The organism is Amycolatopsis sp. NPDC001319 (assembly GCF_042896185.1).
Lineage (GTDB): Bacteria > Actinomycetota > Actinomycetes > Mycobacteriales > Pseudonocardiaceae > Amycolatopsis.
In genome coordinates, this window is the sequence record NZ_JBIAWY010000019.1 from 1 (window position 1) to 54,810 (window position 54,810).

Here is a 54,810-nt window from a genome sequence, read left to right on the forward strand (position 1 = left end):
TCCGTTCTCCCGTCCCGGAAGGTGAAGGCATGTGCCAGCTGTGTGGTTCCGAACCGCGGGAAAGCTCCGCGATCTCGAGGCGGACGTTGTTCGCCGCGGCGGCCGGGCTGGCCGTGACGCCGATGATGCTCGGGACGCCCGCGGAAGCCGCGACCCACGCGGACGCCGAGGCCGACCTGATCCTCCACAATGGACACGTCGTGACCGCGGCGCTGCACGGGCGCACCACGCAGGCGATCGCGATCCGCGGGGGCAGGGTGCTCGCGGCCGGCCCGTCGGATCGGATCCGGCGCCTGGGCGGGCGGCACACGCGGACCGTGGACCTCAAAGGTCGCGCGGTGGTGCCGGGGCTGATCGACAGCCACCTGCACCAGTTCACCTCGGCGCTCGACCGGCCCAACGTGTCGCTGCTGGAAGCGCGCAGCATCGCCGACGTCGTCGCGGCCATCGGCACCCGGGTCGCCGCGAGCGCAGCCGGCGCGTGGGTGCAGGCGCGGTCGGGCTGGCACGAGAGCCTGCTCGCCGAAGGCCGGCTGCCCGCGCGGGCCGAGCTCGACCCGGTGTCGCCCGAGAACCCGGTGTTCATCCCGCGCGGCGGCCACGTCGCCACCGTGAACAGCAAAGCGCTGGAACTCGCCGGCATCACGCGTGACACCCCCGATCCGACGGGCGGCGTCATCGTCCGCGACGCGAACGGCGAGCCCACGGGCGTGCTGCTGGAACGCGCGCGTTCGCTCGTGACGCCGGTGTTGCCGGCCCCGCCGTCCGCCGACCAGCAGCGCCGGCAGTTGCGCGACCAGATGGCCGAGCACAACGCGCTGGGCATCACCGGCGTCACCGAGCCGGGGCTGGACCCTTCGCAGATCGAGATCTACACACGCCTGTGGCACGACGGCGAGATGACCACGCGCGCGCACCTGCTGTGGCGGATTGCCGCGCTCGCGGACGTCGACGCGGCCGTGGCGGCCTTCAAGCCGCGCACCGGCGACGACATGCTCCGCTTCGACGGCCTCAAGTACCTCTCCGACGGCGGCGTCGAAGGCGGCTTCCTGCGCGACCCGTACCAGCTGGTGCCCGGCGAGCAGACCAGCCCGGACTACCACGGCGTGCAGCTGCTTCCGCCCGGCGGCCGGGACGAGCTGACCGAGATGTACCGCCGCGCCGCGCGCCACGGCTTCCAGGTGCAGACCCATGTCGTCGGCGACGCGGCGATGGACTTCATCGTCGACGTCCTCGCCACCGTGCACCGCGACACGTCGCTCGCGCACCTGCGCTGGGTCCTGATGCACCTGTTCCTGCCCAGCGGCCCGAACCTCGCGCACATGCGGAAGATGGGCCTGCTCGCGAGCGTGCAGGACCACCCCGTGCTGCTCGGCGCCAACCAGGTCAAGTGGTGGGGCGCCGAACGCGGCTCCCGCGCCGTGCCCATCCGCGACATCCTCGACGCGGGCCTGCTCGCCGGCGGCGGCACCGACGCCCCGGTGGTCCCGCCCAGCCCCCTGTGGTCACTCGGCTGGATGGTCACCCGCGAGACCCTCAAGGGCGACGTCCTCGGGCCCGAACAGGCCATCACCGCCCGCGAGGCCCTGCACCTCTACACCCTCGGCAGCGCGCAGACGCAGTTCGCCGAGCACACCCTCGGCACTCTCGACCCCGGCAAACTCGCCGACCTCGTCGTCCTCGACGCCGACCCCCTGACCACCGACCCCGGCGCGATCAAGGACCTGGGCGTGACCATGACCGTCGTCGGCGGGCGGGTGGTGCACGAAACCTGAGGACCACGTGACAGCGCGGGCCCGGCCGACCGGCCGAGCCCGCGCGGAGAACTCAGCGCCAGCCGAGCTCGGGAGCCACGTGCGTCAGGATGCTCTCCAGCACGTGGGCGTTGTACTCCACCCCGAGCTGGTTCGGGATCGTCAGCAGCAGGGTGTCGGCGGCCTCGACGGCCTCGTCCTCCTTGAGCTGCCGCACGAGCTCGTCGGGCTCGGCCGCGTAGGAGCGGCCGAAGATCGCGCGCGTGTTCTCGTCGATCATGCCGACCTGGTCGCGCGAGTTGCGGTCGCGGCCGAAGTAGGCGCGGTCGAGGTCGTTGGTGAGGGCGAAGATGCTGCGGCTGACCGACACGCGTGGTTCGCGCTCGTGGCCGGCCTCCTTCCACGCCTCGCGGTAGGCCTCGATCTGCTTGCGCTGCTGGACGTGCAGGGGCTCGCCCGTCTCGTCGTCCTTGAGGGTGGAGCTCTGCAGGTTCATGCCGAGCTTCGCGGCCCACACGCCGGTCGCGTTGGAGCCGGAGCCCCACCAGATGCGCTCGCGCAGGCCGGGCGAGTGCGGTTCGACCCGCAGCAGGCCGGGCGGGTTGGCGAACATCGGGCGCGGGTTCGGCTGGGCGAAGCCTTCGCCCTCGATGACCTTCAGGAAGACCTCGGCGTGCTGGCGGGCCATGTCCGCGTCGGTCTCGCCCTCGGCGGGGGCGAAGCCGAAGTAGCGCCAGCCGTCGATCACCTGCTCGGGGGATCCCCGGCTGATGCCGAGCTGAAGCCTGCCGCTGGAGATGAGGTCGGCCGCGCCGGCGTCCTCCGCCATGTACAGCGGGTTCTCGTAACGCATGTCGATCACGCCGGTGCCGATCTCGATCTTCGAGGTGCGGGCGCCGATGGCCGAGAGCAGCGGAAACGGGCTGCCGGCCTGCCGCGCGAAGTGGTGCACGCGGAAGTAGGCGCCGTCCACACCGAGCTCCTCGGCCGCCACCGCCAGGTCGATGGACTGGTGCAGGAAGTCCTTCGCCGACCGGGTCTCGGAGTGCGGGGTGTCCGACCAGTGGCCGAACGAGAGGAAACCAATCTTCTTCACGCCCGTGGAAGCGTACGCGGGCCTCGATTGATTCCCGCACGCGGTGCGGCTCACGTCCTCGCCGCGGGTCGCCCCGGCCGGTAACCTGAACCCGGAACGCACACTGGGGGTGTCCGTCGTAGATCCGCTCTCCTCCGCACTGGTGGCCACGCTGGGTGCCACCTTCTCCGCGCTCTACCAGTGGGCGGTCGAGCGCGGCGCCGACAAGCTCACGGCCGGCCGCCGGGCGCGCGCCCTCGGCGATCCCCACCGGCAGCTGGTCGCGGCCGAAGAGGACCTGGCCGAGCTGCGGCGGGTCGAGTTCCCGGCCGTGCCCGACGGCGACTGCCAGGCCGCGCTCGACGCGGTGGCGGTCGCCCTCGACGCCGCCGACGTGGGCGGGCTCGTGCGCACCAACCCCGCCGTGCTCGTCGACGAAGACCGCCTGCAAGCCCGCGTCCGCGCCGCCGGCGGCCCCGCGCTCGACGCCGCCGCCCTGGGCTCCGACGGCACCGCGGCGTTCCACCGCCTGATCGACGAGTGCTGCCGGCGCGTCGCCCGCCGCGCGCGGGCCGTCGACGAGGTGATGCGCGCCGTGCAGGCCGGGATGGCCGGCGACGTGCTGAAGATCCGCCGCGCCGTCGCCGACCTGCAGGGCCAGGAGGACCGGCGCACCCGCGACCGCGCCGAAGCCTTCGAGCAGCACTACCTGTCCTACCTCGCGACGGACTACGCCACGTTCGAGCTGTTCCAGGTCGGCCACGGGCGCGCCCCCGTGCGCCACTCGTTCTCGCAGTACTACGCGGCGCCGTCGGTCACCCGCCAGGGCGGGACGGCCGCGGGCTCGGCGCTGACCGGCGCGGGCACCAACACCGCCCACGCGCTGGCCGCCGAACGCCGGGTCCTGCTGGTCGGCGGCGCGGGGGCGGGGAAGACGACGCTGCTGCAGTGGCTGGCCTACACGGCGGCCACCGCCGAGTTCACCGGCGACGGCGAAAGCGAAGACCCCTGGCGCGGCGTCGTGCCGTTTTTCGTGCCGCTGCGCGAGTTCGCCGACCGCGGCCTACCGCAGCCCGAAGACCTCGTGCGCGTCACGGCCCCTGCGCTGGCCGGCGAGAAACCCGCCCGGTGGGTCAGCGAGCTGCTGCGGTCCGGCCGCGCGATGGTGCTCGTCGACGGCGTGGACGAGGTCCTGCAGCCGCGCCGGGAGGAGGTGCGCCGCTGGCTCGAAGGCCTGCTGCGCGGTTACCCCGAAGCGCGCTACGTCGTGAGTACCCGCCCCGCCGTCGTCGACCCGGGGTGGCCGATCGCCGGCGAGCCCTTCCCCGCGTATGAGCTGCTTCCGCTGAGCGGGCGGGGCATGCGGGAGCTCATCGGCAACTGGTTCAGCGCCGCCCGGGCGATGGAGCACGACGAGCTGCAGCGCTCCTGGCTCGCCGGCTGCGAGCAACGCCTCGGAGACGCGCTCGCGACCCGCCCGGACGTGCGCGGGCTGGTCTCGAGCCCGCTGCTGTGCTCCCTGCTGTGCGCGCTCTACCGGCGGGAGAACATGTACCTCCCGCAGAGCCGCAAGGACCTGCTCGACAAGGCGCTGAAGCTGCTGCTCGGCGAGTGGGACACCCGGCGCGGGGTGCAGGTCGAGGACGAGCTGAAGATGTCGGACAAGGAGAAGATCATCCTCCGGAGCGGTTCGCCGCGCCGATGGTCCGCAACGCCGAGCTGCTCGTACACCCCGAAGACGCGCGCAAGCGCTTCGGCCGCGCCATGTCCGGGCTGCGCTCGCAGGGCATCGAGCCCGACCTGGTGCTGCGGCACCTGCTGGAGCGCAGCGGCGTGCTGCGGCAGAACCACGTCGACGGGCGGATCGCGTTCGTGCACCGCACGTTCCGCGACTTCCTCGCGGCGGGCGAGTTCGTGAAGTCCGGCGAGCTCGGCTACCTCGTGGAGCACGCGCACGACGACGCGCTCAACGAGGTCGTGTTCATGGTCGCCGCCCAGGCCCGCGCCCGGGAGGCCGGCGACCTGCTGGCCCGGCTGTTGGAACGGGCGCGCAAGCGAGGCAACCGCGAAGTGGCCGACCGGCTGTCGCTGCTGGCCGCGGCGGCGATGAGCTAGGTCGACATGATCGAGCCCGAGCAGGTGCGCACCGACGTGCTGGCCGCCGTGCGCGGGCTCATCCCGCCGGCCGGGTTCGACCAGGCGGAGCTACTGGCCAAGGCCGGCTCGTTCGTGATCGACCTGCTCCCCGGGCCGGCCGAGATCACCCGGCACGCGAGCACCGACGCGGATCTGGTGGCCGCGCGGGTGATCCGCACGCTCGCGCTGATCGGCGGCGAGGAGTCGTTCGAGAAGATCCAGGCGTTCAGCCGCACGCACCGGGGCTCGGTGATCGACGAGCTGCTGCGGGCATGGCGCCACAACGAGTACTCCGAGGAGTACGCCGCCACCTTGCTGTCCACTGTGGACTTCGGCGACTTCGTGCTGGAGGTGCACCGCTGGGACGTGCTGCGCCGGCTGCGCCACCTGCACACGCTCACGGCCATCCAGCTCGTCGGCGACGTGACGCTCGACGACCCGGCCCTCGGGCTGCACCCGCTCACCCGGCTGCCCGCCCTGCGCCACCTCGAGATCAAGTCCAACGACGTCGTGCACGACCTCGAAGGGCTCGTCGCGTGCCGCGCGCTGCGTTCGCTGTGGATCACCGGGTTCGGCAGCGCGCTGACCGACCTGTCGGCGCTGTCGCGCATGCACCTCACCGACCTGCGGCTGCACGCCGGCACCCTCGACGCGATCAAGGCGCTGGCGTCGGTCGAGGGCACTTACCTGCCGCGGTTGTCGGTGCGCCACCGCAAGCTCGTCGACGGCCTGGACGTGCTGCCCGAGGGCCTGCGCGTCGGCGAGCTCGTGGTCGACATGGGCGCGGACCAACGTGACCTGACCGGCATCACCCGCCTCGCCGGCGTGCACACCGTCGCCGCGGCCGGCATTCCCTCCGTCGCGGAGGTCGACGAGCTGGCCGCGCTGCCGGAGCTGCGCGCCCTCGTCCTCACCGCCGCGACCCCGGCGCGGGACCTCGTGCGCCTTCGCCGGCTCGGCGCGCTGCGCATCGAGCTGTCGGGCCTCGCCCCGGCCGACGAGCGGGCGGCGCACGAAGCGCTGCCGGAAGCCGACCTCGTGCTGCACCTCGACCGGGCGGCGAGCATCACCGAACGCTGAAGGTCGCGCTGTGTCACCATCGAACGGTGGCAGCACCCTCGTCCTGGTCCACAGAGGACGTCGCCGCGCCCGATGCGTTCGGGTACTGGTCCGACGTCATCTGCGACACCTCGTGCAGGTCGCGGCCCGCGCGACCGGCGAGGCGCCGTTCACGGGCCGGCTCTCGCACGCCACCGTCGACGGCGTCGGGCTGTCGACGGTCGCGTCCGGCCCGCAGGAAGTGGCGCGCACGAAGCGGCTGATCGCCCGCGACCCGGACGAGTACCTGCTGGTCAACGTGCAAACGGGCGGGCGCTCCCTGGCGCAGCAGGACGGCCGGACGGCCACGCTGGAGCCGGGCACGATGACGGTGCTGGACAGCACGCGGCCCTACCGGCTGGAGTTCGCCGGCGCGTTCTCCCAGGTCATCCTGCGGGTGCCGCGGACGCTGCTGCCCGCCCGGGTCGCGGCGGGCGGCACGGCCGTCGAGCTGGACGGGCGCGGGCCCGGCGGGCTCGTCGCCGAGTTCCTGGCCGGCCTGGCCCGGCAGCAGCGCGAAGAACCGGAGGTGGCCGCCGCCTTGCTGCCGCACGCGATCGGCCTGCTGGAAACGGCCCTCGACTGGGCCGCCCGCGGCACCACCCCGACGTCGGCTTCGCTGTCGCGGCAACGGATCCACCGGTTCGTCCGGCAGCACCTGGCCGACCCGGCGCTCGACGCCGGCGCCGTGGCCGCGGGGTGCGGACTCTCGCGCCGGTCGGTGTTCCGGGCGCTGGCCGACGACGGCGAGCCGCTCACCGCGTTGATCCGCCGCCTGCGCGTGGCCCGCGCCCGGCGGCTGCTGCGGGACCGGCCGGACCTGCCGCTGGCCGCGATCGCCGCGCAGTCCGGCTTCGGCGGCGCGGCCCAGCTGCACCGGGCGTTCCGCGCCGTCGAGGGCACGACACCGGGGACCTACCGGGCGAACCGGCCCTGAGGCTCAGCCCATCAGCTCGCGCACGATCTCCAGGAACCGGGGCGGCGGCGGGGGCTGCGGGCTCTCGACGAACGCGCCGGCCGCCACGTCGTAGCGCGGGCCGGATGCCGGGTCGTACACGTGGTAGCCGTCTTCGCGCAGCTGGGCCACGTTGCGCTGCACCGCGGCCTTCGCCCACATCTCCCCCGTCATCACCGGGAAGAACGCGACGGGGTGCGTGGTGGCCAGCACGGTCGTGGCGAGCATGTTCGGCGCGGCACCGGCGGCGACCGTCGAGAGCGTGTGCGCGCTGGCCGGGAGGATCACCGTGAGGTCGTGCCCGGCCGCGAGCGTCGCGTGGTTCTCGGCCGGCCACGTCGCCGCCTCCTCGCCGGTCACCACGCGGTCGGCGAACAGGCCGACGGTGTGCGCGGGCAGGAAAGTCGCGGCGGTGTGCGTCATGAGCACGGTGATCGGGCCGCGCAGGACCGTCCGCAGCGCGCCGAGGTACATCGGCAGCGTCGCGACCGCGGCCGAACCGGTCGCCCCGACGAGCAGGCGGCCTTCGAAAGTGTTGTCCATGCGACCACCATGGCCCATCGGCGCGGTTCGGGCGTGACCGAGTGTGCCCGGACGAGTGACGCCTCGCGCCAGTCAGCCCTCCCGTGCCGGCGATCCCGGCAGGGGCTTGCGCGCCGACTCCCGCATGAAGAACACGCAGATGCCGCCGATCACACCGGCGATCATCAGGTAGTACGCCGGCCAGTCGAGGTCTCCCGTGCCCGAGACGAGCGCGCTCATCACCGTCGCCGTGGTGCCGCCGAACAGGGACACCGAAAGGTTGAACGCGATCGACAGCCCGCCGGCGCGGACGTTCGTCGGGAACAGCGCCGGCAGCGTCGACGGCAGGATCGCCGAGAACAGCACCAGCACGAGTCCCATCACCAGCAGACCGAAGAACGTCGAGGTGCTGCCGCCCGCGCGGACCAGCAGCACGGCGGGCAGCGACAGCACCACGAGCCCGAGGCAGCCGGCCAGGATCACCGGCCGCCGGCCCACCTTGTCCGAGAGCCGCCCGACGAACGTGATCACCACCATCAGCAGCACGAGCACCACGATCTGCAGGATCTCCGACGCCGTCTTGCCGACGCCGGTGTGCTGCTCGGGCAGCGTTTCAGTCAGGTAGGTCGGCATGTAGCTGGTGAGCATGTAGTTCGCGACGTTCCACGTCAGCACGAGCCCGGCGCACAGCAGCATCGCGGGCCAGTACTTCGTGAACACCGCGCGCAGCTCGCCGCCCAGCGACTGCACGCGCTCGTTCTGCTTCTCGTTCTCCTGCAGCTGCGCGAACGCGGGCGACTCCTCCAGCCGTTGCCGCAGGTACAGCCCGACGGCGCCGAGCGGCAGCGCGAGCAGGAACGGGATGCGCCACCCCCACGTGAGCAACGCCTGGTCGGACAGGACCGCGCTGAGCACGGTCGCGATCGTGGCGCCGAACGCGTAACCGGTCAGCGTGCCGAACTCCAGCCAGCTGCCGAAGAACCCGCGCCGGCGGTCCGGCGCGTACTCGGCGATGAACGTCATGGCGTTGCCGTACTCGCCACCGGTCGAGATGCCCTGCACCAGCCGGGCGAGCAGCACGAGCAGGGGCGCGGCGAGGCCGATGGCGCCGTAGCTCGGGATCACGCCGAGGGCGAACGTGCCCAGCGCCATGAGGATCACCGTGAGCGAGAGGACCTTCTTCCGCCCGATCCGGTCCCCCAGCGGCCCGAAGATCAGCCCGCCGAACGGGCGGATCAGGAACGAGACCGCGAACACCCCGAACGTCGCGATCTGCCCGGCCGAAGCCGGCAGGTCCGTGAAGAACACCTTCTGGATGGTCGTCGCCAGGTACCCGTAGACGCCGAAGTCGTACCACTCGGTGATGTTGCCGATCGCGGCCGCGCCGACCGCCCGGTTGATCACCGCGGGCTCGACGACCTGGACGTCGCCGGCCTTGCCCTCCACCATGGATCCACCTTCCGGCCGCCCTCCGTTCAGCGGCCGCGTACGAGTGTCTCCCGGATCGGCGAGGTCTGCCGGTTCACGGCGCATTGCCCTGGTGGGGCACGGTTTTCCCGCGGTTTCGGCCCGCCGGCACGAGGCGAGAAACGGCACGACGACGACCAGGGTGTGTCCGACAACATCGTGGTCCAGACCATCGGGCGCTGCGGCTCAGTCGGCGATGTGGCCGACGACCTGGGGGATTTCGAACAGGTTGCCGGTGTCCCCGGTGTGCAGGAACGCGACGTTGCTGCCGGCGGGGATCCGCCCGCTGCGGGCGTGGTCGAGCAATCCCGCGAGCCCCTTGCCGGTGTAGACGGGGCCGACGAAGACGCCCTCCGCTCGGGCCAGCTCGCGGATGGCCGCGGTGCTTTCGGGGGACGCGACGGCGTACTCCTCGCCGATGAAGCGCTGGTCGATGTCGATCTCGGCGCGGATCGTCGCGTCGTCGGGAACGGGTGCGCCCAAGGTGGCCAGAACCGCCTTGGTCCGTTCGACGATCACGCCGGGGTTCACCCGGTCTTCGTCGTTGACCCTCTGGATGGAGATCGACCGGAACTTCACCGGGTGGCCGAGGCTCAGCTTGGCGGCCAGCATCCCCGGCAACGCCGTCCCGGTACCGATCGTGTGGTAGACGAAGTCGAGCTCGACCCCCGCGGCGCCGGACTGTTCGAGCATCTCCCGGAAGGTCAAGGCGTGCGCGATGAAGCCGTCGGGGTGTGCCCCGCCGGTTCCGACGACGAGAACCTTGTGCCCCTGCGCCTCGAGTTCGGCCTTGCGCACCGCGATGGCGTCGGTGATCCGCGCGGCCTCCTTCGGCGAGTGCCATTCGTTGCCGGTGACGTTGATGACGTGGGTTTCGACTCCCATCGTCTTGTTGAGCAGGTAGTTGCCGCGGAACTCGCGCAGTTCACCCTGCCGGGACACGTTCCGCGTCAGGACCAGGATCGGCGTGATTTTTGCGCTCAGGCAGGCGGCGGCGAACTGAAGCCCCGAGTTGGTCAGGTACGCGCCCTGGGTGATCACGTGCGTCACCCCGTCTTCGAGGGCGCGCCCGAGAATGAACTCGGCCAGGCGCAGCTTGCTTCCGCTGATCGCACTGGGGCCGGCCAGGTCCTCGCGTTTCAGGAAGAAGTTGATGCCATACGCCGCGGACAGGTTGGGCAAGGCGTGGAACGGAGTGGGGTAGAACCCGACGCGGCGTCGGGGGAGCTTGTCGATGGTGGTGTCGAAGTGCGTGAAATCCATGCGTCCAGCGTCAACCACGACTGGCGATTAGCACAAACGATGATATCTGTTCGACCGATAAGCTACTCTTATTTTCATGTCTTGGCTGTTCGATCCGCGGCATCTGGTGACCCTGGCGACCGTCGTGCGGCTCGGCTCGTTCGCGGCGGCCGCCGACGAGCTGGGCTACACCCAGTCCGCGGTCTCGCAGCAGGTCGCGGAACTGGAACGACGGATCGGTGCGCGAGTCGTGGTCCGGCGTCCCGTCCGGGCGACCGAGGCCGGGAAAGTCCTGCTCGACACCGAGGCCGCCATCAGCGCGTCGATGAGCCACGCCGCCACCGAACTCGCGGCGCTGGCGGAGGGAACGGTCGGCGAGGTGCGGCTCGGCGCGTTCATCTCCGCGGCCGCCTCGATCGTCCCTCCCGCGCTCGCGCGCCTGCGTGCGAGCCGTCCGGCGGTGCACATCACGCTCCGCGAACTCGAGCAGCGCGAAACGCACGCGCTGCTGTTCCGGGGTGAGATCGACCTGGCCATCACCTTCGACTACGAGCACGCGCCCGAGCCGGCGCCGGCCGGGCTCAGGCAAGAGCACCTCGTGGACGATCCGATCATGGTCGTCCTTCCCACCGGTCATCCCCTGGCCGGAGCCGACCGGGTCACCCCGGCCGACCTGCCGTCGGACGCGTGGATCAACACCGCGGTCGACTTCCGCGACCTGGCAACGTCATCCGTCGCCGGCGCCCGGGGAAGCGGACACCGGCTGGACTTCGACGGCATGGACTTCCGGACCGCGCTCAATCTCGTGGCGGCAGGCCTCGGCGTCGCGCTGCTGCCGCGGTTGTTGCTGCTGGACGCTCCCCCCAGCGTGGTGGCGCTCCCGATGCGGCAGCCCACCCTCGTCCGTCGCCTCTACACCTGCCGGCTCGACACCCGGGGAGTGACCGCGCCGATCAGACGGCTCGAGGCGTACTTGCGGGAAGCCGCAACGGAACTCTGAACAGGTGGCCGTCCGTCCACGGCGGTCGTCCTGCACGCCCGGCAGCGGTCAGCGCACGCGCGCCGGACGCAGCCACTCCACGTCCAGGATCCACCGCTTCCCGCACTGGCGCAGCCGGCCGGAGGCGATCACCGGGCGCAGGATGCTGGCCCGGGTCAGCGCGGTGTGGTCCGTGGGGAACTCGAGCGCGACGCAGTCCCCCGAGCCGTCGAGGACGACGGCCAGGTCGAGCCGCCCGTCTTGCGCCGCGCGGACCTCGAGCACCCCCGTGACCACCACCCGCAGGCCGGCCCGTGAGCCGATCGTGCCGGTCACCCCTTCACTCCTCCCCGACTGCTCCCTGGTCCGCCAGGGTGCCCCGGCCCAGGCCGCGGTCGCATCGGTAGGAGCCCGGGCGTGCGACCCCGGTCGTACCCGGGCCGGTGGGACGACGCGGGAGTTCCCCGACGCGAACCGCAGCCCGGGCGGGAAACGCTCCACGGCACGAAACCCGGAGCAGCCGGGCACGGGAGGTGCACCTGATGGCGTTCACCCGCAACTTCCACCGCACACGCCACACGGAAGTCGACCCGGCGCGGGTGCCGCCGGGCCAGTACGTGACGCCGGGGTTCCCGGTGCTGTCCGCCGGGCCGACGCCGAAGGTGGTCGCGGGCGAGTGGACGTTCACCGTGCGCGGCGCGGCGAAGCGCCCCGTCACCTGGACGTGGGACGCGATGCGCGCGCTGCCGGCCGAGTCGATCACCGTGGACATCCACTGCGTCACGAAGTGGACGAAGCTGGACACCTCGTGGGCCGGCGTCTCTCTCGACACTCTGCTCGACGGCGTGGAAACCCAGGCGGGATACGCGGTCGCGTTCAGCGAAGGCGGTTACACCACGAACTTGCCACTGGCCGACCTGACCGGCGGCAAGGCCTGGCTGGTCTACGAGTTCGGCGGCGCCCCGCTGGAGCCCGAACACGGTGGCCCGGTGCGGTTGCTCGTGCCCCACCTCTACTTCTGGAAGAGCGCCAAGTGGGTGCGGGGCCTCGATCTGCGCGAGCGGAACGAACCCGGCTTCTGGGAGCGCTACGGCTACCACGACTACGGAGACCCATGGCGGGAACAGCGGTACGCGGGCGACTGACCTGGCAGCAGGCCACGGTGACCGGCCTCGTCGCGGAGACCTCGAACACCCGCAGCATCGCGTTCGACCTGCCGGACTGGCCGGGCCACCGCGCGGGCCAGCACGTCGATGTCCGCCTCACCGCCGAAGACTGTTACCAGGCCGAGCGCAGCTACTCGATCGCCTCGGCGCCCGAGGATCCCACCGTGGTGCTCACGGTCGAGCGGCTCGACGACGGCGAGGTCTCGCCCTACCTCGTCGACGAGCTGCGGATCGGCGACGAGGTGGAGCTGCGCGGCCCCGTCGGCGGGCACTTCGTGTGGGAGTCCACGTGCGACAGTCCGGTGCTGCTCGTCGCGGGCGGCTCCGGTGTGGTGCCGTTCCGCTCGATGCTGCGCCACCACGCCGCGGCGGGCGCCACAGTGCCGATGCGGCTGCTGTATTCGGCGCGGTCGCGGGAAACCCTGATCTACGCCGACGAGTTCACCCGGCTCGGGGGAAGCGGCGGGATCGACATCCGCGTCACACTCACTCGCGAAAACCCGGGCGACTGGCCGGGCGAGCGCGGGCCGATCGACCGGGACTTCCTCACGCGGACCGGCCTGCCGCCCGCCCGGGAACCGCTGGTCTACGTGTGCGGGCCGACCGGGTTCGTCGAGACCGTGGCGAACACGCTCGTCGACCTCGGCCACCGGCCCGAGCGGATCCGGACCGAACGCTTCGGCGGAACGGGGACACCATGACGACCTTCGACGGCAACGCCATCGCCGGCACCCTCAACGCGGTGTTCGGCGGCGAGATGACCACGGCCAGCGGAACGTGCGCGTCCTGCGGCGCCACCGAAGTCCTGGCGCAGTTGCGGGTCTACCGCGACGCGCCGGGCGTGGTGGCCCGCTGCGGGCACTGCGACGCGGTCCTGATGGTCATCGTGGAGAAACGCGGCATCTCCTGCGTGGACGTGTCGGGCTTCGCGGCGCTGGAGGAGCCCGCTCAGGTCTGAAGCCCGCGCCGGGACGTGACGTTGAGCTTGTCGTAGATCCGGCCCAGGTGCCATTCCACCGTGCGCGGGCTGAGGAACAGCCGCGCGCCGATCTCCGCGTTGGACAGTCCCTCGCGCACCATCCGCACGATCTGGGCCTCCTGCGGGGTGAGCTCCGTGCCGGTCTCCACGGAACGCTTGCGCGCGGTGCCGCCGGTCGCGCGCAGCTCGCGGCCCGCGCGTTCGGCGAACGCCTCCATGCCCATCTCGGTGAACATGTCATGGGCGGTGCGCAGTTGTTCCCGCGCGTCGGCCCGACGGCGCCGGCGGCGCAGCCATTCGCCGTACAGCAGGCGCGCCCGCGCGCACTCGCCCCGGATGCGGGTGCGGGAAAGGCGTTCCACGGCCTCGCGGTAAGCGCTCTCGGCGTCTTCGCCGGTGGCCAGCAACGCGCGTGAGCGGGCCTCGACGCCCAGCGCCCAGTCGGTGCCGCTGGCGCGGGTGGTCACCACGAGCTTGGCGAACGCGTCCTCTGCGGCCGCGGTTTCGCCGAGCCGGGTGGCGGCTTCGATCAGCTCCACCAGCGCGAGCCACGGTTCCACGCCCATCACCGGCGGCCGCTGCCGCGCGTCTTCGCTCGAAGCCAGCGCTTCCGCGTAGAAGCCGAGGCTGTTGCACAGCACCGCCCGGGCCGAGCCGACGATCAGCAGCCCGAACCCTTCGCCGCGCCGCACCGCCTCGGCTTCGGTGCGGGCGATCACGTCGCGGGCCTCGTCCTCGCGGCCGCGCCACGCGGCCAGCAGCAGCGTCCCGTACGTCGCCGCCGGGATGCCGGTCGCGCGCGACACCTCGGCGAGCTCGTCGCGCAGGTGCGCCGCGGTGACCAGGTCCCCCGCGTAGACGTGGGCGCCGATGTGCGACGCGAGCGCGAGCGGCAACGTGTTGAGCGCGCCCTTGTCGCGCGCGAGCTGCAGGTGCCGCGCGGTGTCGAGGGTCTGCTCGTCCCACATGTTCCCGGCCATGATGTGGGCCAGCCACAGCCAGTGCAGTTCTTTCAGCGAAAGCTCGGGCGTGCGGAACGCGCTCAACGCCCGCCGCAGCATCGGCAGCGAGGGCGCGAAGCCGTCGGTGAACCGGATCGCCAGACCGTCGAGGAGCAGATCCGCGGGGCCGGGCGGCTGCGGCGACCGCGGTGCGGCGCGGGCGGCTTCGGCCACCTCACGCAGGTCGGCGTCGGTCACGCCGGCGAACATCCCGGCCAGCAGCGCGTCGAGGTAGGTCTCGCGGGCCAGCCGCACGTCCAGCTCCTCGAGCTGGCGGGCCGCGGCGAACAGCAGCGGCGGCGCCTCGCGGCCGCGGTTGACGGTCATCGAGATCCGGCCGCGCAGCAGGTCGGCCTGCGCCTTCTCGAGCCGGTCGAGGGGGCCCGCCTCGGCGATCGACAGCAGCCGCATCGCTTCCTCGGGCGACCCGGCGACGTGCGTGATGTGGGCCGCCTCGAGCGTGCGCTTGGCTCGGGTCCGGGGCTCTGCCGTCAGCTCGGCCGCGCGTTCCAGCATCGCCGCGGCGGCCGCCATGCCGCCGCGGGACTGTGCCCGGCACGCCGACCGGCCGAGCTCCTCGGCCGCTTCCTCCGCCGGCGCTTCGGCGGCCTGGGCCGCGTGCCAGGCACGGCGGTCCTGGTCGGTCTCGGGGTCGGTGACCTGCGCGAGCGCCCAGTGCGCCCGGCGCCGTTCGCCCGGCGCCGCGGCCTGGTAGATCGCCGAGCGCACGAGCGGGTGGTGGAAGCGCACGTGGGTGCCGATCTCGATCAGCCCGGCGGCCAGCGCGGGCTCCGCGGCCGCGGCGCCGATGTCGAGGAGCCCGGCCGCGCGCCACAGCGTCACGGGGTCGCCCTGCGGTTCGAGAGCGGCGATCAGCAGCAGGCGCGTGGTGTCGGCGTCGAGCTGGGCCAGCCGCGCCTGGTAGCGCTGCTCGATGCGGCGCGGGATCGTGGTCGCTCCGGCCAGGGAGAACCCCTCGGCCAGCTCCTTCGGGCTCAGCCCGCGCGAAAGCTCCACCAGTGCCAGCGGGTTGCCGCGGGTCTCGGCGACGATCCGGTCGCGCACGCGGTCGTCGGCCGGCAGGCGCAGCACTGAGTCGAGCAGGTCGCGCGCCGCCGCGTCGGGTAGCCCCTCGACCACGAGTTGCGCGACGCCCGTCAGCTCCGTGGCCGCGGCGGGTTCCCGCACGGCGAACACGAGCGCGACCGACTCGGCGACCAGCCGGCGGGCGACGAAGGCGAGAGCTTGCGCCGAAGCGCTGTCGAGCCACTGGGCGTCGTCGATCACGCACAGCAACGGCCGGTCCCGCGCCGCCTCGGCCAGCAGCCCCAGCACGGCCAGGCCGACGAGGAACCGGTCGGGCGCGGGGCCGGGACTCAGGCCGAACGCGGTGCGCAGCGCCACCCGCTGCGGGTCCGGGAGGGCTTCGGCGCCGTCGAGCATCGGCGCGCACAGCTGGTGCAGGCCGGCGAACGCGAGCTCCATTTCGGACTGGACGCCCCCGGCCCGCGCGACGCGGATCCCGGCGGCCTGGCCGACGAGGTGGTCCAGCAGGACCGTCTTCCCGACGCCTGCCTCGCCGCGCAGCACGAGCACCTGGCTCTTGCCGGCGCGGACCGAGTCCAGCAGCCGGTCGAGGGTCTCGCGTTCCGCGCGCCGGTCCAGCACTCACCCACCTGCCCGTGTGCTCGCTCTTCCCTTCCGGTCACGGCGACCAGCGGGCGTTCGCAGGATAACCCGATCACCGGCCGGCGCCGGGTACACAGCGTTCACCGGTGCCGCCCGGCTCGCCCGGGTTCGCCCGGATCCCGGGGTCGGGCCCGGGGCGGCCCGGGTTCGAAGCGGCCGGGGACCCGCGAGCGTCGACGCCGTGCCCGACCCGAACCCGGCCAGTGCCGTAACTCTGCACGGCCGTGCCGCCGAAGTCCACCGGCTCGACCGGCTCGTGCGAGACGGCTGCGGTGCGCTCGTGCTGCGCGGCGCCCCGGGCGTGGGGAAGACGGCGCTGCTGCGGCAGGCCGTCGCGCGAGCGCGCGGGTGCCGGGTGGTCCACGTGCGCTCGTCCGACTCGCGGCCGTACGCGGGGTTGCGGCAGTTGTGTGCCGCGCTCGACGGGGTGTTCGGGCAACTGCTGCCGCACCACGCGCGGGTGCTGCGTGCGGTCGCGGAGGACTCCGATCCGTTCCTGGTCGGGGTGGCCACGACGTTCCTGGTGTCGGCGGCGGCGCCGCTGCTGTGCGTGGTCGACGACGCCCAGTGGCTGGACGAGCCTTCGGCGCGTGCGCTGGCTTTCGCGGCCCGGCGGGTGGAAGGGAAACGCGCGGTGCTGCTGTTCGCGGAGCGCGGCCGAGCCGGGGTGCTGGAAGGTTTGCCGGAGCTGGTGGTGTCCGAGTTGTGCCGGGCCGGCGCTCGCGCGTTGGTCGAGTCGCTGGTGCTGGGGCCGGTGGACGAGGACGTGGTCGAGCGGTTCGTCGCGGAGACACGAGGGAATCCGCGCGCGATCTGTGCGGGCGCGCGTGGTCTTGCGCAGGCCGGCGGGCTCGGGCTGTCCGATGGGAATCCGGACGCCGATTCCCGGGACCGGGTGCTGCGCCTGGACCCCGACGCCCGCGCCCTCCTGCTGGCGGCTGCGGCGGATCCGACGGGTGACGTGGCTGTGCTGTGGCGAGCCGCCGCGCGACTGGGGATTCCGGCGGTCGCGCCGGACGGTGTCCTCGCGTTCGGCGAGTGGGTCACCTTTTCCGACCCGGCTGTACGCGGCTGGGCTTATCACCGGGCCACGCCTTCGGAGCGACGCGCGGTCCACCGGGCTCTGGCCGACGCGGCCACGTCAGCCGACCGCCAGGCTTGGCATCACGCCCACTCCGTGACCGGCCCGGATCCGGCAGCAGCCGACGGCCTGGCCGCGCAGGTGGCCTCGGCTCGCCGCCGGGGCGGGCCCGGCGCGGCGGCGGCGTTCCTGCACTGTGCCGCCACGCTCACCTTGGACCCGGTTCTGCGCGCCGAACGCACCCTGGCCGCGGCGGCAGCCGAACTCGACGCCGGACAGCCCGGCAACGCGCTGCGGTTGCCGGACTCGATGGTCGGCCCAGCGCACAGAACCGAAGCTGCTCGGCTGCGCGCCTGGCTCACGTTCACCTCGACCCGCACGCCCGCCGCGGCCGAAGCCCTGCTGCGCGCCACCGGCCCGGGCGCGACAAGCCGGGCGTGCCTCGCCGCGGTCGGCGCCGCCGTCCTCACCGGCGTCGATTTCGCGTCGGTGCCAACAAGTCCGCGGGACGAGCTTGCGGCCGGGCTGCTTCTGCGTCGCACCGGAGGTTTCGACGCCGCGATCGGGCCGCTGGCGGCGGCTCTCGAAACCGCTCAGCCATCGTGGCTCGCGGGGCTCGTCGCCGCTGAGCTGTGGGACGACCAGGCGTGGCACCGGATGGTGAGCGGTGCGGCCGATCCCGGTGCGCTGCCGGACGTCTTGACCGGACGGGCACTGTTTTCGGTCCACACCGCCAATTTCACCGGGGCGGCCGCACTCGACGACGAGGCTCGCACGATGAGCACGAAGCTGGGCCAGGCACCCCTGACGCACGCCACCCCGCTGATCGCGGCCTGGCGCGGTCAGGACTTCGGCGGCTTCACCGGCCACGGACTCGTCCGCGCCTGCGCCGACCTGGCCACCGCCGTGGCGGGCAATGCCGCCGGCGACCACCTGCGGGCCCTCGCCGCCGCACAGCGCGTCGTCGACCGCGACCACCTGGCGACGGCAGGCTGGGCGCTGGTCGAACTGGTCGAAGCCGCCGCCGGCGCGGGCCGGCAAGACGTCGCGCACACCGCGCTCCGGATCCTCGCCGACCGCACCGACCGCTGCGGAACGGACTGGGCGCTCGGTGCCCAGGCCCGTTCACGTGCGCTGCTGGCCGAGGGCCCCGAGGCCGAAGGCCAGTACCTGGAAGCGCTCGACCGGCTGGCCCGCACGAAGATCCGCACACTCCTGGCCCGCACCCGGCTCGGCTACGGCGAATGGCTGCGCCGCCAAGGTCGCCACGACGAAGCCGGTCGCCCGCTGCGCGCCGCGTACAACGAGTTCCTCCGCAGCGGAGCCACCGCCTTCGCCGACCGCGCACTGCTCGCGATCGACGCCCCCTCGGCCACCCCCTCGGCGCTGACCCCGCAGGAAACCCGCATCGCCGCTCTGGCCCGCGCCGGCCTCACCAACTCGCAGATCGGCGCCGCACTGTCCATCAGCCCCCGCACGGTCGAATACCACCTGCGCAAGGTCTTCACAAAGCTGCGCATCACGTCGCGCACCGAACTGCACCTGGCCTTCACCGAGCACCGGCAGGGAATCGAGGCCGCCCCGCGATGACCACAACCCTCCTCATCGGACGCAACCCCGAACGCACCCTGCATCGCGAACTACTGACCGACGGCGGCGCGATCGCGCTGCGCGGCACCGCCGAGCACCAGCACGGAATCGAGGTCGCGCCCCGATGACCACAACCCTCCCCCTCGCCGGACGCGCCCGACTGCGCGCGCTGCCCACCAGCGGCGGCGCAATCGCGCAACGCGGCACCGCCGGGCTCGGCAAAACGACCTTGCTCACCGACCCCACGAACACAGCCGCCGAGCACCAGCACGGAATCAAGGACGCGCCCCGATGAACACAACGCTCCCGCTCCTCGGACGCACCCAGCTCCGCGAACTACTCACCGAGGGCACGATCGCGATCCGCAGCACCGCCGGGCTCGGCAAAACGACCCCTGCTCACCGACCTCACCAACGCGACGGACGAGCACCAGCACGGGATCGAGGTCGCGCCCCGATGAACACAACCCTCCCCCTCACCGGACGCGCCCGACTGCGCGAACTGCCCACCGCGAGCGGCGCAATCGAGGTCCGCAGCAGCGCCGGGCTCAGCAAAACGACCCTGTTCACCGACGCCGCCGGCCTGCACCAGCACGAAACCGAGGCCACGTCACGATGAACACAACCCTCCCCCTCACCGGACGCGACGCCGAACGCACCCAGCTACGCGAACTACTCACCACCGGCGGCACAATCGTGGTCCGCGGCGCCGCCGGGCTCGGCAAAACGGCCCTGCTCACCGACCTCACCAACGCCGCCACCGAGCATCGGGTGCTGACCGTGCGCGGGATCGCCGCCGAGGCGGGCCTGCCGTATGCGGCGTTGCACCTGCTGTGTTCGGCGCTGCCCGCGGAGCTGGCCCGGCTGCACGAGCACCGGCGCGAGGTGCTGGAACGAGCCGTCGGGCTCCGCGTGGGTGTCGCGCCCGGGCCGCTCCCCGTGTGTGTCGCCGTGGTGGAGTTGCTGGTGCTGGCGGCCGAGGAGCGGCCGGTGCTGTGTGTGGTCGACGACGCGCAGTGGCTGGACGAATCGTCGGCCTTCGTGCTCGCGGCCGCCGCCCGGCGGCTCGGGCGGGCGCGCGTCGCGGTGGTGTTCGCGGAGCGCGGTGAGCGGTTCGGCGACCTGCCGGGGTTGAGCCTCGCGCCGCTGCGTCACGCCGAGTCGCGCGCACTTCTCGAGTCCGCGCTCGGCGCGCCGCTCGACGAGGCCGTGCGCGATCGCGTCGTGGCCGAAGCCAGGGGGAACCCGCGGCTGCTGCTCGACGCTGTCCGCCCGGCGGGCGGCCTCGCCGGCGGATACGGCGTGGTTCCCTTGTCCTGCCCGGAAACCGCCGCCGTGGCAACAACGTTGACACCTGAGGCCAGGCTCCTGCTCGTCCTCGCCTCCGCCGAACCGCTCGGCGAGCCGGTCCGGCTGTGGGAGGCGGCCGCCCGGCTCGCGATCGGGCCGGACGCGGCCGGGCCGCTCGAAGCGGCCGGCCTCGTCTCGTTCGGGGCATGGGTCGCCTTCCGTGAACCCCGCCTGCGCCAGTGCGTTTACGGCCTCGCGTCCGGTGCGGAGCGCCGCCTGGTGCACGGCGCCCTGGCCCTGGCGACCGATCCGCGGCTCGAGCCCGACCGGCGCGCGTGGCACCTCGCGCACGCCACGGTCGAGCCGGCCGAGGCCCTCGCCGAGTCGCTGGCCCGCCTCGCCGACGAGGCCGGACGCCGGGGCGGGCTCCCCGCCGCGGCCGCCTTCCTGGAGCACGCGGCGCTGCACACCGCCGACCCGCGGCTGCGCGCCGAGCGGGCCGTCGCTGCGGCCGACGCGCACCACGCGGCCGGCGCGGTCGACGCGGCGGTCCGGCTGCTCGCCGTCGCGGAGCTGGGTTCCCCCGGCACCGCCGCCCGGGCGCGGGCGAACCGGGTGCGGGCCCGCATGGCGTTCGACTCCGGCCGCGGCGGGCCGGCGGTCGGCCGGCTGCTGACGTCGGCCCAGGACCTGGAGCTGTGCGAACCCCGCCTCGCGCGGCCCGCGTACCTCGAAGCGCTGGGCGCGGCGATCTTCACCGGCCACGTCGACGTCGTCCACGCCGTGCTCGCGCGCCTGGCCACGCACCGGCCGACGGGCTCCGACCGGCTGCTGGAAGGCGTCGCGCAACGCTGCACCGCCGGCTACGCGGCCGCGGTCGAGCCGCTCAAGCTCGCGTTGAAGACCCTCGACAACGACCACGAGAACGACGCCCGCTCCCGGCTGCTGGCCTGCCTCGTCGCGCCGGACCTGTGGGACGACGACACCTGGCACGACCTCACCCGGGCCGAGCTCGCCAGCGCCCGCGAAACCGGCGCGCGCACGATCCTGCCGTACGTCCTCACCCACCGCGCCCTCGCCGAAGTCCACTTCGGACAGTTCGCTGCCGCGGACGCGCTGGTGGCCGAGGCGGAAGCCCTCACGCGGCTCACCGGCACCCCGGCATTCCCGCACGCCGCCTGCGTGCTGGCCGCGTGGCGCGGGCACGAGCTGCCGGCGTTCGCCGAGTCCTGCTTCGAAAACGGCGGCATGGCGCTGACGACGGCCCGCTACGCCACCGCCGTGCTCCGCAACGGCCTGACCGCGTACGGCGAGGCCGCCGACGCGACCCGCGACGTCCTCGACCGCGACGGCATCGAGCTCCAAGGCTGGTCCCTCGTCGAACTCGTCGAAGGCGCCGTGCGCTCCGGCGACCTGACCACGGCGACGGCGGCGGCCGACCGTCTCTCCGAACGCGCCTGCCTCAGCGGCACCGAATGGGCGCTCGGCGTCGACGCCCGTTCGCGCGCGCTGCTGCGCGAAGGCCAAGCGGCGGAAGACCTGTACACGGAAGCCATCGACCGCTTGGGCCGCTCGCGCATCACCCCGCACCTGGCCCGCGCCCGCCTGCTCTACGGCGAGTGGCTCCGCCGCCGCGGCCGGCGCGTCGACGCGCGCGGCCCCCTGCGCGCCGCCCACGAGGCGTTCGTCGCCATGCGCGCCGAGGCATTCGCGGCGCGCGCGATGCGTGAGCTCCTCGCGACCGGCGAACGTGCGCGCCGCCGGGTACCGGAAACCAGCTCTCACCTGACGCCGCAGGAGCGCCGCATCGCCTCGCTCGCCCGCGACGGCCGCTCCAACCCCGAGATCGCGACCGCCCTGTCCATCAGCCCGCGCACGGTCGAGTACCACCTGCACAAGGTGTTCACCAAGCTGTCGATCACCACGCGCACCGAGCTGCACCTGGTCCTGGCCGCCCGCGCCGCCGAGTGAGCTCAGCCCTTGCGCAGGTCGGGGGCGGGCGCACCGAGCACGCCGAGGCGGGCGCGGTCCCAGGCTGCGTGCAGCGCGGCCTGGACGGACCGGGAGGTGTGACCCAGCAGCCGCACGCCGGCGCCGCATGCGGCGGGCAGCTCGGAGACCCCGGCGAGGACGTCCGGCACCTCGGCCAGGGCCTCGCGCAGCGCGGCCACGAGCTCGGCCGGCGGCATCCGGTCCGACACCACGTACAGGCTCGCCACGACCTGGTACCCGCCCAGCGTCGCGGGTGAGCCCGGGTCGCCGGCACCGCCCGGGCGCAGGCGCAGGGTGTCGGCGAACAGCAGCGTGCCGTCGGGAGCACGGGCTTCCAGCTCGGCCCAGTACAGGTCGTAGACGTGGGCCTCGCCCCGCGCCACCCGGCCCGGGAGCAGCACCTCGCCGAGGATCACCGTCGCGCCGGGCGCGATCGTCACGGCCGTGCGCTGGAACAGGCGCGAACCGCGGAACGGGACGACCGGGTCGGGCAGGTACTCCAGCACGGCACCGGCGCCGACGGTCAGGTTCACCAGCTGCGTCGCGTAGTTGTCGCGCGCGCCGAAGACCTTCGTGGACGCCTGCGTCGTGAGGTGGACGGCCGAACCGGGAGCGCAGTCGACGTCGATGCGGTAGCGGTCGCCCTGCACGAAGCCGTCGCCCTGCTGCTGCAGGAACACGAACGCCATGTCCGGCCGGCGCGGGTCGAGGTGGATCGGGCGGTAGATGTGCAGCGGTGCGCGCTGGTACTGCCGGACGACCCGGGTGGTGCCGCCGCGCGGGGCGAGCGCGAGGTCGAGCACGCCCAGCTTGCCGGGCGCCCCGACGCCGAGGCCGTCGCGGATCGACCCGTCGAAGCCGAGCAGCTCCTCGGGCAGGCGCGCCGGCGTGCACCAGGCCGGGTCGTCGCGCCGGGTCATCCCGCTTCGGCGGCGGGCGCGAACCGGCCGATCACCTCGCGGACGCGACCGGTGACCTCGTCGAGTCCTTCACCGGTGAAGCAGTTGGTGAACACGAACGGACGGCCTTCGCGCACCGCACCGGCGTCGCGGTCCATCACCGACAGGTCGGACCGGACGAGGTCCGCCAGGTCGACCTTGTTGATCACCAGCAGGTCGGAGTGGGTCACGCCGGGGCCGCGCTTGCGCGGGATCTTGTCGCCCTGCGCCACGTCGATCACGAAGACGAAGTAGTCGGCCAGCGCGGCGCTGAACGTCAGCGTCAGGTTGTCGCCGCCCGACTCGACGAGGACCACGTCCGCGTCGGGGTAGCGGTCGGTGAGCTCGGCGACGGCATCGAGGTTCATGGTCGGGTCGTCGCGCACCGCGGTGTGCGGGCACGAACCCGTCTCCACGCCGACGACCCGCTCCGGCGCGAGCACGCCGGCCAGGGTGCGCCGCACGTGCAGGGCGTCTTCGCTGGTGAAGATGTCGTTGGTGACGACCAGCGGACGGTGGCCGGCCGCGATCAGCATCGGCACCAGCGCTTCGATCAGCGCCGTCTTGCCCGACCCGACCGGGCCGCCGATGCCGATGCGGGCGACGCCGGGGGTGCGCCCGGCGGAGAACTCCGCGTGGGAGTGCGGGTGGTCATGCGTATGCGTGTGGGCCTGCATGGTTTCCTTCCTCAGCTGGCGAACAGCCGCAATTGCGTTTCCTCGTGCCGCATCGCCGCCACGTCGAGCAGCGGCGTGCAGCTCGTGATGGCGTCGGGGTCCTTGTCCACGGCGCACATCGCCGCTTCGGCCGTGACCGCCCGCACGTCGTGCAGCACGGCCTGGGCGGTGCTGTGGTCGGTGACGGCCAGGCGCACACCGGCCGCGACCCAGGCCGCGGAGAACGCGAACAGCTCCCCCGTCACTGCCTCCAGCCGGGGCACGCCCACCGACGCGCTGAGGATTCCCAGCACCACTGCGTGGTTGCCAGGCGACCGTCCTTTCGCGACACAGCCGGCGTAGTGCAGCAAAGCTTTCGTCGGGAAGACCGACTTCGCGATCCGCAGCAACGCCCGCCCCGTGCGCGTGGACGTCTCCCGCGCCTCCCGTGGCAGCTTCACCGCGGCCAGCCGTTCGTCGGCTTCCGTCACGCACTCGAGGTCGAGCGAGTCCTCCGACGCCGTGGCGCGGTGCGCGCACGCCAGGGCCACCCCGTCCGACGGCGCCACCCCGAGCAGCAGCTGGTCCCGCAGCAGCGCCGAGAGCACCCGCGGGTCGCTCGGCGTGGCCAGGAAACCCGACTGCACGAGGGTTTCCAGGCCGTAGGACAGCGTGTAGCGGCCACTTGGGAACGCCGAATCGCTCAGCTGCAGCACGGACAGGAAGCCCGTGAGCCGGTCGGCTCCCCCGAGGTACGGCGGCATCAGCGGATCCCGCACTTCACACGATGTAGTACAGCTGCGCCATGGCGACCTCGTCGACCGCGGGCACCACGGCCGGCTCACCGTCCACAGTGACCTGGTAGGTCTCGGGGTCCACCGCGATGTCGGGCGTCAGCTCGTTGCGCACCATCTGGGCCTTGCCCACCGTCCGGCAGCCGCGCACGGCCTCGGTCCGCCGGTCGATCCCGAGGCGCTCGAACAGCCCGCTCTCGTGCGCCGCCTGCGACAGGAACGTGATCGACGTCCGCCCCACCGCCTTGCCGAGCCCGGCGAACATCGGCTGCAGCAGCACCGGTTCCGGCGTCGGGATGGACGCGTTGGCGTCACCCATCACCGACCAGGCGACGAACCCGCCCTTGAGCACGTACTTGGGTTTGACGCCGAAGGTGTTGGTCGGCCACAGCACGATGTCGGCCAGCTTGCCCGGCTCCAGCGAGCCCACGACGTGGCCGATGCCGTGCGTGAGCGCCGGGTTGATCGTGAGCTTCGCCAGGTACCGCAGGATCCGCTGGTTGTCGTCGCCCGCGGTCTCCCCGGGCAGGCTGCCGGTGAGCTTCTTCATCTTGTCCGCGGTGCGCCAGCACGTCGTGACGGTGTCCCCGATGCGCCCCATGGCCTGCGCGTCCGAGGAGTACATGCTGAGCACGCCGCGGTCGTGCAGCACGTCCTCGGCCGCCTCGGTCTCGGCGCGGATCCGCGACTGCGCGAACGTGACGTCCTCGGGATTGTCGGGGTTGAGGTGGTGCGTCACGATCGTCATGTAGAACAGGTTGTCCGTCGTGTCCGTGGTGTACGGCCGCGTCGGGTTGGTCGAGGACGGCAGCACGTTGGGCAGCGAGGCGATCGCCATCATGTCCGGCGCGTGCCCGCCGCCGGCCCCCTCGGTGTGGTAGCTGTGGATCGTCCGGCCGTCGATGGCGTCGAGCGTGTCGGCCAGGTAGCCGGATTCGTTGAGGGTGTCGGCGTGCAGCGCCACCTGCACGTCGTACTCGTCGGCGACCGACAGCGCGCAGTCGAGCGCCGCCGGGGTGGCACCCCAGTCCTCGTGGACCTTCAGCCCGCAGGCGCCGGCCTCCACCTGCTCGCGCAGGCCTTCCGGGCGGCTGCTGTTGCCCTTGCCCATCAGGCCGACGTTGACCGGCAGCGCGGCCGTCGCCTCGAACATCCGGGCCAGGTTCCAGGGCCCCGGCGTGCAGGTCGTGCCCTTGGACCCGTCAGCGGGCCCGGTCCCGCCGCCCAGCAGCGTGGTGACACCGCTGGAGAGCGCGTGCGGGATCTGGGCCGGCGTCAGGAAGTGCACGTGGGTGTCGATGGCCCCGGCCGTGGCGACGAGGCCCTCGCCGGAGATCACCTCCGTGCCCGGGCCGATGACCAGCCCGGGCGAGACCCCGTCCTGCACAGACGGGTTGCCGGCCTGGCCGATGCCGGCGATCAGCCCGTCTTTCACCCCGATGTCCGCCTTGAGGATGCCGAGCACGGCGTCCATCACGATCACCGAGGTGATCACGAGATCCAGGGCGCCGTCGGCGTTGCGCACGCCGGGAGCCTGCGCCATGCCGTCGCGAATGGACTTCCCGCCGCCGTAGATCGCCTCCTCGCCCGGGAGGATGAGGCTGCGCTCCACACGGGCGAGCAGGTCGGTGTCGGCCAGCCGGAAGCGGTCGCCCGCCGTCGGACCGTAGAGCGACGCGTAGTGCCGCCGCGAAACCGTGGTCACGCCTGTTCCCCCGTTCCCGTGAACCCCCGCTCGGCGGCCCGCGCCTGGGCCCGGGCCGCCGCACCGCGAACGGCGAAACCGCCGTCGAGCAGGCCGCTGAACCCGACCACCCGCCCGGCGCCGCCGAATTCCACGAGCTCGACGTCGCGTTCGTCGCCGGGCTCGAAGCGGATCGACTGCCCCGAGGGCACGTTGAGCCGCATGCCCAGCGTCGCCGGGCGGTCGAAGTCCAGCACCCGGTTCACCTCGAAGAAGTGGAAGTGCGACCCGACCTGGATCGGCCGGTCACCGGTGTTGCGCACCGGCAGGCGCGCGGTGCGCCGGCCGGCGTTGAGCTCGATCGGCTCGTCTGCCAGCAGCCACTCGCCTGGGATCATCGTGTGCTCCTACGGAATCGGGTCGGCCACGGCCACGAGCTGCGTGCCCGTGCGGAACGTGGCCTCGACCTGCACCACGTTCACCATCTCCGGCACGCCGGGCAGCACGTCCTCACGCGTGAGCACCTGCTTGCCCAGCTCGGTCACCTCCGCCACCGACCGGCCGTCCCGGGCCGCCTCCAGCAGGGCCTCGGTGATCAGCGCGATCGACTCCGGGAAGTTCAGCCTCAGACCGCGGTCCTTGCGCCGCCGAGCCAGCTCGGCCACCTGGTAGATCACCAGCTTCTCGATTTCCCGGGGGCTGAGCATCAGCGACGACAGCGTCGCCTCGATGCGCGCCTGACCGGCCTCACCCGCCGTCACGGCTCAGAACCCGGCCAGGCCCTGCGGGCTGTTGTACGGGATCTCCGCGGCGGTGACCTCGGCGAGCGAGCCGTCGGTCTGCACCGCGTAGCCCACGAGCTTCGAGGCGTTGGCGTAGATCTGGTACAGGTGCGTGCCGTCCGGGGAGAGCCAGTTGTCGCTCGGGCCGCTGCTGACGGTGCCGTTGAGCGCGCGGAAGGTGCCGTCACCGGGGACCTTCGGGCACGCGTTGTCGTGCACCAGCGAGACGACGTCGCCGTCGATGCGGAAGCTGGAGATGTTGCTGTAGCCGAAGTTCGTGGCGAACACCCACTTGTCGTCGGGCGAGACCGCGAGCCAGCACAGCTCCGAGGGCAGGCCGACGCTGGTGTCGATCTTCACGACCGGGCCGGTGCCGATCTGGCCGCGGTCGTCGAGCTTGGCCAGCGCGATGCCGTCGGCCACGGCGTAGCCGATCACGAAGTGGTCCGGGCGGTGGTGCAGGAACGCCGGGTAGAACGGCGAACCGCCGCCTCCGTCCTGGAACATGCCCTCGCCCAGCGAACCGTCGTGCTGCAGCGGGAAGACGATGATGCCGTCGGGGTCGGGCGCGTTGGACGCGACGGACTTCTTCGAGCCGTCGGGCTGGTCGGCCCACAGGATCGGCGAACCGTCCGGGTTGGCCGCCGCCGGCTGGTCGAACGTGGTGCCGACGACGAGGAAGCGCTCGTCCGGCGAGAGCACGACCATCGTGGACACGCGCAGCGGCTTGTCCGGCGTGTTCACGGTGTAGCCCTCGGGCCGCGAGGTGAGCTTGCCCTCGGGGTCCACGGTCATCAGGCGCACGTGGTCCGGGCCGAAGGAGTGCAGCACGTACAGCGTGCTGGTGGCCGGCGAGAACGCCAGCGACTTCGCGGTGCCGCTGCGGCCGGCCACGATGTTGCCGGTGCGCTTCACGTCGAGCAGCGTCAGCTTGCCGTCGCCGCCGACGGCGAAGCTGGACACGGAGTTGTCGCCGCCGTTGGTGGCGAAGAGGAACTGCTTGTCCGCCGTGAGGATCACGCTGCCGGCCGCCTCGAAGGCGTTCGGCGCGCTCTCCTGGCCGCTGATCGGTTTGTACACCCCGGACCCGCCGCCTCCGGTGGGCACGCGCTCCACCTCGGTGAGGGCGCCGTCAGCCCCTCGGGAGTAGTGGATGATCGCGTTCTTGACCTCGTTGGTCTGGAGGTAGAGGTGGCCGGCGGCCAGCGTAGGTGGCATGTGGGTTCTCCGTTTCCGGTCGTCGCCTCAGAGCCTGCCCGCGCGGCACCCGCGTCGCGTCCGGGTGCACCCCGGCCCGGACCCCCAGTTCGCTGGGGTGGCAGGAAAACAAAAGCCCCACACGATCCTTTGTGGACGGTATGGGGCTTTTCGCCTTGGGACGACTACTGCTCGTCGCTGCGGACCACGGTGGCGATCACGTCGTTGAACGCCTCCGTCGACGACGGGTGCGTGTAGATCGCCTCACCCAGCTGCGCGGCCTTGATGCCGTAGCGCATCGCCATCGCCACGGTGTTGATCAGCTCCTGCGCGTCGACGCTCAGCAGCGAGGCGCCGAGGATCTCGTCGGTGTCGAGGTCGATCACGAACTTCATCACGCCGCGCGTCTCGTCCACGACGTAGGCGCGCGGCATCGCGATGATCTCCGCGACCGGCTGGCTCGAGACCTTGATCCGGTGGCCCGCCTCCCGCGCCTCGCGCTCGGTGAGGCCGACCATCGCCAGCGGCGGCGTCATGAACAGCGTCCGCGGTACGGCGACGCGGTCGGTCGTGGTGCGCTTGCCCTCGCCGCGCAGCTGGTCCAGCACGATACGGCTGTCGTCGAGGGAGACGTAGGTGAACTGCGGCCCGCCGTTGACGTCGCCGAGGGCGAAGATGTGCGGCCGGCTGGTGCGCAGGTACTCGTCGACCTCCACCGCGCCCCGGGCGGTCACGCGGACGCCCGCCGCGGCCAGACCGAGGCCCTCGGTCGCCGGCTTGCGGCCGGCGGCGGCCAGCACCGCGTCCACGGCCAGGGTGCGCTCGCGGCCGTCGTGCATGTACGACACGATCGCCTCCCCGTCGGCGTCCTCGACGCCCGTGACGTTGGCGCCGGTGACGATCTCGATGCCCTCGTCGACGAGGATCTTCTCGGCCACGGCCTGCACGTCGTCGTCGAGGTGGTCGAGGATGCGCGCCGTCGACTCGAAGAGCGTGACCTCGGAGCCGAACCGGCGGTAGATGGCGGCGAACTCGATACCGAGGTAGCCGCCGCCGACGATCGCCAGCCGCTTCGGCAGCTCCGTGCGGTGGATGAGGTCGGTGCTGGTGACCAGGTACTTGCTGTCCCGCAGGCCCGGCAGGTCGGGGATCACCGGCGTCGAGCCGGTGTTGATGAGGATGTGCTCGGCCCGGACGGTGACGGGGCCGTCGGCGGTCTCGACGAGGACGGTGTCCGGGCCGGTGAACTCCGCGTGCCCGGTGAGGACGGACGCGGTTTCGAGGCCGTCCATCCCGTCGAAGTTGCCCTTGCGGAACAGCGACGTGATCGCGTGCACCTCGCCCACGGCCCGCTCGTACCACTCCTGCGGCGGATCGGACGGGCGGCGGTTGCCGGACCGGTGCACCAGCGCCTTGGTGGGCACGCAGCCCACGTTCGGGCAGGTGCCGCCGTACATCTCGGGCGACTGCTCGACGACGATGACCCGCTTCCCGAGCCGGGCCATGGTACCGGCGGCGATCTTGCCGCCCTTGCCGAAGCCGACCACGAGGAGGTCGGCCTGGAGCGAGTTCTCGACGGTTTCCATGTTTGAAGGCCCTTTGCGCACGAGTGTGGACAACGCGGTACGGCCCGACCCTGCCCCGGGCCGCCGCGTGGTCGCATCGAGGAACACCCGAGCCGGCGACCCCGGTGGGCCGCGGGGTTTTCACGGGCCGACGCGGGTTGTGGTCCGGGTCACGGAATGCCGGACGATCTTCGGCGCTACAGAAGGGAGAAACCTGTTCCGACCCGAGGGAGAGACATGACTGCTTCCACCGCGTCCGAGACGGCCGAGGCCCTGCCCGTGCCCGTGCTCGACGACTTCGACTTCGAGCTCACCGACGGCGCCTCTTGCCGCATCGACGACCCGGACTGCGAAGCCTGCCAGTGACGCACGGCCGGTGATCCGCGTGGGCTCACGGGTCACCGGCCCGGATCGCGTCGCGTCGGTGACAATGGTTGCCGTCGTGTCCACCCTCCAGCCGCGGAGTCGCCCGTGCCCGAACTGCCCGAGGTCGAGTCGGCCCGATCGGTGATCGACCGGGCCGCGCTCGGCCGGTTGATCGTCGACGTCGACGACACCGATTCCTACGTGTGCCGGCCCCACGCGCCCGGGGAGATCCGCGAGGCGCTGCTGGGGCGGCGGCTGGTGGCCGCGCACCGGCGGGGCAAGTCGCTGTGGTGCGACACGGGCGACGACGGGCCCGCGCTCGGCGTGCACCTCGGGATGTCCGGCAAGATCGTGATCGCCGACGCCGACGGCACCGAGATCGACGGCGGCGACTACTGGGAAGGCCGCCGCGTGCAGGGTGACTACCGGTGGTCGCGCTTCGCCCTGACCTTCGACGACGGCGGCCTGATGATGCTCGTCGACCCGCGCCGCCTCGGCCGCATCACGCTCGATCCGCACATCGAGCTGCTCGGCCCGGACGCCGCCGCGGTGACGCCCGCCGAGTTCCGCACCGCCGTCACCAAGGGCACCGCCCCCATCAAGGCGCGGCTGCTCGACCAGCACGCGCTGGCCGGCATCGGCAACCTCCTCGCCGACGAGATCCTCTGGCGCGCCCGCGTGCACCCGGCCCACCGCGTAGACGAGCTCGACCGCCCGGCCGTCGACCGCCTCCTGCGCGCCACCCGCAGCTCCGTCACCGCCGCCCTCGACCACGGCGGCGTCCACACCCTCACGGTGATCCCCTACCGCAAACCCGGCGCACAGTGCCCGCGCGACCACGCGCCCATGGCCCGCGGCAAGGTCGGCGGGCGCACGAGCTGGTGGTGCAGCGCGGAGCAGCAGCTCCCCCACTGACCCCACCGACGCCACTGATCCCACTGACTCCACGTCGGCTCGGGCACCGCGAACCGTGGGCTCGCGGGAAATCGGCAGAATGGACCCGTGGGTGTCCTTCTGGGGTTGCTGTCCGCGCTCAGCTACGGCGCTTCCGACTTCGTCGCCGGCGTGGGCGGGCGGCGCAGCGACCCGAACGCCGTCACGGTCCTGGCGCAGCCGTGGAGCCTGCTCGCGGCCCTGCTCGCCGTGCTCGTGATGGGTCCGCGTGCCCCGTACCCCGAGGAGCTCGCGTGGGGCGCGGTGAGCGGGCTGGGCACGGCCGTGGGCACGTTCGCGCTCTACCGGGGCCTCTCCACGGCGCGCATGAGCGTGGTCGCGCCCGTCTCGGCGGTGCTCGCGGCGGCGCTGCCCGCGCTCGTCGGGTTCGCGACGGGCGACCGGCTGGCGTGGCTGTCGTGGGTGGGGATCGCGCTGGTGCTGCCGGCCATCGCGCTCGTCTCGCAGCACCAGGGCGACGACGCCGAACGCAAGCGCTCCGGCCTGGTCGAGGGTGTGATCGCCGGCGCGGGGTTCGGAGTCCTGTTCATCGGCCTCGACCGTGCGGGCACCGGAGCGGGCAGCTGGCCGCTCGTCGCCGGCCAGTCCGTCGGCGTGCTCCTGCTGGTGCTCGCCGCGATCTGGCTGAAGCCCACGTCGTGGTCGCGCGCCTGGTGGCCGGCCACCGCCGCCGGCATCCTCGGCGGCGCGGCCAACCTGCTGTTCGTCGCCGCCACCGGGGCGGGCCAGCTCGCCGTGGTCGCGGTCATCACGTCGCTCTACCCCGCCATCACGATCGTCCTCGCGCGCGGCCTGCTGCACGAACGCTGGAGCCGCCCCCAGATCACCGGCCTCGTCATCGCGGCGGCCGGGGTCGCGGCCATCACGCTCGGCCAGCCGTGACCCGTCCTCGCCGAGATCGTGAACCCCGCCGCCCGGTTTTACGCGACGACCTGCGGACCCCTACGCTCGGTGCCGGACCCGCCACGCAAACCCGAGGAGGCACCCGGATGTCGCAGCACGCGGACCGATCGGCACTCGACAGCCCGCCGGGCGTCGACCCGAACCGCGCCAGCGTCGCGCGCGTCTACGACTACCTGCTGGGCGGCAACACGCACTACGAAGTGGACCGCAAGGTCGCCCGCGAGCTGGCCGAGAAGATGCCGGACGTGCGTGACCTCGCCGTCGAGAACCGGGCGTTCCTCATCCGCGCCTGCACCTTCCTCGCTCGCAACGCCGGGATCGACCAGTACCTCGACTGCGGCTCGGGCCTGCCGACGGCAGAGAACGTGCACCAGGTCGTGCAGCGCGTGAACCCCGAGGCGAAGGTCGTGTACACCGACTTCGACCCGGTCGTCACCGCGCACGGGCGGGCGCTGCTGGAGGAGAACGAGCGCACCCGCTACGTCGAGGGCGACATCTACCGGCCCGCCAGCATCCTCGACGACGAGGTGGTGCGCGGGCACCTGGACTGGACCAGGCCGATCGCGCTGCTGTTCGTCGCGACGCTGCACCACTGGAAGGGCGATCGCGGCCGCCCGGCCGAGGTCACGCAGGAGTTCATCGACCGCCTGCCGCCGGGTTCGTTCGTGGTGATCTCCCACATCCTCGACCCGCACGACGGCTCCGACGACGCGCAGGCCATGGAGGAGCTCATCGAGACCGTCCGCAGCGGCGCGCTCGGCGGCGCCACCATGCGCACGCGCGCGGAGATCCGGGAGCTGTTCCACGGTCTCGAGCTCGTGCCGCAGGGCCCGGGCGCCGAGCCGGAGATCGTGCCGCTGGCGGCCTGGTGGCCGGCCGGTCCGCAGCTGTCGGGGATGAACGTGGCCCAGCGCCTGATCGTCGGCGGCGTCGCGCGCAAACCGTGATCCTCGTGATCGGCGCGAGCGGCAACGTCGGCTCGGCGCTGGTCGCCCTGCTCGGCGCGGACGCCGTGGCCGCCTACCGCGACCCGGCGAAGACCGCCCGCGCGCTCGAGTCCGGACAGCCTGCGGTGACGCTCGATCTCGCCAAACCCGAGACCCTGCCGCCCGCGCTGGCCGGCGTCGACGCGGTGTTCCTGCTCGGCGCGATGAGCCCGGCGCAGACCGGCCAGGAGCTCGCGATGCTCGACGCCGCGCGGACCGCCGGCGCGCGCGTGGTCAAGCTGTCCGTGTGGCGGGCCGGCGAGGAGCTCTCGCCCATCGCCCGCCTGCACAAGCCCGTCGAAGAAGCCCTGCGCGCGTCCGGCCTCGCGTGGACGATCCTGCGGCCGAACTTCTACCAGCAGAACTTCCTGGCCCAGCGCTCGATCCGCACGGCGGGCGAGTTCGGCTTCCCCGCGATCACCGCGCCGATCAGCTTCCTCGACGCGGCCGACGTCGCGCGCGTGGCTGCCGCGGTGCTCACCACCGCCGGGCACGACAGCCGCGTCTACGACCTCACCGGCCCGGCCGCCCTCACCTACGCCGAAGCGGCGGACGTCTTCTCCGCCGTCCTCGGCCGGCCCGTGCGCTACCGCGGGCTGTCCGACGAACAGGCGCGCGCGGCGCTGCTCGGCCGGGGTGTGCCGGAGTTCCACGCCGACGCCCTCGTCGAGGTCGCCCGCGCCTATCGCGACGGCGGCGCCGAATCGGTGACCACGACCGTCGCCGACCTCACGGGCCGGCCGGCGACGGAGCTCGCCGAGTTCGTCCGCCGCCACCGCACGGTGTTCGGCTGAGCGTCACGACGGCTGCCGGGTCGGGACGAGGATGCCCTGGCGCAGGTTCACGTGCGCGGGCCGCGTCACGAGGAAGGCGATGAGGTCGGCGACGTCTTCGGGCTCCAGGCTGGGGAACGCGTCGAAGGTCTGCGCGAGCTGCGACGCGTGGGCGGCGTTGTCGATGTGCTCGCCGAGCTCCGTGCGGGTGAGGCCGGGTTCGAGGTTGGTCACGCGCACCGCGCCGAACTCCTGTCGCAGCGAGGCGCTCAGGTGCGTCACCGCGGCTTTGGTGGCGTTGTAGACGGCGTACTCCGGCATCGCGAGGTGCGCCGCGACCGAGGAGATGTTCACCAGGTCCGCCGGCCGGCCCTCGGCCGCGGCGGCGCGCAGGTCGTCGCCGAACCCGTGGATGACGCGCAGCGGGCCGGCGAGGTTGGTGTCGATCATGCGCTGCCACTCGTCTTCGCGGCCTTCGGTCATCGGGTTGGGCAGCATCACGCCGGCGGCGTTGACGACGAGATCGACCGGTCCGAACCGCTCGTGGACGGTGTCGACGGCCGCTTCGACGGACCCGGTGTCGGTGAGATCCGCGGGCACGGCGAGCGTGGTGGCACCGAGCTCGGCGACCAGGTCGTCGAGGACCGCGCGCCGGCGGGCGAGCAGGGCGACGCGGGCGCCGGACCCGGCCAGCAGGCGCGCGGTGGCCGCGCCCATGCCGCTGGCGGCTCCGGTGACGACGGCGGTGCGGGTGGCGAGTTCTCCGTAAGTGGTCATGGAACCAGCGTCACGGCACGCGAAGGTGTGCGGGGAGGCGCTGGTGTTCCTGTGTTTGCCAGAACCACCCAACTTTCGCGGGGCCGGGTGAGAATGGGGGCATGTCGGAGATCGGTGAGTTCCTCCAGGCCCGCCGGGCGCGCGTGAGCCCCGAGAGCAAAGGCCTGCCCGGAGCCGGGCGGCGCAAGGTGCCGGGGCTGCGGCGCGAGGAGCTGGCGCTGCTGTCCGGCGTGAGCGTGGACTACTACACGCGCCTGGAGCAGGGGCGCGCCGACGCCGTGTCCGACAGCGTCCTCGACTCGATCGCCCGCACCCTCGGGCTGGACGCGACTGAGCGCGGCCACCTGCGGCTGCTCGCCCGGCCGCCGCGCGACCCGGAAGCTCCGCCGGCGCAGTCCGTACGGCCGGGGGTGCGCGACCTCGTCGACGGCATGGGCGTGCCGGCGTTCGTGGCCGGGCGGTGGCAGGAGATCCTCGTGGCGAACCCGCTCGGCGAAGCGGTCCTGCCGCCGGCGGTGGGCCCGGGGACCAACGCGGCACGGCACGTTTTCCTGAACCCGGAGGCGCTCGAGTACTACGTGGACTGGCCGGACGTCGCCGCGGAGACCGTCGCGAACCTGCGCCACGAGAGCGCCCGCCACCCGGGCGACCCGGTGCTGGCGAAGCTCGTCGGCGAGCTGACCATCGCCAGCCCGGCGTTCACCGACCTGTGGTCCCGCCACGACGTGCAGGCGAAGTCCCACGGCCTCAAGCGCCTGCGGCATCCCCGCGCGGGACTTCTGGTGCTGGGCTACGAATCCCTGCACCTGCCGGACACCGACGACCAGCTGATCGTCACCTACACCGCGCGCGACCGCTCCACGGCCGACGCGTTGGCCTTGCTGGCTTCGGAGTTCGCTTCGGTCCAGACCACTGCCGAGTAGGATCGCGGGGGTGTTCTCCCTGAGCGAGCCCCCGCTGTTCACCCGGCTGCGTGCCGCGTCTTCCGTGCTCGTCGCGGGTGCCGGCGGCGGGTTCGACGTGTACGCGGGGCTGCCGCTGGCGTTCGCGTTGCGGGAGCAGGGCAAACGGGTGCACCTGGCGAACCTGGCGTTCAGCGACCTGAGCGCCCTGGATCTCGGCGACTGGCTCGCGCCGGATGTCGCCGCCGTCGGTCCCCGCAGTACCGGCAGCGACGACTACTTCCCCGAACGCACCCTCGCGCGCTGGCTGGCGGGGCGTGGCCTGCCGTCCACTGTGCACGCGTTCAACCGCACGGGCGCGAAGCCGTTGCAGGCCGCGTATCGGGCGCTCGTGGAGCACCTGGGCGTGGACGCGATCGTGCTCGTGGACGGCGGCACGGACATCCTGCTGCGCGGCGACGAAGCCGGCCTCGGCACGCCGGAGGAGGACATGACGAGCCTCGCCGCCGTCGCCGGCCTCGACGGGCCCGACCGGCTCGTGGTCTCGCTCGGCTTCGGGATCGATGCCTACCACGGCGTCTCCCACGCCCACGTGCTCGAGAACCTCGCCGCGCTCGACCGCGCGGGCGCCTACGTCGGCGCGCTGTCGATCCCGTCGGCCTCGGCCGAGGCGCAGGCGTACCTCGACGCGGTGGCGCACGCCCAGGTCAGCACCCCGCTTCGGCCGAGCATCGTGAACGGCCAGATCGCCGCGGCTCTGCGCGGCGAGTTCGGCAACGTCTCGTTCACCGCGCGCACCACCGGCAGCGAGCTGTTCGTGAACCCGCTGATGGGCGTGTACTTCACCGTCGATCTCCCCGCGCTCGCCGCGACCGTCGGTTATCTGCCGGGCCTCGCGGGCACGGTGTCGATGACCGACGTCGCGCTCGTCATCGAAGAACACCGCGACACCGTCGAGCGCCGTCCCCGCCGTCCGATCCCGCACTGACCACTGTGGACGGTCAGGGGGCGAGCAGCGTGCAGATGCTGATCTGCTCGGGCATGCCGAGGAACTCGCACGCCGCCCAGCTGCCGTAGGCGCCGCCGTTGGTGTTCGTGTCGCCGCCGGTGGCCCGGCTGTTCTGCGCGATGCGGTGCGTGTAGCCGTCATACAGCTCGATCCCGCCGCGGGCCGGGCCGATCAGCTCGCCGTGCAGCTCGCGGGTCTGGTCGTCGCGCCAGAGCTTCACGTCGTTGCCGTCGCTCGCGTGGGTCATCCACACGAGCGAAAACGTGTCCGCCGGCGCCGCCGCGGCCACCCCGGGCACCAGCACCGCACCGGCGATCACCGCGGCCGCGATCATGGGTACGCGCATGTTCGTCCGTCCCTTCACTCCGTCAATGCCGGATGACGGTGGCAGCGGTGTCCGGGAGTGTGCAACGGTTTCGACCTGGGTCGAAAGGCTTGTCGCCCCCTTCGCTGCCACCACACGCTTGAGAACGCCCGGGGATCCCCGGGCTTCAAGGTGTTCGACACGAGACGCATGCGACACACCCTTCTGCGCGCGATGACAGGACTCACGCTGGCGGCCGCGATCGCGGTGCCGGCCGCGGCACCGGCCTCGGCGGTCACCCCGACCCGGTTCGGCGCGACCGTCGAGCAGCAACGGCTCGTCGACGGCATCCTCGCCGCGAACCCCGGCGCGCACCAGATCAGCGCGACCACGGCCGAATTGCAGCCCGGCGTCAGGGAATCCATCCCGGCGGCCGCCGCGTCGCCCCGGACGCCGGCCCGCTACCTCTGCTCCGGCGGGTACCTCTGCCTCTACGAGAACGCCGACTACCAGGGCTACCAGCTCGCTTTGTACAAGTGCGGCTTCGTCGACCTCGGCACCCAGTTCATGCCCACGAGCCCGAAGACCCCGTGGTACGACGCGGTCTCGTCGGTGGAGAACTTCCAGACCAACGGGACGAAATCCCAGTTCTACAACTGGAACGGCCACTGGGACCTGCTCTACACCTCGACCGCCCCGGACGGCGACAGCTGGGTCGACGAGTGGAACGACCAAGCCGACGGCGTGAACGTCTGCTGACCGCACCCTGGCTGCCCGCGCGCACGTTCGCGGACGGCCCGGGGCGTACCCTTTCGCCGCTCACCGGAACCGGCCGCGCTCGGCTGCGTCGAACACCGGGGGCCTGAGGAAAGGGACAGCGGTGCGAAGAAGATCCTGGTTCGCGGCAACCGTCACACTCGCGGCGGCGATGACGTTGACGGCCTGCACGCAGATCACCACCGGCCAGGCACAGCCCAGCCCCGCGGGTGGCGTCGGGCAGCTCGGCGGCTCGCCCGGCACCGGCTCGCCGGCCCCCTCCACGCAGCCGTCCTACCCCTCCACCGACGGCGTCACCGCGACCATCGCCACCATGACCGTCACCCTGCCGGCGGGCATGCAGTACGCCGTCGAGTCGCGCGACCCCGGCTACGAGGGCTGCCTGCAGTCCGCCACCTTCGCCTGCGCCGGCAAGATCCTGGACCTGCGCCAGGCCGCCGCCGAGGGCATGATCAACCTCCCCAGCTCGACCCGCGCCTTCGGCTGGTACCCCGGCACGGACGTCCCCACGTGCATCGGCCCGTCCGCCGACCCCGGCGCCGCCTCCGAAGCCACCGGCGGCATGGTCCTGGAGCACGGCTTCGCCCCGGTGGGCCCGAAGAAGGCCGAATACGGGCGCTTCCAGGAAACCTGCAAGGACCCGGCGCAGAACAACCAGATCCGCATGTGGTGGCTGCCCACCAGCAAACTCCTCATCGTCGAACACGCCAGCACCCCGGCCCAGGACGCGGCGTTCGACGGGATGGTGGCCTCGGCCAAGTTCAGCTGACCCCTACGCCGCGGCCCGCGCCGCGAGGTACGCGAGATGATGCGAAGTGACGACGGCGACCGGCTTGCTGGTTGAGCCGAAGCCGCGGCCCCGGCCTTCCGCGGCGTCGCGAATGGTGCGGTCGCCCCACGAGAACTCGGCACCGGCGAACGCCTCGGACTCCGCCACATGGCGGCAGACTGCGCGGAAGGTGCGGTTCCGCGGAGGTTCGGCGTGCGTCTCGCCGGTTTCCGCGTCAGGTCGCGGGATGCGCTCGCGCGAGTAGAGCCAGTGATCCGGGCAGGTGTATCTGAGCGCGACGTGCCGCGGTGGGAACGAGGGACCCGAGCGCGGGTGCACCGCGCCGTAGTCGCCGAACCGAAGCCCCTCGGCCCCGGAGCGCACCAGGGTGTCCCACACCGTTTCCTCGACCCGCGGCTCTTCCCGCGTCTCGGTGTGCGACAACGCGGCCGGAATCGACCCGGCCAGCAGGGTCGTCGACCGGAACCCGCCGAACGGTGCCGACGCCTGCAGCACCGCTTGCGCATACGCGATCGCCTCGGAGGTCAGCTCCGGGAGATACTCGAGATCGACGATCAGGTCGAGCTCGCCCGGGTCCGCGCCGAGCACCTCGAGAAGGCGCCCGAGCGGGCCCGCGTCCCGCGGTGGCCTACGGATCCGCAGCGCGCCGCCGGCGCCGAGCTCGCGACAGAGCCGTCCGAGCGAGGCGATCCGCGGCTCGGGCAGGTCGCTGCGAACCACCGGGATGAACGCGATCGGCTGGAAGAGATCGGCCTGACGGGTGAGGCGGTCGGTCAGGCCGCCGAGGGCGCCGGCCGCGCCGTAGCCCGGGTGGTCCGTTACGTCGGATGCGTCGAGCATGGCCACCCGGCCGAGGGTGTGCAGGATCCGGACGGCCTTTTCGACGTCGTCGAGCTGCGTTGCCGGCACCGCACCGGCATCGAACTGCAGGAGTGGCTGGACCCGCCGCAGCTGCTCGACGCGGCGCAACTCGCCGAGAGCGATCAGCTCGCCTTCTTTCGTGCGGAGAGCGACCAACGCCGAGAAGTCACCAGGCTGGGCCACTTCCCCTCCCCATGACGGTGCGTGCGGTGGCGATTACCCAACCGACGGTAGATCGCGAATCCGGGGCGGACCATCCACCACAAGCCTGAACTCGATCACCGCGCCGCCAACGTCGTGTCGAGGAATGCCTGCGTGGCCGCCGTGATCGGGCCCGATCGGTGGACCAGCCACTGGGGCAGCCGTTCCGGCGGGGAGAAGTGCACCACGTCCGCGCCGGCGCGGCGGGCCAGGTCGGTCCAGCCGTCGGGCATCAGGCCGGCGCCGATGCCGCGCAGGACCATGGGGAGGACGACGCTGCGGTCGCCCACTTCGGCGGCGATGGAGACGTCCGGGACGGTCGCGGCGATGCGGTCGAACAGGGCGCGCACGGCCGTGGCCGGCTTCGTCACGACGAAGCGCATGCCGCGCAGGTCGGACCACTCGACCGGGTCCGCGACGCCCGAGCCCGGGGGCGCGACCAGCAGGAACTCCTCGTCACGCAGGTGGTGGGCCACCAAGCCCGGGCCGGCGGGGCGCTCCGCGCTGCCGCAGACGCCGGCCTCGCAGCGGCCTTGCAGGACCATCGCCACGACCTCCGCCGCCGACAGGGCCGACGAGGTGCTCACCAGCACGCCCGGGTGGCGTTCGCGCAGGTCGGCGATGATGCTGATCACCGGTTCGAGCGCGGAGGACGACGTGGCGGCCACGTCGACGCGGCCGGCGAGACCGTCGCCGACGGCGCGGGCCGCGGCGCGCAGCGCGTCGAGGTCGCGCAGGACCAGGCGGGCGCGGTCGGCCATGAACTCGCCCGCGCTGGAGAGCACGGCGGTACGGCCCACGCGGTGGAACAGCGCCACGCCCAGCTCGTGCTCCAGCTTGGCGATCGCGCGCGACAGCGACGGCTGGGCCACCCGCAGCGCCCGCGCCGCGTGGGTGAAGCCGCCGTGCTCGACGATCGCGACGAAGTACTCGAGCTGCCGACGTTCCATAGCGCCAGGCTATCGGAACGGTGTCATACATGTCTTTGACGTCCGCCGACGGACGCGCAACGATGCAGGGATGTTCCAGACCCGTCCCACGTTGCAGGGCACCTTCGGAATGGTGTCGTCCACCCACTGGCTCGCCTCGGCCGCCGCGATGGCCGTGCTCGAAGACGACGGCAACGCCTACGACGCCGCCGTCGCGGCCGCGTTCGTGCTCCACGTCGTCGAACCGCACCTCAACGGCCCCGGCGGCGAGGTGCCGATGATCGTCGCCCCGGCGGACGGCACGCCGAAGGTCCTCTGTGGACAGGGTGGTGCGCCGGCCGGCGCCACCATCGAGCACTACACCTCGCTCGGCCTCGACCTCGTGCCCGGCACCGGCCCGCTCGCCGCCGCGGTGCCCGGCGCGGTCGACGCGTGGCTGCTGCTCCTGCACGACCACGGCACCAAGCCGCTGCGCGAGGTCCTCAAGTACGCGATCTCCTACGCCGAGAACGGCCACCCGGCCGTCGACCGCGTCGGCGCCACCGTGGAGACCGTGCGCGAGCTGTTCGAGACGGAGTGGACCACCTCAGCCGAGCTCTACCTGCCCGGCGGCCGTTCGCCGAAGCCCGGCGCGCTCTTCAAGAACCCCGCCCTCGCGAACACCTGGCGCCGCCTCATCGCCGAGGCCGAAGCCGCCGGCGCGAGCCGCGAGACGCAGATCGAGGCCGCCCGCAAGGTCTGGCGCGAGGGGTTCATCGCGGAGGCCATCGCCGAGTTCGCCGCGAAGCCCACCATGGACACCTCCGGCGAACGCCACGCCGGCACCCTGACCGGCGACGACCTCGCCGCCTTCCGCGCGACCTACGAGGACCCGGTCACGTTCACCTGGAACGGCTGGACCATCGCCAAAGCCGGCCTGTGGAGCCAGGGCCCGACGCTGCTGCAGCAGCTCGCGCTCCTGCCGGACGCCGACGGCCTCGACTACGCCACGCCGGACTACTACCACACCCTCATCGAGGGCACGAAGCTCGCGATGGCCGACCGGGAAGCCTGGTACGGCGACAGCGCCGACGTCGACCTCGCCACGCTGCTTTCCCCCGCCTACAACGAAACCCGCCGCAAGCTCATCGGCGATCGCGCGTCGCACGAGCTGCGCCCGGGCCGCCCCGACGGGCGGGAACCGCGCCTGAGCAAGCACGCCCAGTACGTGGCGGGCGGCGGCGCGGTCGCCACGGCGGCCGGCGCGGGTGAGCCGACCGTCGCCAAGGACGGCGCGACGCGCGGCGACACCTGCCACCTCGACGTGGTCGACCGGTGGGGCAACATGATCGCCGCGACGCCGAGCGGGGGCTGGCTGCAGTCCAACCCGGTCATCCCGCAGCTCGGGTTCCCGCTCGGCACCCGGCTGCAGATGGCGTGGCTCGACCCGGGCCTGCCCAACTCGCTGGCGCCGGGCAAGCGCCCGCGCACCACGCTCACGCCGTCGCTGGCCTCGCGCGACGGTGTGCCCGTGATGGCCTTCGGCACGCCCGGCGGCGACCAGCAGGACCAGTGGAGCGCGCATTTCTTCCTCGCCGTCGCGCTGCGCGAAAAAGTGCGCAGCGGGCTCGACTTGCAGGGCGCCATCGACGCACCCAACTGGCACACCGACAGTTTCCCCGGTTCGTTCTACCCGCGCGCGATGGTGGCCGGCAGCGTCACCGTGGAATCGCGGATCGGCGACGACGTCATCGCCGAACTGGAGCGCCGGGGCCACCTCGTGACCGTCGGAGAACCCTGGTCCGAAGGGAGGTTGTGCGCCGTCGCCCGCGACCCGGAGACCGGTGTTCTCTCCGCCGCGGCGAACCCCCGGGGAAATCAGGGGTACGCCGCCGGGCGATAATCACCGCACATCCCGCCGAAAAGCGGACCCGATTCCCGGGCCCGCTTTTCGGCATGCCCATTTTCGGCGAATAACGATTTAACACGCATTAACCGGCCAGAAATCGAGTAAGGGAAAAACCGACGTACGTTGTTCGCCATGTCTCCTCGGTCCCTGCTCCCCCTCCTGGCCGGGCTGGCGGTGCTGACCCTCACGGCGTGCGTACCCGTGCAACACGCGAGCGCCCGCGGCGAGCACCGCGACGACTTCGGCACCCCCGTCGGCAACCAATCCGTACAACGCGGCGGCGACCTCGTGATGGGCCTGTCCAACGAACCCGACAAGCTCGACCCCACCACGTCCAGCTCGCTCTACACGCGCTACGTGATGACCACGATCTGCGAAAAGCTCTACGACATCGACGACACCAGCACCGTCGTCCCCCAGCTGGCCACCGCGCTGCCGGCGGTCTCCCCGGACGGTCTCACCGTCACCATCCCCGTGCGCACCGGCATCGTATTCGCCGACGGCACCCCGTTCGACGCGCCGGCCGTCGCGACCAGCCTGCGCCGGCACTTCGAGCTCAAAACCTCCCAGCGCAAAAGCGAAATGGGCCCGATCAGCCGCATCGACGCGCCCGACAAGAGCCACGTCGTGCTGCACTACAAGAAGCCCTTCGCCCCGATCACCGCGGCGCTGGCCGACCGGGCGGGCATGATCATGTCGCCCGCCGCGATCGCCAAGGAGGGCGACGACTTCGGTGACCACCCCGTGTGCGTCGGCCCGTTCAAGTTCGTGAAACGCGTGCCGCAGACCGAGATCGACGTCGAGCGCGACCCGCTTTATTATGCTGCCGCGGACGTCCACTTGGACACGATCACCTACCGGATCATGACCGACGTCAGTGCCTATTTAGTAACCCGGGTCTGACCAGGGGAAATCTGCTGGCAACGTCAGCCAGCGGGACCATTACTGACCAGTAACGGTGACCCGCTCCCACTGGGGAGCACGCATGAGCACCTACACCGACTTCCACAAGATCGCCGTCGAGCACGGCCCGAACATCGCCGGCGCCCGCGTCCTCGAAGCCGGCACCGCCGTCGAGGACACCGTCGTGTGGTGGCGCCGGTACGAGGACGAGCACCGCCCGCACGTCTACTCGAGCTACTGCTGGTGCGACCCCGAGTGGAACGCCGAGACCGCATGCATGAAGCACCGCGGCCCGGAGCCGATTCAGTTCGCCGCCTACGCCAACGACCTTGTCGACCCCGAGGGCATCCCGGCCGAGGACCATCGGTGAGCCTGCTCGGTCGGTAACGCCGATGGTGATCAACGCGACGCTCCTGGGCAGACCTCACGGAAGGCCCAGACCAGTGGACGCCACAACGAAACGCCTGACGCTCATCCTTGCCACGATCTTGATCGTCGGCGTGGCGATCGTCGTCACCATCATCTCCGTCAACAACAGCAACCGCGCCGAGGACAAGGCGCGGCAGGAGCAACAGCAGCACCAGGAGCAGGTGAACTCGATCTACGAGCAGTGCACGAACGGCGGCACCACCGGTTGGCAGTGCTGAGCCGGCAGCAGTGAAGCGCCGGCGGCACCACCGTTCACTCGGGGTCGAGCTTCAGCTGAGCTTTACGCCTCGGCAACGACCCCGTAGTGCGTGGCAAGGCTGGCGAACTTGGGGCCGCGGCGACGGGTGGCTCGCTGAACGAGCTGCCGCATCGTCCGCTTGCCGAGGGGCTGGTACCGGACCCAGTCGGGCGCAAGGTCGCGTGCCTCGCCGAGCCATCCGAGTGCGGCCTGGTCTCGTCGGAGCTCGGCCGCCGCAGCAGCCAGGAACAGCCGATGCCCGGCCTCCCAGAACGCCGGCACGTCGCTGCCGTCTACCTCAGGCACGGTGCCCGCGAGCACGAGCGCGCGTTCCGGGTCACCGGCGCGGACCGTGAAGTCGACGCGTTGCAGCGCGGCGACGCGGGGGCCGAAGATCGCGGCTTCGGTTGCGGTGTCCCCTCGCGATCGGACCGCGGCCGCGTGTGCCGCCGCGAGGAGGTCGTCGGCGCGGCCGGTGCTGCCGTTGTTGAGCGCTGCAGTCGCGGCGTTGAAGAGCAGGTTCCCGAACACGCCGGCACGGGTGGGGTCGCGGTCGAGCATGCGGGGTTCGATCGCCGCGGCGGCCTCTGTGGCGACGCGCTCGGCGTCTTCGGAGAGTCCCTGGCGGACGAGGGTCCAGGCGAGGTAGCGCAGCGAGATCGCCCGCTCAACATCTGGGGCGTCAGATTCGCCGGCGACCTGGACTGCGCGTACGGCCGCGGTGTAGGCGAGGTCGTCGAGGCCGATCCGGCCGGCGACGCCTGCTCCGAGCCGGTAGGCGGTGGACAGCACGCGGTACCCGCCGGCGCGTTCCTCGTCGCGGGCGTCGCGGACGACGCGGCGTGCGTCGGCGAGCACGAGCGGGAGCGCGTGGAGTAGTTCGGTGTGGCGGCCGTCGACGTACGCGCGCCACGCCTGGTGTGCGCTGTCCGTGAGCTCCGGCAGCGTCAGCAGGTCACGGGTATCGGCGAGGTCGTCGAGGCCAGGGATTTGCGCGTCGTGGTTGATGGCGCGCCGGAGCGGAACCACGTCAACGTCGAGCGAGTGGGGCGCGGACGCCTGGCCGAGCAGCGCGTCCACGCTCACGCCGAGCGCGCGGGCGAGCTTCCGCAACGTGTCCGGGCGGCTCTGGGTGCGCTTGCCCTGCTCGATGCGCGCGACCGTGTCGGAGCCGACGCCGGCCGCTTCGGCGAGCTGCTCTTGTGAGAGGTCGCGCGCGACGCGCAGCCGTGCGAGGTTGTCGGCGATGGGTGCGCCAGCCATGGTGTCCTCCCCCGGGAACCGACCGTCGCTAGTCCGTGATCGGCGAACCATTCTCGCAGAACACGAAGCCTCCGCCAGCCTGCGCAACGGTGAGCGCTGCCCGAATCCGCCGCGCGAGTACCGGTTTCACCCTGTCGGCCGCTTCGTCGATCGGCAGCAGGTGCACGGAGAGGATCTCCGGATCGGTGAGCTTCAGCTCGGCGGCCTCGTCCTCGGTGATGAGCCCGCCGTCGAAGATGAACGCCATCCCCTCCGGCATCCGGTCGTTGGCCGGGATGTAGTCGATGACCAACAGCGGGCCGAGCGGCCGGTCGATCCCCACCTCCTCGGCGCGTTCGCGGCGCGCAGTCCGCCACGGCGGTTCGCCTTCCTCGCACGCGCCACCCGGGATGTCCCAATGCTCCTTGTACGACGGCTCGACGAGCAGCACCCGATCGGCGTCGTCGCGGATCAAAGTCCCCGCGGACATCCGCTTGCGGTTGAGGGAGCGCACGTATTCGTCGAAGGGCAGGAGGTCCACGCCCGGAGGGTACAGGTCCCCCGCCACGGGAGTTGATCTATGCCAAACGCGCCTAGTTCGGACGGCTTCCCACGTCGAAGTGATTGTTACTGGCTGTGTTTTAAGTGATTACTCCCAGAAATACTTGCTGCATGACGGCGCTGATCTACATCGACCCGGCTGCGATCCACCCGGTGATCAATGGCGTGTGGCACCGCACCACCCTGGCAGCCATCCCGGCTCCGGGCGAGGGAATCACGATGTTGTGCGGGGAGACGGCGGCGGCCGAGTTCGAGCCACTCAAGGAGCGCGCCGCGCGCGGTGTGCCGACTCAGTGTCCGTTCTGCGACGTGGCGTATCGCCGCACCCTGGGCTGGGCCATTCCGCCAAACCATCCTGGTCTGCACCGCGGGCCGCGAGCGCTCCCGCGGCGGCCCTGATGGGCGTCTGGATCCAGGACGACGGCACCGAGGTTGTGACCGATCCCGACACCGGCGAAGTGATCGAAGACGACGAGTAGCACCGAGCCGCCCACCTGAATCACCTGATCTCCGGCCGCAGCGCGGTGCCCCGACCCCGCGCGGCGGCCGGTTCCACCCTGCCCATTTTCGACAACACCGAGAGAGGAAGCAGATGGCGAGGGAACGCAATACCGCTGGCACCGGGCCGACCCGGCCGGTATCCGGTAAGGACAATCGGACAACCCGGCCGACGGAAGACAACCGCAGGCCACAGCCCCGGCCGATCCAGCCGGACCCGCCGGACGATAGGCCGAAGAAGTGACCGAGCCATCGAACCGGCCGCGCGACCCTCGCAGCTGCCTCGCCGGGGGCCGGGAGGGGAACTGGGTGTTCGGGCCGTTGGAGAGTGGGCCGCCACGGCAGCCGACCGGGCCGACGCGCCCGGGCGGCGGCTACCGGTCGAGCCGGTTCCGGTGGCGTCCTGACCCGCCGGCGCCGGACGGCGAGGACTGACGGCGCGCGCACGCACCGGTTACCATCTGGTCATGCGGACAGCCCGGGAAATGGACAAGCTGGCGTCGGCGTTCCTCGTCGGCGGCCACGGCGCACGCTTCTCGGCCGCGGATCTACGTGCCGCAGTCGGCGTCCACAACGCACGCCTGTACCCCCTGCTCCAGACGATGCGGCAACGCGGCTGGATCACCGACGAATGGCCCAAGACCGACCCGCTCCGTCCACACTGCTACATGCTCACTGAACGCGGCCGGGAAGAACTCTCGGACGCCTGATCAGCTGACAACGACAAGAGCCCCGCCGCCTGCGTAGCACAGGAGACGGGGCTCTTGTCGTGTGCTCAGCTCTCGACGTCGCGGCGACCGAGGCGAATGCGCCGCTGATCGTCGGTCTCGTACTCGATGTGGCCGGCCACTCGGCCATCCGGCCCTGGGAGCAGCTTGGGCCCCAGCTTCCACGCGGCGTTGCCGCGGTCGTCCATGATGTCCCACGCGTCGAGGTCGTCGTGGGCTTTCAGCCATCGCACGCCGCGGTCGCCTTGAAGCCACCCCCGGACCTCGCCGGTTTCCTTGTGCACGGCGCGGATGGGGCCGCGGTAGTCGCGTGACACGGCGCCTCCTCGTGGTGGGGTGGTGTCCGGCGGGTCAGAACTTCCCCTTCCGCCCGCCGGACATCGCCACGCTAGAACAGGTGTTCGACACACGCAAGCGTGGACCCTCGCCGATCCGCCCCACGCGGTCGGCGTCACCCGCCATGCTGATCGTGCGGGCCCGGCGCCCACCTCCCCCTCGGGTCGTCGGGCCCGCCTTCGAAACACTTCGACCGCCTCCCGCGACTAACTCCGCGTGAACCCGAACATCGTGCAATCCCTCGCCGATAGCCCGAACGCCGCCGACTGGATGTCCGCCTGGGGTGCAATTCTTAGCGCGCTTATCGCAATCGCAGCGCTCGCCGCCGCAATCAAAGCAGTAAAGGCCGCCAACAACACAAATAAGATACAGGCGAGCCAGCTTGCCTCTCTGCAAGAGGATCAACGACGCTCGCACGCCGCTCAATTCGGATCGTGGCTTCATGGTATTTCCGGGAGCAGACCACAGGTGTGGGTTGTCAACTCAGGAAATCAACCCATTCGCCACATAACTGTCAGATTCCTACTCGAAACGAGCCTTGACCGCACCTTTTTCTTCACCAGTGCTTCACCGGGAATAAATGGCTTTAATCTGAAAGGAAGCCAAGCAGCCCAAGAGCTTATGGAACAAGAGCTCCACATAGAGTTCGGGGAACAGCTCACCGAGAAAGACAGACTTGGCGACGAGCAATTTCGACCGGAGGTTCAGCGCCGCATTGTAACCCTGTACGAGACCATGACACTGGACGTCGCTTTTCGCGACGCCTCCGGCAACAAATGGACGCGATACGACGACGGCAGGCTCGAAGAGGGGTACCCGGAGTGGGCCATCTTTCCCGTCAGACTCGGCGGCACCGTAGAGGTCGTCCGCCAAAAGCCGGACTTGAGTAACGCGAAGTAGGACGGGCCTGGCGCTATTTGCCCAGGGAGCTGCCAGGCCCGCCCTTGGTCAGATTGCCTCGTCGTTCGGCTTGGCGCGCACGATGGCGGTCGTGCCGAGCACGGCCGAGCCCACGGTGATGATCAGCGCGGCCGTGTCCCCGTCGATGTGCACGCCGACGGCCGCGAGGATGCCGACGACGGCCGGCACCGTGAGATAGCCCCACAGGCCAGCGAGCGCCTTGCGGTACCGGCCCGGCGCCGTGCGCGCCCATGCGGCGAGCTTCTGGCAGCGCGTGAGCTTCAGCTCAGGGGCGGTCATTGATCCACGCCTTCACCTTGGCGCCGGCCGGGGCCTTCACCCGGGCGACGACGTGCGAGTAGTTCGCGAACGCCTTGTCGGCGCCGGCGAGGTTCCACGGGCCGGGGCGGTCCGCGTCGATCTCGCCGCCGAGTTGGACGTTGACGCCGTGCGTGCCCTTCGCTCCGGGGGTGTCGTCCACCATCGAGATCCCCTGGACCACCACGTCCTGCTTGTACGTGCTGGCGATCCGCAGGTACTGGTGTCCGTTGACCGGGACCACAAGGTCCTGCCACGGCTGGTCGTCACCGGTGCCGGTGCCGATGATCACGTCGCTTGCCACGTCTTCGTCCTCCTCGATGTGTACCGCCGGGGCGGTGTAGTTGTGCTGGCCCCAGTCGGCAGCCAGCACGTCGGATTCGTCGCACTCGACGCCGCCCACCACGACGGTGCCGATCTTCTGGTAGAGCGCGGCCTTGCTGGACTTCTTGCCCTTAGACCACGCGGCGGTCTGCCAGCCGTAGCGAGCGTGCGGGCCGACGGCCTGCTCGATCACGTCGTACTCGCCGTAGACGCCGACCTGGGCGGCGCCGAGCACCGACGCCGCGCCGTCGAGGTAGGCCATGACGGCGGCGAACTGCGCCGAGCTCACCTGGTCCGAGTCGACCGCGAAGTAGATCGGACGGGCCCGCGGGAACCCGCAGCCATCGGCGTCCGCCCGTGCGGTCTGCGCGGCCAGCACGCCGGCGGAGCGTCCGCCCGCGGCGTCTCCGCCGTGGTTCTCGTAGACGAGCGCGACGCCGCGGCCGTGCGCGGCCATGTCCTGGTACTCGGCCCGGGTGAGGTTTTTCGGGCGGCCGGGCGTGCCGATGTAGCGCACGACGCCGGCGTGCCCCTCGTCGGCGACGGCTGCGCCGCTCGGGTGGCCGCTGGAGTAGTCGAGAACGGTTGCCATCGGTCAACCTCCGGTCGGTGGTTCGGACTGGCTCGGCGGCACGCTGCTGGCGGGGTCCACGCACGCCTTGCCCTGGTAGGTGGTCTGGTCCGGTGCGGTGATGACGGCGTCGCGCAGCTCGTAGCCGTCGGGGCACGTCGGGCCAGGCGTTCCCGCGCTGCCGTTCGTGCCCGGCGGACCGGCGCATTCGTTGTGCGCGGCGCAGTACGCCGCGACCGCGCCCGCGATGTCTGGTGTCGGTGCGTCCTTGCCGGGGGCGCCGTCCTTCGGCAGCGGGATGCGCGCGAGCACGGCGTTGGTGAGCGCGTCGAAGTCAGGCGCCACGCCGTTGGCGCCACGGCACTGGTTGCGGGTCGCGCAGTACTCGTCGACCGCGGTGCGCGCTGAGCGGCGCAAGGCGGCGGGGTCGGGTTGCGCCGCGGTGTCGACGTTGGCGGCGACGTTGGGCTGCTCTTTCACCTCGTTCGCCTTGGCGCACGCCGGGCCGAGCTCGGCGGCCGCCGGGCCGCCCTTGGCGCAGGCCTCGGCGACCTGATCGGCGAGGCTCTTCGCCTGCGACTGCACGGCGGCGGCGTCCTGGCGCACAGCGAGCGGCGCCAGGGTGGCCCACGCCGCGCCGCCGAGCGCGACGAGTAGCGCAATGATCGCGATGACGGAAGTCCGGCTAGGACGCATCTACCTCACCAGCCTTTCGCTTGGCGCGGGCCGCCGCGTCCTCCGCGCGCCATCGCCTTTTGCGTTCGCCGTCGATCTGCTCGGCCAGCGCGTCGGCACGCTTCTCGGCACGGTTCGCGCGGCCCTCGGCGCGCAGCCAGAGCCGCACCAGGACGATGACGACGACGAGCAGGGCGGCCGATGGGCCGGCTGACGCGAGGAGTTGGCCGATGTCCAAAGCACCCACCGTCACCCCTTTCGTACTTTGTGGACGGTCACAGCGGACCCTCTCGGACGATCGTCACGCCCGTGACGAGGTCACTTGCCGTCTCGTGCGTAACGCTGCTCGCGACGCCGGCATAGGCGTAGCAGCGAATCTGACCGTTCGGCGGGACCCGCTTGGTGATCGCGACCGAGGTGTTGAGACCAGTCGCGGACGACCCGACAGAACTCTTCGTCCACGTGTCGGTGGTGCCGGTACCCACGACGAAGCAGTAGCGGTCAGCCGTTGCCGCGGTGAACCGGCAGGAGAGGCTCACGGTGTAGAGCCCGCCGGCCGGGCCGACGGTGAATACCCCGGCGCTGTGCGTGATGCCCTTGATCACCGCGCCGGTGAACGGCACCCAGTTGTTGATCAGGCTCGGGGCGCCGATGAGCAGGTTCGCGGCGATGGTCCACTCGCCCTGCTCGCTGCCGACGGTGATGTCGTTGAGCATGGCGGCGGTAAGGCGTTGCCCGGCGGTGAAAGCCATGGATCCTCCTATCGGCCCACGCGGGCGGGGCGGGTGAGTGCGAGTGGTTCGCCGGCGGCGTGGGCCTTCACGACCCCGTTGACCGCGCGAGTGACGGTGAAGGTCTGCGGGCTGCTGCTGCCGGTCACCGCAGTGACGAGGAGGTCCTCGCCGCCGACGGTGACCGGGATCGGCATCTCGGCAGGGTCCGTGGTCCAGAGCACGCCGTCGCCGACGTCGACCTGCAGGCTCGTTGCCGCGCTCGTGATGGCGGAGCTGAGCGCGGTGGCGTCGGAGTCGAGGCGGCCGAGGTCCGTGTTATCGAGCTGCGTGACGTCGTAGGGCGACTGGGGTGCACAGTTCGCCGTGATCGTGTGCTCGAACCCGTTCATCGTCTCCGTGTAGCCGCGCACGATCTGGCGGATCTGGTGCTGGTCGAGGATGTTCTTCGGGTTGTCGATCGTGATGAGGCTGTCCTGGTCGACGGCGAGCGCGGCGAGGTCGAGCGCGCGGGACTTCTTCGCCAGGTGCGCGAGGTCGAGCTGAAGGTTGGGGAACCGCGGCTCGTCGACCGTGCCCAAGGTCACCAGCCACGAGGCGGCGTCGGCGACCTGGTTGTCGTACGCGAGGTTGAGCGTCGTCTCGGTGTCGTAGCGGCCGGCGCCGCCGCCACTGATCGACGGCTCGGTCACGGCGAGCGGGCCGTCGGTGCGGATCGCCTGCGCCGAGGAGCCGGAGAGCCGGGTGACGGTGACGTCGTTGCGGATGTTCTGGTCGTCCTCGACGGCGACAAACGCGGGCGCGAGTTGCCCGTCTGCGTAGTCGAGCTCGAGCGCAGGGATCGGGTTGTAGAACGTCGCGCGAGTGCGGTAGCAGAGACCGGTGTGGCTGCGGGATTCCCGTAGGGAGCCGCCGTCGGCGGTCCCGGCTTCGGCCATGAGGTCGAGCAGGTTGATTGGCCGCTGGACGCCGAGCGCCGCCGAGGGAATGGGGGCGGTGCCGCCGATGCCTTCGACGGCGATCGGCACACCGTTTTCCTGGCCCAGGCGCAGCAGTCGCGCGCTGCAGGTCTCGCCGCGATAGGCGGCGAGCTCGTCGGCGTTGGTGTAGATGCTGATGATGTCGGTGCGGACGGCGACGTGCCCGACCGAGATCATGCCGATCTGGCGGTAGGAGTTGACGAGCACCGCAGTCGGGGCGCCGATCTGCAGGCCCGTGATCGTGAACGGGAACACGGTTCCCCCGGAGTCGCCCGGCGTGAGCTGCGCGACCCTCACACTGACGTCGCCGCCGGTGTTCGTGTACTCGACCGAGATCTGCCTGTGCGTGCCGTCCAGAGCGGTCAGCAGGGTCGGCGACTGCGCGATCTGGTTACGGCCGCGGTCGTACCACACGAGCTTGAGGCTCCCGCCGGTCACGTAGACGAGGTCCAGGAACGCCGCGGTGCCGTTCGTCTGCAGCTGCAAGATGGTGCCTTGGTCCGTGGCGCCGGTACTCGGAACGGTGAGCAGGAAGATCACCTGCACGTTGCCGGTCGAGGCGGGTACCGGGCTGACGGATCCGGTCCAGCGCGCCAGGTTCGGCGACGCGACCGGGAGCGACCCGGGGAAGCTGGAGTCGGTGGCGAACATCGACGCGCCATCGCTGAGCACCATGGGCAGGCCTGTCGAGAGACCAGACGCGATTTGCGTCGAGTCGCTGCCGTCCTCGACGGGCCAGTACGCGACGTTCGGCGGGTCGATCGTCTGGTTCGCGCGCAGGTAGGTCGACTTCAGCGGCTTCTGTCCCTGGCCGAGCCGGCGCAAGATCCCGGACGCGACGATCTGGGTGTAGACGTCCTGCCCCGAGGTATCCCACGACGCCGGCCAGTCGGACACCTCGCCGGCGAACCGGTTGCTGCGCACCTCGAAGTTGCTGTAGGAGAACGTGACCGGGAGGTTTGTGTTTCCCAGCGCGACCCCGGACCGGACACCCACCCACCCGATGCCATTGTTCGTGCGCACGAACGGCAGGTCGGTGAACTCCACGGTCCAGGCATAGGGCTCCAGCGCACTCGCCGGCCAGACCTTCGCGCGGACGTTCGAGCCGTCGCGCTGGAACCGGACGTTCAGAGCTTGCCCGGTGTAGGCGAACCCGGTGTCGACGGGCCCGGCTAGCGCCCCGGTCGAGTCGTTGACTGAAACGGTGATCGCCTGCGTGGCGCTGATCGCGACGCGCGCGAGTAGGTAGTCGTTGACGGACAAACCCGAGAGCACGAGGTTGGCGGGCTCGACCGCGCCGCCGGTCACGGTCGCTGCAGAGAGCGAGACCTGACAGGACACGTCGACGTCGCGGTAGCGGTCTGTGGCGAGGTAGCTGATCCGGTAGGTGCTCGTTCCGGTGACCGTGTGTCGGGCCGCGCCGGGCGTCACCGAGAAATCTGTGGGGGCGAGGGTGCCGATTCCGGTAGTCGACCAGGTGCCTCCCACGTCCGCCGTGCCCCACCCGGTCGCGAGCGTGCGGTTGAACGCGTCTTTCGCTACGCGGATCGCGACGCGCAACGGGGTGTTGCGGCTGAACCCGCCGTAGTACGGGCCGAGCGGGTTCCGGCTGGAGTACTTACCCGACCGGTTGTTCAGGGTGAACGAGCACGAGGAGGGCGACGAGGTGGTGCTCTGCTCGTTGGAGCGGCCGCGGGTGATCCGGATGCTGTCGCGCCGGTACACATCGGGCGTGATGTCGCGCCACCCGCCGGCGAGGTACGCCTCGACGGCCAGATCACGCGGCGCGTTGGGGAAGGTCGCCATCAGCCCTGCCCGAGAACTTGTTGCACGTCGCCGCCCTGGACGCGCACGAACCGACGGATCATCTCGACGAAGAACTCTTCGAGCCGGCCACCGCCCGACGTGACGTGCAGCGCGAGCGGCTGGACCGGCCGTGCAGAGCTGCTCGCCGCCGTCGCTCCGGAGTGGCCTGGCGCTGGGGCGGCACCGACGCGCGTGACCGGCTTCCCGGCCGATGCACCGCTGTAGAACGTCGGCGGGATCCAGGAGCTGTCAGCGTGCCGCACGAGGCCGCCGGAGGCGAACCCGTCGGCGCCGTTGTTGATAGCGCGCAGCAGCGGCAAGTGCTTCTGCGTCTGGCGGGCGTTGACGACGTACTCACCGTTCGACACGCGGGCGAGGATGCTGTCGGAGGTGCCGCTGCCGGGGCCGTCGAGCAGTCCGCCCGGGCCGACGTCGGTGATGGAGGCGTAGGCCTGGCCGCCCTTGGCGAAGCGCCGCACGCCGCCGAGAGTGACGTGGCCACCGGTAGCGATGGCGGCGTGCGCGCGGCCGGCACCCTGGTTGCCGAAGCGAGTGGTCGACGTGCCGCCGTTGATGGTCTTCACGGTGATGTAGGCGACGCGGTTGTTGATGTCGCGGACGATGCCGTTGACGGCGTCGCGCGCGGCCTGGGTATCGGCCTTGATGAGGATCGTCTTGCCGTTCGGGAGCCGGTAGACGGCCTGGCCGGTGTTGTTGATGCCGACGGTCAGGCCGGCCGCGCGGGCGGTGGCTACGTCGAACTTCGAGATGGTGTCCTGCACGGACGCGGGCAGTCGTCCGGACATGCTGTTGGCGAGGTTGACGGTCTCGCGGTTCTGCGCGGCGAAGGCCTCGGCCGTGCGCTGGGCGTCGGACTTCGCGGTGCTGTTCGCGTAGGCCGCCGAGTACGCGGCCTGTTCCTGCGCCTGGAACGCCTGCTCGACGCGCAGCAGCGCGCCCGCTTTCTGGTCCTCGGTGGCCTTGCCGTCCGTCGACGTCTTCGCGTAGTCGGTCAGGGCCTGCCGCGTGTTGAGCACGGCGCCGCGGTAGCCGAGCTGCGCGTTCTGCTGGGTGTAGATCTCCTGCGTGGCCGCGGCGGTGGCGTCGCGGTTCTCGATCTGCGCCGCCGTCAGCTGCGTCAGCGCCGACTCGGAATCGAGGTACTGCTGGTGCGCCTGCTTGTAGGCGTTGATCTGCTCGCCGACCGCGCCAGTCCCGTTGAGCAGCTGCTCGATCGACGACTGCTGCGCGTCGCTGAACATCTCGATCGACTCGCCGGAGCTGTCGAACGTCTTGCCGGCGGCGAGGACGTCGTCCTTCAGCTGGTCGTAGTTCTTCCCGGTCTCGAGCGACTGGTGGCCGATGTCGATCAGGGCCTGTTTCTGGTCCTCGTTCACGCCCGCCTGGTCGGCGATGGTCGCGAGGGTCGCGCCCGCGGCAAAGCGGAGCTTGTCGTAGGCCTGGCTGTTGCCCTGGATCGCGAGCTTCGCGGTGGCGAGGTTCTGGCCGAACGACGCGA

Annotated in this window: 58 protein-coding genes (1 of these 58 only partly in view); 30 read left to right on the forward strand and 28 right to left on the reverse strand. The window is 71.7% G+C overall.

Annotated elements, in window-relative coordinates; translation table 11 throughout:
• Positions 1-1,775: amidohydrolase (locus ACFY1H_RS44320; RefSeq protein WP_386956089.1), on the forward strand; the 1,775-nt coding region annotated here is incomplete at its 5' end.
• Positions 1,776-1,827: 52 nt separating this feature from the next.
• Here the strand turns inward: ACFY1H_RS44320 and ACFY1H_RS44325 are convergent.
• Positions 1,828-2,850, reverse strand: coding sequence for an LLM class flavin-dependent oxidoreductase (locus ACFY1H_RS44325; protein ID WP_386956090.1), 1,023 nt, complete (start codon positions 2,848-2,850; stop codon positions 1,828-1,830).
• A 109-nt stretch (positions 2,851-2,959) separates the two neighbouring features.
• Between ACFY1H_RS44325 and ACFY1H_RS44330 the strand changes: the two genes are divergently transcribed.
• From ACFY1H_RS44330 to ACFY1H_RS44345, 4 genes are all read left to right on the forward strand, one after another.
• Positions 2,960-4,747, forward strand: coding sequence for an NACHT domain-containing protein (locus ACFY1H_RS44330; RefSeq protein WP_386956091.1), 1,788 nt, complete (start codon positions 2,960-2,962; stop codon positions 4,745-4,747).
• Positions 4,702-4,944, forward strand: coding sequence for a hypothetical protein (locus ACFY1H_RS44335; RefSeq protein ID WP_366589535.1), 243 nt, complete (start codon positions 4,702-4,704; stop codon positions 4,942-4,944). Before ACFY1H_RS44330 ends, ACFY1H_RS44335 begins: the two co-directional genes overlap by 46 nt.
• 6 nt (positions 4,945-4,950) lie before the next feature.
• Complete coding sequence (locus tag ACFY1H_RS44340; RefSeq protein ID WP_366589533.1) at positions 4,951-6,045, forward strand: hypothetical protein; 1,095 nt, start codon at positions 4,951-4,953, stop codon at positions 6,043-6,045.
• Positions 6,046-6,157: 112 nt separating this feature from the next.
• Positions 6,158-7,000, forward strand: coding sequence for a helix-turn-helix domain-containing protein (locus tag ACFY1H_RS44345; RefSeq protein WP_386956092.1), 843 nt, complete (start codon positions 6,158-6,160; stop codon positions 6,998-7,000).
• A gap of 3 nt (positions 7,001-7,003) precedes the next feature.
• Here the strand turns inward: ACFY1H_RS44345 and ACFY1H_RS44350 are convergent, their stop codons facing one another.
• The 3 genes from ACFY1H_RS44350 to ACFY1H_RS44360 all read right to left on the reverse strand — a co-directional run bounded on the left by ACFY1H_RS44350 (position 7,004) and on the right by ACFY1H_RS44360 (position 10,270).
• Entirely contained in the window at positions 7,004-7,561 is a 558-nt protein-coding gene (locus ACFY1H_RS44350; RefSeq protein WP_386956094.1) for a flavoprotein, read from the reverse strand.
• Positions 7,562-7,633: 72 nt separating this feature from the next.
• Positions 7,634-8,989: an MFS transporter gene (locus ACFY1H_RS44355; protein WP_386956095.1), complete on the reverse strand. Its 1,356-nt coding sequence runs from the start codon at positions 8,987-8,989 to the stop codon at positions 7,634-7,636.
• Between the two features lie 204 nt (positions 8,990-9,193).
• Positions 9,194-10,270: a 1-aminocyclopropane-1-carboxylate deaminase/D-cysteine desulfhydrase gene (locus ACFY1H_RS44360; protein ID WP_386956097.1), complete on the reverse strand. Its 1,077-nt coding sequence runs from the start codon at positions 10,268-10,270 to the stop codon at positions 9,194-9,196.
• 76 nt (positions 10,271-10,346) lie between these two features.
• On the opposite strand from ACFY1H_RS44360, the gene ACFY1H_RS44365 reads away from it, so the two are divergent.
• A complete protein-coding gene (locus ACFY1H_RS44365) occupies positions 10,347-11,249 on the forward strand; it encodes a LysR family transcriptional regulator (RefSeq protein ID WP_386956099.1) in 903 nt (300 codons plus the stop codon).
• Positions 11,250-11,297: 48 nt separating this feature from the next.
• Here ACFY1H_RS44365 and ACFY1H_RS44370 read toward each other — a convergent pair whose 3' ends face one another.
• Positions 11,298-11,564: a hypothetical protein gene (locus ACFY1H_RS44370; RefSeq protein WP_366589520.1), complete on the reverse strand. Its 267-nt coding sequence runs from the start codon at positions 11,562-11,564 to the stop codon at positions 11,298-11,300.
• 206 nt (positions 11,565-11,770) lie between these two features.
• On the opposite strand from ACFY1H_RS44370, the gene ACFY1H_RS44375 reads away from it, so the two are divergent.
• The 3 genes from ACFY1H_RS44375 to ACFY1H_RS44385 are packed head-to-tail and all read left to right on the forward strand — an operon-like array spanning position 11,771 to position 13,352.
• Positions 11,771-12,373, forward strand: a complete 603-nt coding sequence (locus ACFY1H_RS44375) for a sulfite oxidase-like oxidoreductase (protein WP_386956100.1) — start codon at positions 11,771-11,773, stop codon at positions 12,371-12,373.
• Positions 12,343-13,095 carry a ferredoxin reductase gene (locus ACFY1H_RS44380; protein WP_386956101.1) on the forward strand — a complete coding sequence of 251 codons (753 nt, stop codon included), beginning with the start codon at positions 12,343-12,345 and terminating at the stop codon, positions 13,093-13,095. Before ACFY1H_RS44375 ends, ACFY1H_RS44380 begins: the two co-directional genes overlap by 31 nt.
• Positions 13,092-13,352: a DUF6510 family protein gene (locus ACFY1H_RS44385; protein WP_366589512.1), complete on the forward strand. Its 261-nt coding sequence runs from the start codon at positions 13,092-13,094 to the stop codon at positions 13,350-13,352. The genes ACFY1H_RS44380 and ACFY1H_RS44385 overlap by 4 nt, the downstream gene beginning before the upstream one ends.
• Here ACFY1H_RS44385 and ACFY1H_RS44390 read toward each other — a convergent pair.
• The gene (locus ACFY1H_RS44390; RefSeq protein ID WP_386956102.1) at positions 13,343-16,042 is read right to left on the reverse strand and encodes an AAA family ATPase; all 2,700 of its coding nucleotides are present in this window, start codon (positions 16,040-16,042) and stop codon (positions 13,343-13,345) included. The genes ACFY1H_RS44385 and ACFY1H_RS44390 overlap by 10 nt on opposite strands.
• 202 nt (positions 16,043-16,244) lie before the next feature.
• Here ACFY1H_RS44390 and ACFY1H_RS44395 point away from each other — a divergent pair, with 202 nt between their 5' ends.
• The 5 genes from ACFY1H_RS44395 to ACFY1H_RS44415 all read left to right on the forward strand — a co-directional run bounded on the left by ACFY1H_RS44395 (position 16,245) and on the right by ACFY1H_RS44415 (position 21,994).
• The gene (locus tag ACFY1H_RS44395) at positions 16,245-18,734 is read left to right on the forward strand and encodes an AAA family ATPase (protein WP_386956103.1); all 2,490 of its coding nucleotides are present in this window, start codon (positions 16,245-16,247) and stop codon (positions 18,732-18,734) included.
• The gene (locus tag ACFY1H_RS44400; RefSeq protein ID WP_366589505.1) at positions 18,731-18,862 is read left to right on the forward strand and encodes a hypothetical protein; all 132 of its coding nucleotides are present in this window, start codon (positions 18,731-18,733) and stop codon (positions 18,860-18,862) included. The genes ACFY1H_RS44395 and ACFY1H_RS44400 overlap by 4 nt, the downstream gene beginning before the upstream one ends.
• The gene (locus ACFY1H_RS44405; RefSeq protein ID WP_386956104.1) at positions 18,859-19,029 is read left to right on the forward strand and encodes a hypothetical protein; all 171 of its coding nucleotides are present in this window, start codon (positions 18,859-18,861) and stop codon (positions 19,027-19,029) included. Before ACFY1H_RS44400 ends, ACFY1H_RS44405 begins: the two co-directional genes overlap by 4 nt.
• A 161-nt stretch (positions 19,030-19,190) precedes the next feature.
• Positions 19,191-19,352, forward strand: coding sequence for a hypothetical protein (locus ACFY1H_RS44410; RefSeq protein WP_366589500.1), 162 nt, complete (start codon positions 19,191-19,193; stop codon positions 19,350-19,352).
• Entirely contained in the window at positions 19,349-21,994 is a 2,646-nt protein-coding gene (locus ACFY1H_RS44415) for an AAA family ATPase (protein ID WP_386956105.1), read from the forward strand. Before ACFY1H_RS44410 ends, ACFY1H_RS44415 begins: the two co-directional genes overlap by 4 nt.
• Before the next feature lie 2 nt (positions 21,995-21,996).
• On the opposite strand, the gene ACFY1H_RS44420 is transcribed toward ACFY1H_RS44415, so the two are convergent.
• The 8 genes from ACFY1H_RS44420 to ACFY1H_RS44455 all read right to left on the reverse strand — a co-directional run bounded on the left by ACFY1H_RS44420 (position 21,997) and on the right by ACFY1H_RS44455 (position 29,652).
• The gene (locus tag ACFY1H_RS44420; protein ID WP_366589496.1) at positions 21,997-22,935 is read right to left on the reverse strand and encodes an urease accessory protein UreD; all 939 of its coding nucleotides are present in this window, start codon (positions 22,933-22,935) and stop codon (positions 21,997-21,999) included.
• Positions 22,932-23,630: an urease accessory protein UreG gene (gene ureG / locus ACFY1H_RS44425; protein WP_386956106.1), complete on the reverse strand. Its 699-nt coding sequence runs from the start codon at positions 23,628-23,630 to the stop codon at positions 22,932-22,934. Before ureG ends, ACFY1H_RS44420 begins: the two co-directional genes overlap by 4 nt.
• 11 nt (positions 23,631-23,641) lie before the next feature.
• The gene (locus ACFY1H_RS44430; RefSeq protein WP_386956107.1) at positions 23,642-24,388 is read right to left on the reverse strand and encodes an urease accessory protein UreF; all 747 of its coding nucleotides are present in this window, start codon (positions 24,386-24,388) and stop codon (positions 23,642-23,644) included.
• Between the two features lies 1 nt (position 24,389).
• The gene (gene ureC, locus ACFY1H_RS44435; protein WP_386956108.1) at positions 24,390-26,108 is read right to left on the reverse strand and encodes an urease subunit alpha; all 1,719 of its coding nucleotides are present in this window, start codon (positions 26,106-26,108) and stop codon (positions 24,390-24,392) included.
• The gene (locus ACFY1H_RS44440) at positions 26,105-26,485 is read right to left on the reverse strand and encodes an urease subunit beta (protein WP_386956109.1); all 381 of its coding nucleotides are present in this window, start codon (positions 26,483-26,485) and stop codon (positions 26,105-26,107) included. The genes ureC and ACFY1H_RS44440 overlap by 4 nt, the downstream gene beginning before the upstream one ends.
• Before the next feature lie 9 nt (positions 26,486-26,494).
• The gene (locus tag ACFY1H_RS44445) at positions 26,495-26,797 is read right to left on the reverse strand and encodes an urease subunit gamma (RefSeq protein WP_366589545.1); all 303 of its coding nucleotides are present in this window, start codon (positions 26,795-26,797) and stop codon (positions 26,495-26,497) included.
• Between the two features lie 54 nt (positions 26,798-26,851).
• Positions 26,852-28,087, reverse strand: a complete 1,236-nt coding sequence (locus ACFY1H_RS44450) for a beta-propeller fold lactonase family protein (RefSeq protein WP_386956110.1) — start codon at positions 28,085-28,087, stop codon at positions 26,852-26,854.
• A 164-nt stretch (positions 28,088-28,251) separates the two neighbouring features.
• Positions 28,252-29,652 carry an FAD-dependent oxidoreductase gene (locus ACFY1H_RS44455; RefSeq protein WP_386956111.1) on the reverse strand — a complete coding sequence of 467 codons (1,401 nt, stop codon included), beginning with the start codon at positions 29,650-29,652 and terminating at the stop codon, positions 28,252-28,254.
• Positions 29,653-29,868: 216 nt separating this feature from the next.
• Here ACFY1H_RS44455 and ACFY1H_RS44460 point away from each other — a divergent pair, with 216 nt between their 5' ends.
• The 5 genes from ACFY1H_RS44460 (at position 29,869) to ACFY1H_RS44480 (ending at position 33,634) form a co-directional block, all read left to right on the forward strand.
• Positions 29,869-29,997 carry a hypothetical protein gene (locus tag ACFY1H_RS44460; protein ID WP_354870323.1) on the forward strand — a complete coding sequence of 43 codons (129 nt, stop codon included), beginning with the start codon at positions 29,869-29,871 and terminating at the stop codon, positions 29,995-29,997.
• Between the two features lie 105 nt (positions 29,998-30,102).
• Positions 30,103-30,912, forward strand: a complete 810-nt coding sequence (locus ACFY1H_RS44465; RefSeq protein ID WP_386956112.1) for an Fpg/Nei family DNA glycosylase — start codon at positions 30,103-30,105, stop codon at positions 30,910-30,912.
• 87 nt (positions 30,913-30,999) lie between these two features.
• Positions 31,000-31,833, forward strand: coding sequence for an EamA family transporter (locus ACFY1H_RS44470; protein WP_366589477.1), 834 nt, complete (start codon positions 31,000-31,002; stop codon positions 31,831-31,833).
• A 107-nt stretch (positions 31,834-31,940) separates the two neighbouring features.
• Positions 31,941-32,801: an SAM-dependent methyltransferase gene (locus tag ACFY1H_RS44475; protein WP_386956113.1), complete on the forward strand. Its 861-nt coding sequence runs from the start codon at positions 31,941-31,943 to the stop codon at positions 32,799-32,801.
• Entirely contained in the window at positions 32,798-33,634 is an 837-nt protein-coding gene (locus ACFY1H_RS44480) for an NAD(P)H-binding protein (protein WP_386956114.1), read from the forward strand. The genes ACFY1H_RS44475 and ACFY1H_RS44480 overlap by 4 nt, the downstream gene beginning before the upstream one ends.
• A gap of 3 nt (positions 33,635-33,637) precedes the next feature.
• Here ACFY1H_RS44480 and ACFY1H_RS44485 read toward each other — a convergent pair whose 3' ends face one another.
• Positions 33,638-34,390 carry an SDR family oxidoreductase gene (locus ACFY1H_RS44485; protein WP_386956115.1) on the reverse strand — a complete coding sequence of 251 codons (753 nt, stop codon included), beginning with the start codon at positions 34,388-34,390 and terminating at the stop codon, positions 33,638-33,640.
• Between the two features lie 101 nt (positions 34,391-34,491).
• Between ACFY1H_RS44485 and ACFY1H_RS44490 the strand changes: the two genes are divergently transcribed.
• Complete coding sequence (locus tag ACFY1H_RS44490; protein WP_386956116.1) at positions 34,492-35,313, forward strand: helix-turn-helix transcriptional regulator; 822 nt, start codon at positions 34,492-34,494, stop codon at positions 35,311-35,313.
• A 10-nt stretch (positions 35,314-35,323) separates the two neighbouring features.
• On the forward strand, positions 35,324-36,280 hold the full coding sequence (locus tag ACFY1H_RS44495; protein ID WP_386956117.1) for a DUF1152 domain-containing protein: 957 nt from the start codon (positions 35,324-35,326) through the stop codon (positions 36,278-36,280).
• Positions 36,281-36,293: 13 nt separating this feature from the next.
• Here the strand turns inward: ACFY1H_RS44495 and ACFY1H_RS44500 are convergent, their stop codons facing one another.
• A complete protein-coding gene (locus tag ACFY1H_RS44500) occupies positions 36,294-36,647 on the reverse strand; it encodes a hypothetical protein (protein WP_366589464.1) in 354 nt (117 codons plus the stop codon).
• Positions 36,648-36,815: 168 nt separating this feature from the next.
• Here ACFY1H_RS44500 and ACFY1H_RS44505 point away from each other — a divergent pair, with 168 nt between their 5' ends.
• Complete coding sequence (locus tag ACFY1H_RS44505) at positions 36,816-37,364, forward strand: hypothetical protein (RefSeq protein WP_366589461.1); 549 nt, start codon at positions 36,816-36,818, stop codon at positions 37,362-37,364.
• A 121-nt stretch (positions 37,365-37,485) separates the two neighbouring features.
• Complete coding sequence (locus ACFY1H_RS44510; protein WP_386956118.1) at positions 37,486-38,151, forward strand: hypothetical protein; 666 nt, start codon at positions 37,486-37,488, stop codon at positions 38,149-38,151.
• A 3-nt stretch (positions 38,152-38,154) separates the two neighbouring features.
• Here the strand turns inward: ACFY1H_RS44510 and ACFY1H_RS44515 are convergent, their stop codons facing one another.
• Together ACFY1H_RS44515 and ACFY1H_RS44520 are read right to left on the reverse strand one after the other, a co-directional pair.
• Positions 38,155-39,216, reverse strand: coding sequence for a hypothetical protein (locus ACFY1H_RS44515; protein WP_386956119.1), 1,062 nt, complete (start codon positions 39,214-39,216; stop codon positions 38,155-38,157).
• A gap of 95 nt (positions 39,217-39,311) precedes the next feature.
• Positions 39,312-40,184 (reverse strand): LysR family transcriptional regulator, encoded by an 873-nt coding sequence (locus ACFY1H_RS44520; protein ID WP_386956120.1) that lies wholly within the window; start codon positions 40,182-40,184, stop codon positions 39,312-39,314.
• Between the two features lie 70 nt (positions 40,185-40,254).
• Between ACFY1H_RS44520 and ACFY1H_RS44525 the strand changes: the two genes are divergently transcribed.
• The 4 genes from ACFY1H_RS44525 (at position 40,255) to ACFY1H_RS44540 (ending at position 43,601) form a co-directional block, all read left to right on the forward strand.
• Positions 40,255-42,045 (forward strand): gamma-glutamyltransferase, encoded by a 1,791-nt coding sequence (locus ACFY1H_RS44525; protein WP_366589453.1) that lies wholly within the window; start codon positions 40,255-40,257, stop codon positions 42,043-42,045.
• 138 nt (positions 42,046-42,183) lie between these two features.
• Positions 42,184-42,954 carry an ABC transporter substrate-binding protein gene (locus tag ACFY1H_RS44530; protein ID WP_386956121.1) on the forward strand — a complete coding sequence of 257 codons (771 nt, stop codon included), beginning with the start codon at positions 42,184-42,186 and terminating at the stop codon, positions 42,952-42,954.
• Positions 42,955-43,036: 82 nt separating this feature from the next.
• Positions 43,037-43,324 carry a hypothetical protein gene (locus ACFY1H_RS44535; protein ID WP_386956122.1) on the forward strand — a complete coding sequence of 96 codons (288 nt, stop codon included), beginning with the start codon at positions 43,037-43,039 and terminating at the stop codon, positions 43,322-43,324.
• 73 nt (positions 43,325-43,397) lie between these two features.
• On the forward strand, positions 43,398-43,601 hold the full coding sequence (locus ACFY1H_RS44540; RefSeq protein WP_386956123.1) for a hypothetical protein: 204 nt from the start codon (positions 43,398-43,400) through the stop codon (positions 43,599-43,601).
• A 62-nt stretch (positions 43,602-43,663) separates the two neighbouring features.
• On the opposite strand, the gene ACFY1H_RS44545 is transcribed toward ACFY1H_RS44540, so the two are convergent.
• A complete protein-coding gene (locus ACFY1H_RS44545) occupies positions 43,664-44,884 on the reverse strand; it encodes a helix-turn-helix domain-containing protein (RefSeq protein ID WP_386956125.1) in 1,221 nt (406 codons plus the stop codon).
• 28 nt (positions 44,885-44,912) lie between these two features.
• Positions 44,913-45,404 carry an NUDIX domain-containing protein gene (locus ACFY1H_RS44550; RefSeq protein ID WP_386956126.1) on the reverse strand — a complete coding sequence of 164 codons (492 nt, stop codon included), beginning with the start codon at positions 45,402-45,404 and terminating at the stop codon, positions 44,913-44,915.
• 131 nt (positions 45,405-45,535) lie between these two features.
• Between ACFY1H_RS44550 and ACFY1H_RS44555 the strand changes: the two genes are divergently transcribed.
• Together ACFY1H_RS44555 and ACFY1H_RS44560 are read left to right on the forward strand one after the other, a co-directional pair.
• Positions 45,536-45,823 carry a hypothetical protein gene (locus tag ACFY1H_RS44555; protein ID WP_386956127.1) on the forward strand — a complete coding sequence of 96 codons (288 nt, stop codon included), beginning with the start codon at positions 45,536-45,538 and terminating at the stop codon, positions 45,821-45,823.
• A 566-nt stretch (positions 45,824-46,389) separates the two neighbouring features.
• Positions 46,390-46,632, forward strand: a complete 243-nt coding sequence (locus ACFY1H_RS44560; RefSeq protein ID WP_386956128.1) for a helix-turn-helix transcriptional regulator — start codon at positions 46,390-46,392, stop codon at positions 46,630-46,632.
• Positions 46,633-46,697: 65 nt separating this feature from the next.
• Here the strand turns inward: ACFY1H_RS44560 and ACFY1H_RS44565 are convergent, their stop codons facing one another.
• Entirely contained in the window at positions 46,698-46,967 is a 270-nt protein-coding gene (locus ACFY1H_RS44565; protein WP_386956129.1) for a hypothetical protein, read from the reverse strand.
• Between the two features lie 235 nt (positions 46,968-47,202).
• On the opposite strand from ACFY1H_RS44565, the gene ACFY1H_RS44570 reads away from it, so the two are divergent.
• Positions 47,203-47,886: a hypothetical protein gene (locus ACFY1H_RS44570; protein ID WP_386956130.1), complete on the forward strand. Its 684-nt coding sequence runs from the start codon at positions 47,203-47,205 to the stop codon at positions 47,884-47,886.
• A gap of 48 nt (positions 47,887-47,934) precedes the next feature.
• Here ACFY1H_RS44570 and ACFY1H_RS44575 read toward each other — a convergent pair whose 3' ends face one another.
• The 7 genes in view from ACFY1H_RS44575 to ACFY1H_RS44605 are tightly spaced (at most 28 nt apart) and all read right to left on the reverse strand, a layout consistent with a single transcriptional unit that may run on beyond the window.
• Positions 47,935-48,186 carry a hypothetical protein gene (locus ACFY1H_RS44575; protein WP_386956131.1) on the reverse strand — a complete coding sequence of 84 codons (252 nt, stop codon included), beginning with the start codon at positions 48,184-48,186 and terminating at the stop codon, positions 47,935-47,937.
• Complete coding sequence (locus tag ACFY1H_RS44580) at positions 48,173-49,120, reverse strand: glycoside hydrolase domain-containing protein (RefSeq protein ID WP_386956133.1); 948 nt, start codon at positions 49,118-49,120, stop codon at positions 48,173-48,175. The genes ACFY1H_RS44575 and ACFY1H_RS44580 overlap by 14 nt, the downstream gene beginning before the upstream one ends.
• A gap of 3 nt (positions 49,121-49,123) precedes the next feature.
• Positions 49,124-49,795, reverse strand: coding sequence for a hypothetical protein (locus ACFY1H_RS44585; RefSeq protein ID WP_386956134.1), 672 nt, complete (start codon positions 49,793-49,795; stop codon positions 49,124-49,126).
• Positions 49,785-50,021 carry a hypothetical protein gene (locus ACFY1H_RS44590; protein ID WP_386956135.1) on the reverse strand — a complete coding sequence of 79 codons (237 nt, stop codon included), beginning with the start codon at positions 50,019-50,021 and terminating at the stop codon, positions 49,785-49,787. The genes ACFY1H_RS44585 and ACFY1H_RS44590 overlap by 11 nt, the downstream gene beginning before the upstream one ends.
• 28 nt (positions 50,022-50,049) lie before the next feature.
• Positions 50,050-50,526, reverse strand: a complete 477-nt coding sequence (locus tag ACFY1H_RS44595; RefSeq protein WP_386956136.1) for a hypothetical protein — start codon at positions 50,524-50,526, stop codon at positions 50,050-50,052.
• An 8-nt stretch (positions 50,527-50,534) separates the two neighbouring features.
• Complete coding sequence (locus tag ACFY1H_RS44600) at positions 50,535-53,291, reverse strand: hypothetical protein (RefSeq protein WP_386956137.1); 2,757 nt, start codon at positions 53,289-53,291, stop codon at positions 50,535-50,537.
• Positions 53,291-54,810: the 3' portion of a hypothetical protein gene (locus ACFY1H_RS44605; protein ID WP_386956138.1), read on the reverse strand. 1,489 nt of this gene lie beyond the right edge of the window; 1,520 of the gene's 3,009 nt are visible here — the last part of the coding sequence; its start codon lies off the right edge, out of view; it ends in the stop codon at positions 53,291-53,293. The genes ACFY1H_RS44600 and ACFY1H_RS44605 overlap by 1 nt, the downstream gene beginning before the upstream one ends.

Excerpts from the sequence above, each read along its gene's own strand:
- ACFY1H_RS44585 (WP_386956134.1), bottom strand. The coding sequence starts at position 49,795 with ATGCGTCCTAGCCGGACTTCCGTCATCGCGATCATTGCGCTACTCGTC.
- ACFY1H_RS44520 (WP_386956120.1), bottom strand. The coding sequence starts at position 40,184 with ATGGAACGTCGGCAGCTCGAGTACTTCGTCGCGATCGTCGAGCACGGC.
- ACFY1H_RS44450 (WP_386956110.1), bottom strand. The coding sequence starts at position 28,087 with ATGCCACCTACGCTGGCCGCCGGCCACCTCTACCTCCAGACCAACGAG.
- ACFY1H_RS44360 (WP_386956097.1), bottom strand. The coding sequence starts at position 10,270 with ATGGATTTCACGCACTTCGACACCACCATCGACAAGCTCCCCCGACGC.
- ACFY1H_RS44400 (WP_366589505.1), top strand. The coding sequence starts at position 18,731 with ATGACCACAACCCTCCTCATCGGACGCAACCCCGAACGCACCCTGCAT.
- ACFY1H_RS44600 (WP_386956137.1), bottom strand. The coding sequence starts at position 53,291 with ATGGCGACCTTCCCCAACGCGCCGCGTGATCTGGCCGTCGAGGCGTAC.
- ACFY1H_RS44535 (WP_386956122.1), top strand. The coding sequence starts at position 43,037 with ATGAGCACCTACACCGACTTCCACAAGATCGCCGTCGAGCACGGCCCG.
- ACFY1H_RS44475 (WP_386956113.1), top strand. The coding sequence starts at position 31,941 with ATGTCGCAGCACGCGGACCGATCGGCACTCGACAGCCCGCCGGGCGTC.
- ACFY1H_RS44355 (WP_386956095.1), bottom strand. The coding sequence starts at position 8,989 with ATGGTGGAGGGCAAGGCCGGCGACGTCCAGGTCGTCGAGCCCGCGGTG.
- ACFY1H_RS44350 (WP_386956094.1), bottom strand. The coding sequence starts at position 7,561 with ATGGACAACACTTTCGAAGGCCGCCTGCTCGTCGGGGCGACCGGTTCG.
- ACFY1H_RS44440 (WP_386956109.1), bottom strand. The coding sequence starts at position 26,485 with ATGATCCCAGGCGAGTGGCTGCTGGCAGACGAGCCGATCGAGCTCAAC.
- ACFY1H_RS44380 (WP_386956101.1), top strand. The coding sequence starts at position 12,343 with ATGGCGGGAACAGCGGTACGCGGGCGACTGACCTGGCAGCAGGCCACG.
- ACFY1H_RS44460 (WP_354870323.1), top strand. The coding sequence starts at position 29,869 with ATGACTGCTTCCACCGCGTCCGAGACGGCCGAGGCCCTGCCCGTGCCC.
- ACFY1H_RS44405 (WP_386956104.1), top strand. The coding sequence starts at position 18,859 with ATGACCACAACCCTCCCCCTCGCCGGACGCGCCCGACTGCGCGCGCTG.
- ACFY1H_RS44580 (WP_386956133.1), bottom strand. The coding sequence starts at position 49,120 with ATGGCAACCGTTCTCGACTACTCCAGCGGCCACCCGAGCGGCGCAGCC.
- ACFY1H_RS44555 (WP_386956127.1), top strand. The coding sequence starts at position 45,536 with ATGACGGCGCTGATCTACATCGACCCGGCTGCGATCCACCCGGTGATC.
- ACFY1H_RS44545 (WP_386956125.1), bottom strand. The coding sequence starts at position 44,884 with ATGGCTGGCGCACCCATCGCCGACAACCTCGCACGGCTGCGCGTCGCG.
- ACFY1H_RS44560 (WP_386956128.1), top strand. The coding sequence starts at position 46,390 with ATGCGGACAGCCCGGGAAATGGACAAGCTGGCGTCGGCGTTCCTCGTC.
- ACFY1H_RS44525 (WP_366589453.1), top strand. The coding sequence starts at position 40,255 with ATGTTCCAGACCCGTCCCACGTTGCAGGGCACCTTCGGAATGGTGTCG.
- ACFY1H_RS44530 (WP_386956121.1), top strand. The coding sequence starts at position 42,184 with ATGTCTCCTCGGTCCCTGCTCCCCCTCCTGGCCGGGCTGGCGGTGCTG.
- ACFY1H_RS44500 (WP_366589464.1), bottom strand. The coding sequence starts at position 36,647 with ATGCGCGTACCCATGATCGCGGCCGCGGTGATCGCCGGTGCGGTGCTG.
- ACFY1H_RS44415 (WP_386956105.1), top strand. The coding sequence starts at position 19,349 with ATGAACACAACCCTCCCCCTCACCGGACGCGACGCCGAACGCACCCAG.
- ACFY1H_RS44490 (WP_386956116.1), top strand. The coding sequence starts at position 34,492 with ATGTCGGAGATCGGTGAGTTCCTCCAGGCCCGCCGGGCGCGCGTGAGC.
- ACFY1H_RS44505 (WP_366589461.1), top strand. The coding sequence starts at position 36,816 with ATGCGACACACCCTTCTGCGCGCGATGACAGGACTCACGCTGGCGGCC.
- ACFY1H_RS44455 (WP_386956111.1), bottom strand. The coding sequence starts at position 29,652 with ATGGAAACCGTCGAGAACTCGCTCCAGGCCGACCTCCTCGTGGTCGGC.
- ACFY1H_RS44485 (WP_386956115.1), bottom strand. The coding sequence starts at position 34,390 with ATGACCACTTACGGAGAACTCGCCACCCGCACCGCCGTCGTCACCGGA.
- ACFY1H_RS44340 (WP_366589533.1), top strand. The coding sequence starts at position 4,951 with ATGATCGAGCCCGAGCAGGTGCGCACCGACGTGCTGGCCGCCGTGCGC.
- ACFY1H_RS44375 (WP_386956100.1), top strand. The coding sequence starts at position 11,771 with ATGGCGTTCACCCGCAACTTCCACCGCACACGCCACACGGAAGTCGAC.
- ACFY1H_RS44385 (WP_366589512.1), top strand. The coding sequence starts at position 13,092 with ATGACGACCTTCGACGGCAACGCCATCGCCGGCACCCTCAACGCGGTG.
- ACFY1H_RS44595 (WP_386956136.1), bottom strand. The coding sequence starts at position 50,526 with ATGGCTTTCACCGCCGGGCAACGCCTTACCGCCGCCATGCTCAACGAC.
- ACFY1H_RS44420 (WP_366589496.1), bottom strand. The coding sequence starts at position 22,935 with ATGACCCGGCGCGACGACCCGGCCTGGTGCACGCCGGCGCGCCTGCCC.
- ureG (WP_386956106.1), bottom strand. The coding sequence starts at position 23,630 with ATGCAGGCCCACACGCATACGCATGACCACCCGCACTCCCACGCGGAG.
- ACFY1H_RS44575 (WP_386956131.1), bottom strand. The coding sequence starts at position 48,186 with ATGACCGCCCCTGAGCTGAAGCTCACGCGCTGCCAGAAGCTCGCCGCA.
- ACFY1H_RS44410 (WP_366589500.1), top strand. The coding sequence starts at position 19,191 with ATGAACACAACCCTCCCCCTCACCGGACGCGCCCGACTGCGCGAACTG.
- ACFY1H_RS44365 (WP_386956099.1), top strand. The coding sequence starts at position 10,347 with ATGTCTTGGCTGTTCGATCCGCGGCATCTGGTGACCCTGGCGACCGTC.